This window comes from Arthrobacter sp. JUb119 (genome assembly GCF_024807995.1).
Taxonomy (GTDB): Bacteria; Actinomycetota; Actinomycetes; order Actinomycetales; family Micrococcaceae; genus Glutamicibacter.
Genome location: NZ_JANUFE010000004.1, coordinates 1 through 54194, shown reverse-complemented (window position 1 = coordinate 54194; position 54194 = coordinate 1). Strand labels below are relative to the sequence as shown.

The window sequence follows — 54194 nt, the reverse complement described above, 5'->3', positions numbered from 1 at the left end:
GCTGGCATGGGATCCTCCCCCTTGCTTAAAGCAGCGGTTGCGGCGTGCTTAGCGCCGTCCCGGCACGGTGCCGGACAAAAAATATGCCCCTGTCCTGCTCACTGAAACCTGAAGGTCCGTTGCAAGAGTTAGGGGCTCTTACGACCAAAGTTTACCGAAACGATTAGCGAATCTCGAGTTGCACGTCACGATGTCGCCCACGCAGGCCATAAGCGACAACCAGAAAAGCTATTCCCGCGAAGAGCACGGCAATGGAAACAACGTACAGGGCAATGACGGGGTATCCCTGATCCGGGTCGAGGAACGGGTAAGGAACCCATCCATCGGACGCTCCGCGAATCAGCACTACCCCGGTCCAGAGCAACGGGTAAATCAGCAATAGCGGCACTGCCCGGTAGGACAGGGAAGTACGGTCCCTGGCCAAGAGCCAATCGGCCAGAACCAGCAGGGGACCGAGAATATGCATTACCCAATTCGCCCAAGGAAGCGGAACCCCGCCTGCGGCCCCTAAGGGTGCCAGCAGCGTGAGGTAGATCAGCCCGACCACGACCATGCACACGCTCGCCATGGCACGCAGGCCCACAACCCAGCGGGGCATCGAAGCACCCTTGGCTAGGCCCATCAGTCCTGCGATAAGCCCGACCAGAACCACCACCAGATTCGACTGGATGGTGAAGTAGCCAAAGAAATTCAGTGGCTGCACCGGGCCCCGTGAGGCAGTGTCGGCGTAGGTCGCCACGATAGCGCCCAGGGTGGCCAGCGCCCACAGTATCCGAGCCAGGTTGAGGAAGCGCAAGGCGGTTTGACGGGTCTTCACCCTGGAAGACTATAGCCAGCTGCTGCCTCATCCAAGGATTCATGCGTAGCTGCTCGGAGATTCCGGAACTTTGCCGGCCGTCAAAACCGCCCGGGAGAACTCTCGCGATGCAACAATTATTCCAAAACCAGCCAAGGGCTTGCCCCTGACACAGTGTGAGGGCGGAGAACTGAAGCATGCTATCCATCGGGGCGTTTGCGCAGATCGGCCAGGTTACCCACCGCATGCTGCGGCACTGGGATACCGCCGGGGTGCTCAAGCCCGCCCACGTAGACCCGTGCAGCGGCTACCGTTCCTACGACCCTTCCCAGCTCCAGCGCTTGCATCAGATCGTGGCCTTGCGCGAGCTGGGTTTCGGCCTGGAAGAGGTTTCCCTGATCCTGGATCAGGGAGCCACCGCGGAAAAGATTGCTGAGCACTTGCAGAATCGTGCCGCGCAGGTCGAGGCCGAACACCGGCTGGCCACGCAGCGGCTGCAGGATGTGCAACGGCGCCTGCGCTTGATCTCAAAGGAGAATCTCATGTCACGCATTGAAATCATCCACAAGCCACTGCCCGCAGTGCGCTTGGCCGCAGGCCGCTTCACGGTGTCCGAGCAACCTGAAATCGCTGGTCGCATCGGCCCGCTCTTCGACAGAATCGCGCAGTCCATTCAGGGCCAAAGCCTTGCCACGCCCATTGCGCAATACAACGGAACTGAGGATGGAGTAGAGGTCATTGCCGGATACGCCACTAACGCTCCCAACCTCGCCGATGTCGAAATCATCGAGCTCCCCGCGGTGCCCGAAGCCATCTGCGGAGTGCACCTCGGCTCCATGGACACCATCCATGAAAGCTGGCAGGCCGTGCACGAAGAAGTCCTAGCCCGCGGTTTGGTTCCGACCGGTCCGTGCCGCGAAGTCTACGTGCGTGCCATCTCCGAAGACCAAGGTGATTGGGTGGCCGAACTGCAGCAGCCGGTAGGCGTTTCTCAACCCACCAGCTGATGCGGGGCCTCCAACAGGTCCCCCGCCACGCTGCGCGCGGCACCGACCAGCGCACCTGTTTGACCCAGCGGCGAGCACAGCAGTCGAGCCTGGCCGGCGATGCTCGGCGCGTGCATCTGGAGGCTGGCTTCCATGGCAGGACGTAGCCACTGTTCCAGGGCGGCAAAGTGCCCGCCAAAGACTACCGTGGAAACGTCATACAGGCGCATGGCCGAGGCCACCGCAATTCCCAAGGATTTTCCGGCCTCGGCTACCGCGCTCAGCGCGGGTTCGGTTCCGGTTTCCAGCGCTTGGAATAGCTGGTGGATCCGCCGTTGGCGCGAGGCGCTATCGACCATCGCCCCTAGATCAGCGGCAGCCAGGATCGCTTCCTGCCCGGCAATGGTTTCCAAGCATCCACGACCGCCGCAGCTGCAGGCCCTGCCCTCGGGGGCAATCACCACATGCCCGAGTTCACCGGCGTGTCCCTGGGGACCGGCAAAAAGTTCAGCGTCGATTATCAATCCGCCACCGATGCCCACTTCCCCGGAGACAAACAGGAAGTCGCGTTCTTGGACGTCCATCAACTGCTGCTGGGCCAGCGCTGAGGCGTTGGCTTCGTTAAAGAGCCTGAAGCGGGTTTTGGCGTCGGGCAGCAATGCTGCGACATCCAGGTCTTGCCGCTCCCAGCCGAGGTTAGGGGCCTGCAGGACGGTGTACCGCTCCTCGTTGACCAAACCAGGAACAGCCAACCCGCCGCCGAGAATCATTAGCCCTTGGGCCCGGGCGGCAGCTTGGAGCCTTTGACTCAGCTCTCCCAGCGCAGCGAGCACTTCGCTGGCTGTTGAGCTGTGGTTGGCACTGGGCAGGATTTCGTGTGCCAGCAGTTTGCCGCTGAGGTCCACCAGCCCGGCGGCTATGTAGTCAACGTTGATTTCCATGCCCATGACACAGCGTGCGGGGTTCAGGATGAGCCCCACCGAGGGCCGCCCGCGTTCCCCGTCGCGGTGCACGCCAATTTCGATAACTAGTCCGGCCGCCAGCAAATCGGCGACCAGGCTGGAGACCGAGGCCTTGGTGAGCTGGCTGAGTTGGGCGATATCGGCGCGTGATAACCGCTGGTCTTCCCCTGCGCCTGCGATCACCGATAGGACCCTGGCCAGGTTGGCTTTGCGCACGTCTCCGACGTTACCCGGGGCCGAAGAGCTTGCGGCACGGGCGCTAGACGCTGGTTGGCGCATGCCTTCTCCTTGAGAATTTATTGGGACGAATCGTTCACTGCTCGCTATTGACTCTAGCGCATCACCACCCATATAGTTCAGGACATAAACTAAATGGCATCAGCCAACCCCCGATCCAAGGATGCATCCCATGACTCTTCAGCCAACCGCCGCCGACCGCTTCACTTTTGGACTGTGGACCGTGGGATGGACCGGTGCCGATCCCTTCGGTGTCGCCACCCGCAAGAACCTGGATCCGGTGGAAGCTGTCCACAAGCTGGCCGAGCTCGGCGCCTACGGCATCACCTTCCACGACAACGACCTGATTCCTTTTGACGCCACCGCTTCCCAGCGCGAGCAGATCCTTTCGGACTTCCGTGCAGCACTCAAGGAAACCGGCCTGAAGGTCCCGATGGTGACCACCAACCTGTTCAGCCACCCGGTATTCAAGGATGGCGGCTTCACCTCCAACGACCGCTCGATCCGCCGCTTCGCGCTGGCCAAGGTCCTGCACAACATCGACCTGGCAGCCGAAATGGGCGCCGAAACCTTCGTCATGTGGGGCGGCCGCGAAGGCGCCGAGTACGACGGCTCGAAGGACCTGGCCGCGGCACTTGACCGCATGGGCGAAGGCGTGGACACCGCAGCCGGCTACATCAAGGAAAAAGGCTACAACCTGCGCATCGCGCTGGAGCCGAAGCCGAATGAGCCACGCGGCGACATCTTCCTGCCAACCGTAGGCCACGGCCTGGCCTTCATCGAGAAGCTGGAACACGGGGACATTGTCGGATTGAACCCGGAGACCGGCCACGAGCAGATGGCTGGCCTGAACTTCACCCACGGCATCGCCCAGGCGCTGTGGGCAGGCAAGCTGTTCCACATCGACCTCAACGGCCAGCGCGGCATCAAGTACGACCAGGACCTGGTCTTCGGCCACGGCGATCTGACCAGCGCCTTCTTCACCGTCGACCTGCTGGAGAACGGCTTCCCGACCGGCGGACCCAAGTACGATGGCCCCCGCCACTTCGACTACAAGCCATCGCGCACCGACGGCTACGACGGCGTGTGGGACTCGGCCAAGGCAAACATGTCCATGTACCTGATGCTCAAGGAACGCGCACAGGCATTCCGCGCAGACCCCGAGGTCCAGGAGGCGATGAAGCTCTCGGGCGTGTTCGAGCTGGGCGAGAGCACCCTGGACGCCGGCGAAACCGCGCAGCAGCTGATGGACGATGCGGCAAGCTTCGCCGACTTCGACGCCAACGCCGCAGCGCAGCGCAACTTCGCGTTCATCCGCCTGAACCAGCTGGCCATCGAGCACCTGCTCAACGCCCGCTAGACCGCTCACCCCCGCCCACCGCAGAAAGCAGCCGAAGAACAATGACGCTCGTTGCCGGCATAGATTCATCCACCCAGTCATGCAAGGTGGTCATCCGCGACGCCGCAACAGGCGCCCTGGTCCGCTCCGGCCGTGCCTCGCACCCCGATGGCACCGAAGTGGATCCGGAATCCTGGTTCAGCGCATTGCAGGAAGCGATCGCCCAGGCCGGGGGCCTGGACGACGTGGACGCCATCTCGGTGGGCGGGCAGCAGCATGGCATGGTGGTGCTCGACGCCAGCGGTGCGATGATCCGCCCGGCACTGCTGTGGAACGACACCCGCAGCGCGCAGGCGGCCAGCCAGATCATCACCGAGGCAGGCCAGGGCGATGCCGCGGCGGGCGCCCAGTACTGGGCACAGCGCACCGGCACCGTCCCGGTCTCCTCGATCACGCTGACCAAGCTGCGCTGGCTGAGGGACAATGAGCCCCAGAACGCGGCCAAGGTCGCTGCCGTCTGCCTGCCGCACGACTGGCTGTCCTGGCGCCTGGCCGGCTACGGCCCGGGCTCCGGGGCAGCAGGGCTGGCCGCCCTGCGCACCGATCGTTCGGATGCCTCGGGCACCGGCTACTACCGTGCCGCCGAAAACGCCTATGACTACGAGGCGCTGGAGCAGCATCTGGGCCACGCCCCGATTCTGCCTACGGTCGCTGGCCCGCTGGAATCCATTGGCCGCACCACTTCCGGAGCACTGATCGGTGCCGGCGCGGGCGATAACGCCGCGGCCGGCTTGGGCGTAGGCGCCACGGTGGGCGACGTCGTCATGTCCCTGGGCACCTCCGGCACCGTCTTCGCGGTTGCCGATTCCCCATCGGCAGATGCCTCCGGCCTGGTGGCAGGCTTCGCCGACGCCACCGGCAACTACCTGCCATTGGTATGCACCCTGAATGCCACCCGCATCTTCGATGCCACCGCCACCCTGCTGCAGGTCAGCCTCGAAGAATTCAATGACCTGGCACTATCCGCCGTCCCGGGTAGCGACGGGCTGGCCTTGCTGCCCTACTTCGACGGCGAGCGCACCCCGAACCTGCCAGAGGCCACCGGCTCGCTGCATGGCATCACCCGAGCCAACTACACCGCCGCGAATCTGGCCCGCAGCGCCGTGGAAGCGGTGGTTTGCTCGCTAGCCGACGGCCTGCGCGCACTGGAAGCCCAAGGGGTTGAAGCGCAGCGCATCATCCTTGTCGGCGGTGGAGCGCAGTCCCGCGCGGTCCAGCAGATCGCCGCCCAGATCCTGGGATTGCCAATTTTGATCCCGGCCCCGGGCGAATACGTCGCCGATGGCGCAGCCCGCCAGGCGGCCGGCGTACTGGCCGGGGAATTCCCCAATTGGGCCCAGGGCACTGCCCAAGTCCCAGCGATGGAACTGGCCCCGCAGATACTGGAACGCTATCGCGCACTGGTTTCCAGCCAGTGGCTCGACAAGTAAGGATTAGCCGTGGAACTGCGCAACAAGGAACTGAACTGGGCCGGAAATCTTGAATACCGGGCCGCGCAACTGCTGTTTCCCGCCAGCCTCGAGCAGCTGCAGGATATTGTTCGCGCAGCCAAGGCCGTGAAGGTCCTGGGCTCCCGCCATTCCTTCAATGACATCGCCGATACCCGCGAAACCATGATCACGCTGGCCAAGATGCCGGAAGCCATCGAGATTGATGCGCTGGCCATGGCCGTGCGCGTCAGCGCCGGCACCACCTACGGCGCCCTGGCTGATGCACTTCAACGCGCCGGCTATGCCCTGCACAATCTCGCCTCCCTGCCGCATATCTCGGTAGCCGGCGCAGTATCCACCGGAACCCACGGTTCGGGCGAAACCCATGGCAACCTCGCCACCGCCGTGCGCGCAGTGGAACTGGTGCTGGCCGACGGCTCGCAACTGAGCGTGCAGCGCGGCGACGAGGATTTCAATGGCATCGTGGTCGGCCTGGGCGCGCTGGGCGTGCTGACCCACCTCACCTTGGATATCCTGCCGAGCTTCGAGATGCAGCAGACCGTCTACCAGGATCTGTCCTGGGACAAGGTGCTCGACGGCTTCGACACCATCCAGGCTTCGGCCTACAGCGTCAGCCTGTTCACTGACTGGAGCGGCGAGCAGGTAGGCCAGACCTGGCTCAAGCGCCGCGTCGGCGATGCGCTGGTAGAGCATTTTGACCAGGGCCGGTTCGGCGGGTTCCCGGCAACTGCTGCGATGCACCCGCTGCCCGGTGCCGATGGGTCCATCTGCAGCCAACAGCTCGGAGCAACCGGTCCATGGTCGGATCGCTTGGCGCATTTCCGCATGGACTTCACCCCCAGCGCCGGCGATGAACTGCAGACCGAATACCTGGTCCCGCGCGAGCACGCGGCAGAAGCGATCCAGGCCGTCCGCGGGCTTTCCCCCGCCATCACTCCCCTGCTGCTGGTCTCGGAAGTGCGCACCATTGCCGCCGATGAACTGTGGCTCAGTGGAAACTACGGCCGTGACGGCATCGCCCTGCACTTCACCTGGAAATCCCAGCAGGAGGCTGTCGAGGCGCTCCTACCGCGGATCGAGGAAGCACTGGCTCCTTTTGCGGCACGCCCGCACTGGGGCAAGCTCTTCGCAGCCACCTCTACGCAGCTGGCCGGGCTGTATCCGAAGTTCAACGACTTCATTGCATTGGCGCAGCGCCTGGATCCGTCCGGCAAGTTCCGCAACGACTTCCTGGACCGCACGGTGTTTGGAGCCTGAGCGCGCACAGGCGTTGCGACTAGACTTGTCACCATGGCATTGACTCAGTTAACGGTCGTGGACACCGCGGTCGGCATCCTGCAACAGTTCGGGTTGGCTGATTTGTCGATGCGCCGATTGGCCAAGGAACTCGATGTCCAGGTCGGTGCGCTCTACTGGCATGTGAAGAACAAGCAGGAGCTGCTGGCGCAGGTTGCCGCCCAGCTGCTGAATACCCCTGCGCTGTCGGTGGATGCCGAGGACTACAATTCCCCATCCGAGGCAATCCTGCAGCTGGCGCGCAAGCTCTACCTCGCGTTGCTGCCGATCCAGGACAGCCCCGAGGTCATCGAAGTCGCCACCGCAATGCAGGCCACCGAGCTCCAGCCGGTGCTGCAGCTTCGCACCCTGCTGGAAGCAGCAGGGCTGCCTGCCGAAAATGCCCGCCATGGACAGCAGCTTTTGCTGAACCACGTGCTCGGCTCGGTCGCCTACCGCCAGAACCTCGTGCAGCTCGATGTCGACGCGCCCCTGGCTGATGGCTTCGACTGGGGGCTGCGGCGGGCCGTTGCCGGCCTCATCGGCTAACGCCTCGCGCCGGGAATTCCCAGCTCTGCCAGCTCCCGCGCGCTAGCGGTCATTTCTCGAACTTCCTTTTTGGCCAAGGCAGCTTCCGGGTTATCGCTCAGGACCGAGACGTCCTCAATCAAACTTGCCAGGTAGTTCTTCGCTTCCCGCACCGAGTCGACAAGCAGCTGGGCTTGTCGAGCACCCGAGCGGCAGCGATCCATTCCTGCGCGAAGTCCCAGTACGGTTGGGCGTCCTGCGTGATCCGGTGGTGGTCGAGCTCTTCGACCAGCATGCCAGGGTCGTGGAGCACTGCCATGGCAACAGCCTCGGCAGTACGCCCTTGCTCGATCGCATCATGCATCAATTCCTTGTTCACGACTCCCTCCAGGAATCCCTGGTATTTGCCTGCGGCCGCAAGCGGGCGGTTGCTTCCGCAATGGGTTTGGGCCCTCTAGCTGTCCGGCATGAATCGGTGCCGATGAATATTCGATTCCGTGGCCTTCGGTACCGCACCTTCGAGAGATCCCGATGCGCCGGAAGCAGGGCCAGCGGGATGAACCTTCATTCTGGAGGTTCTTCCTGGAATGAGCCATCGCCGTTCTGTTCTTCGAGCTGGTCGTATCGTTCCCGCGCTTGTTCGATATCGGGCATATGGCTCACTGTCCAGTCGAGGAGCGCATCGATCGGTGCGCGCATGGTCTTGCCTATCGGCGCAACACGGTACTCGACTGCTACCGGACGGGAGCGCAATACCCTGCGGTCGATGACGCCATTTCGCTCCAGCCGGCGCAGCGTATTGGTCAAGGACTTCTGGCTCACTCCCGGAACGGCTCGCCGCAGCTCGTTGAATCGCTTGGGTGATTCGCAAAGCTGGCTCAAGACATGCAAAGACCACTTGTCCAAGACCTGGTCGAGCAGTTCGCGGTGGGAAGCCGATATGCCCAGCGGCGATTCGGAGGTTTCTTCCATTGCACCTAGTTTCGTTGCAGTTGCTTTTGTAGACCAAGTATAAGTTTTATACCTGCATCCAGCAGCGAACTACTGAAGGAGAATTCCATGCCAGTGAATTATTCAAGCCCCGCCGGGATGCTCCCCGGAACTCCCTACCACCACGTAGCGGTGGGATCCGGCACGCGGCATATCCACATCGCCGGACAGGTAGCCCACATGCCCGACGGCTCCAGGATCCCCGACGATTTGGCTGGCCAGGTGGCGCAGGCGCTACGCAACGTTTCCGCAGGCTTGAACTCGGCAGGGGCGGGGTTCCAAGACGTCGTCAGGCTGACCGTATACGTAACCGACTGGGAAACCAGCAAAATATCGGAGTTCATGCAAGGAGTCGAATCCGTCGCGGAGGAAATCGGGTTGCAGCTTCCAATGCCGCCTGCATCGCTGATCGCCGTGGCCCAACTGTACGAGCCAGCAGTTCTCGTGGAGATCGAAGCTACAGCGATACTCTGACCCGCAACGAAAACGCCGAATGGGCCGCGGCCAGCGCCTTACCCGGCTGGCCGCCACTGGGTGGACCGGCCGCCGGCGGCTATCGGCCGGCGCGAGGCTTCCGGTCCGAAAGGCTACCGAGCTAGCCCAGCTTGCCGCCGGAGGCTTCCAGATAGCAGGCAGCGCACAGCGACTCGTACCAGACCTCTTCACCGTCGATAGCGACCTGGTCTCCATCAAAAACAATGTGGTCACCCGATCGGCGGGTATTGAACATGGCCTTGCGCCCGCAGCGGCAGATGGTCTTCAGCTCTTCAAGCGAGTGCGCCAGTTCCATCAAGCGTGCCGAGCCCGGGAAGGCACGGGTGCGGAAGTCGGTACGGATACCGTAGGCAAGCACTGGGACATCATCGAGCACGGCAATGCGCAGAAGATCATCGACCTGGGTGCGGGAGAGGAATTGAACTTCGTCGACCAGCAGGCAGGCTACCGGCGGCGCATCCACATGCGGCAGCAAGGCATCAGGGTCATCGCCGAGGCAATGGGCCGCGAACTTCTCGCGGAGGTTCTCTTCCGGCCCCACGCTGAAGTCGACTTCGCGTTCGATTCCCAGGCGGGAAACGATTGATTTCTCGCCCTTGGTGTCAACCCCCGGCTTGGCCAGCAGGATACGCTGGCCGCGTTCTTCGTAGTTGAAGGCAGCCTGCAGCAAGCTCGTGGATTTGCCCGAGTTCATCGCTCCGTAGCGGAAATACAGCTTGGCCACCATTGCTCCTCGAAAGTTGCGGCGCCTGCCAACCGGCAGGCCCCTTAAGATCTTAGTGCCCGCTCCGCAGATCTCAAGCGAACCAGCACCGCGGACGACTGCCCTGCTACTTCGCCGCAGGCTGTTTCTTGCCGGCGAAAACCAGCCTGTAGAGCACCGACATTACGATGACGAAGGGAACACCGAAGATCAGGGTGTACTTGAATTCCGGCACGAAGAACGAGGTCACCAGCAGGCCGCCGAGCAGTACCGAGCCGAGAATCGACGCGGCCGGGTAGCCTGGCAGCTTGTACTCCAGGACGGCCCGGTCCAGGCGCACCTGGCGGCGGAAGGACACGTGGGTCACCAGGATCATGAACCACGTCGCCAGGGCACCGAAGGTAGCCAGCGACATCATGATGCCGAAGCCTCCCTCCGGAACCAGCGCGTAGACCAGTGCTGCCACGGCGATGCCTCCGGCAGACATCCACACCGCGTGGATAGGAGCGCCCGCGCTGTTGGTCCGGTGTGCCAGGCGCGGCGCGTGCCCGGAATCAGCCAGCGAATGCAGCATGCGGGTTGCCGCATAGAGCTGGGCATTCATGGCCGAGAGCGCGGCAATGATGAGCACGAAGTTCAGTACCGAATCGGCGAACGGGATACCCATCTGGGACATCACAGTGACAAATGGCGATCCGCCGGCCAGCAGTTCGCTGGTGGGCGCCACCGCGAGGATCAGGGCCATGGTGAACACGTAGAAGAGCAGCAAGCGCAGGAAGGAGACCTTGAAGGCCTTGCGTACGGCAATCTTGGGGTTCTTTGCTTCTGCGGCGGCAATGGAGATCGCCTCGATGCCCATGTAGGAGAAGATCGCCACGATGACAGCGGTCCACATGCCGAACAGGCCATTGGAGAAGAAGCCGCCTTCGGCCGAGTAGTTATGGAACCCGTATTGGTCGCTGGGGTCGTGGAACACCAGCCAGAGGGCAATGATGATGAACGCGACCACCGCGAAGACCTTGATCGCGGAGAACCAGTATTCGGTGGTTCCGAAGATCTTCACGCTGGAGAAGTTCACGCCCAAAAGCGCGGCCGAGAAGACAAGGACCCAAACCAGCCCTGGAATCTCGGGGAACCAGTACTGCATGTACTCGCCTACCGCGCTGACTTCGGTGCCCACGGCGAAGATCAGCGCCGACCAGTACAGGTACTTGGTCAGGTACCCGGCGAAACGTCCAAGATAGCGTTCGGCGTAGACCCCGAAGGAACCGGCTACCGGCTGCTTGACGGTCATTTCCGCCAATGCGCCCATGACCAGCAAGGCGACGACCCCGCCAATGAGGTAGCTGATGATCACCGAGGGACCGGCCATGGCGATGGCGAGCTTGCTGCCCGCGAAAAGACCGGTGCCGATGGCACTGCCCAGCGCGATCATGGACATCTGCCCAGGAGTCAGCGACTTCTTCAAACCCGAACCGACTTCAATGGCGCGTACCGGCTGCTTGCCCAACGATGCTCCCTTTAGACCTATGCGAACAGCACGGCATCGAAAATGCCGTGCTGCTGTTAAGGCTACTCTCGCGCAGATTCGCCGGCTTCGGCGCACCAAGACCCGAAAGCGGCGGAATTTGCGTTATGTCACGGCATTACGCACGGCGTACTCTTCGCGCTGCCAGGCATTGGTGTGCAGAATTTCACGCAGTTTCTCCACGGCATCCCAGATATCGGTACGCGTCAGGTACAGCGGGGTGATGCCAAAGCGCAGGACTTCCGGTTCGCGGTAGTCCCCGATGACGCCCTGGTCAATGAGCGCAGCGATGATTTCGTACCCATGCTCATGGCGGAAGCTGACGTGGCTGCCGCGAGCAGCATGTTCGCGTGGAGTCACCAGTTCCAGGCCGTAGCCGGCGCAGCGGGTTTCAACCAGCTCGATGAACAGGTCCACTAGCTCCAGCGAGTTGGCGCGCACCTTGTCCATGTCCGCTTCCAGCGCGATATCCAGGCCGACCTCGATCATGGCCAGTGAAGTAACCGGCTGGGTACCGCACATGAAGCGGCGAATGTCATTTGCTGGCGTGTAGCTGTCAGCCATCTCGAAGGGCGACTTGTGCGACCACCAGCCGGACAGCGGCTGCCAGAAACGTTCATGGTGGCGGGCATTGACCCAGATGAAAGCCGGAGAGCCCGGGCCGCCGTTGAGGTACTTGTAGGTGCAGCCCACAGCGTAGTCGGCATCTGCGGCATTCAGGTCAATCGGTACTGCACCTGCGGCATGGGCCAGATCCCAGACCACCAGGGCTCCGGAGCCGTGGATGGCTGCAGTGGTCTCGCCCATGTCCCACATGGAACCGGTGCGGTAGTTCACATGCGACAGAGCCACCACGGCGACAGTTTCGTCCAGTCCAGCGCGCAGCGAGGACTCTCCATCGATGAGCTTCACCTCATAGGCCACACCGGTTTCCTGCGAGAGCGAGTTGACCAGGTCGGCCAACCCCTCGGCGATATAGATGTCCGTGGGGAAATTGTCTCGTTCGGTGAGAATCACCCGGCGCTGCGGGGCATCGGCCTTCTGCGTGCGCAGTGCCGAGGCCAAGGCCTTGAACAGATTCAGCGTGGTGGTATCGGTGATCGCAGTCTCGCTGGGGTTCGCGCCCAGCAACCGCCCCAGCTTGTCGCCGAGCTTCAGCGGCATCTCGAACCAGCCGGCGGTGTTCCAGGAACGGATCAGGCCCTGGCCCCATTCTTCGGTCACCACCTGGGCGGCGCGTTCGGCTGCACCCTTCGGCAACGCGCCCAATGAGTTGCCATCGAGGTAGATGACGCCTTCCGGGAGGTTGAAGCGGTTGCCAAAGGCCACCAGCGGGTCTGCCGCGTCCAATTGGGCAAGGGACTCTCGGGTCAGTTCCGTGGTCATTGGATCTCCTGTTCGGCCAAGATCAAAGCGGGAGGACTTCCGTTCTCCCTGGTGCATCCATCGTAGAATCTAGTTCGATATAGTGCGACCAGATCCAAACTTTTCCAAAGAATTGAGTTGATTAGCCGTGGCAGGTTCATTATGGACGGTTCAAGGCGATGCCATGCCGAATCCTGTTCGCGTCGACGAAACGGATCTGTCCATTCTCACCGAGCTGAGCAAGGATGCTCGAATTGCCAACAACGTCTTGGCTGCCACAGTCGGCTTGGCGCCATCGACCTGCTTGGGCCGGGTGAAAGCACTCTCCAAGGCGGGGGTGATCACCGGTTACCATGCCGCGATCAATGAGCGTCTTCTTGGTGTTGCCGTCAACGCCATGATCTCTATTGTGGTCTCGTCCACAGCCCGAGACCGCTTGCTCTCCTCGGCGCATCAGCTCAAAGAGCTTGCCGAGGTCAGGGAAGTCTTCGTTCTTGGCGGCTCGCCGGATTTGCTGGTTCGGGTGGCTACCCAAAGCATCGAAGACCTACGGGCATTCGTGGCCGCGCACTTGGGCTCCAACCGCGCGTTCTCATCCACCCAGACGGTAATTATCTTCGAGCACCTGGCTTAGCCGAGACAGGCTTTTTGTCATCTAACGGCGTCTCTCATCTATATCTCATTTATTTCAGCCACAATGAAAAACATGGGAAAGGAAGCTTTGCGCCGCGTCTTTGCGACGATCGCTGTCATCGCAGTCGTTTTTCTTGGCGCGTTCGGAATCAGCCAAGCCTTGGAAGGCCCGGCGGACCGGGACCTCGGTGAAGGGTTCATCTTCGAAGAAGTGACTCCTTCCCCGACAATCGGCACACCTGGCACTCCTTCCTCTTCACCTTCTTCCTCGGCGGCTGAATCCCAAAAGCCGTCCTCCAGCCCGAGCACCTCTGCCAAGCCGACAACCTCGGAAAAGCCCAAGCCCAGCGCTACCCCGACACCGAAGCCCAAGCCGAAACCTCCAGCACCAGCACCGCCAAAGAAGACCGTTGTCCCGCTGCCTCCTTCGGGCACCCAGTATGACGACGATGACGACGATGACGATGACGACTACGAAGACTATGACGACGACGATGACGATGACGACTAGAGCGCCGGAACGCCGGTGGTCCATCCGGGCCCGAGTTCTGACCGGGATGATGCTCCTGGTTGGCTTGGCCTTGCTGGCAGCGGGTACGGCAAGCTTCGGCGTACAACGCCACGAACTCAATGAGCGCTTGGATGAGTCATTGACTCGCACCGTCAAGGAATTCGAAGTCCTCACCGAAACCGGTGTTGATCCGCGCACCATGGAACGCTTCAAGCACGCCGAAGACCTGCTGTACATTGCAATGCAACGCACCCTGCCTTCTCCGAAGCAGGGCATGCTCTCCCTGGTAAGTGACGAGGTGCGTTGGACCGCACCGGATATCGTCAACACCCGCCTGGAAGATGATCCGGAATTCCTGGAATGGGCCAGAAGCGTCCAGGACGCCAACCATATCCGCTTGGGAACTGTCGATACGGAAATCACGACCTACCGCGCCGTTGTTGTTCCGGTCAGCCTTCCTGCAGACCACGAGCACGGCGCCTTCGTGCTGGCCTATGACTACTCGGCAGAGGCCATCGCTAATGACCGCAATTTCATGATCTTCGGCGCCGTCGGCGCCTCGGTCATGCTCGTCGCCGCACTGGCCGCCTGGCTTGTGGTAGGACGGATGCTCGACCCGATCCGCCGCCTGCAAACTACCGCGCAACAGATTTCCGAGACCGATGTATCCCAGCGCATTGAAGTTTCGGGAAATGACGAGTTCGCCGAACTGACGGTCACGGTCAACGAAATGCTGGATCGCCTCGAAGGAGCACTCGGTTCCCAACGCCAGCTGCTCGATGATGTCGGGCACGAATTGCGCACTCCGGTGACTATCATCAACGGGCATCTGGAACTGATGGATCCCAACGATCCCGATGATGTTATCCAGAGCCGGGATATCGCGATGGATGAGCTCGGGCGCATGTCCTTGCTGATCAATGACCTGGTCACCCTGGCAAAGTCCAACCGCACCGATTTCCTCCAGGTGGAGCCTGCAGAAGTCGGCAAGCTGCTTGACGACATCCTCGACAAGGCCCGCGGTCTGGGGCCGCGTCAGTGGCGCGTTGACTACCGCACCGAGGCCACCGTGACTCTCGACCCGATCCGGACTACCCAAGCCATGCTGCAGCTCTGCGCCAACGCGGTGAAGTTCTCTGCTGAGGATACCCGCATCGGCTTGGGCAACGAGATCGTCCGCGATGGCCAAGGCAACACCACCTTGCGCTGGTGGGTATCCGATGCCGGCGTGGGCATACAGGCTGAAGATCTTGAACGTATATTCGAGCGCTTCGGACGTGGCCAGAACTCGGTTCGTTCTTCGGGGTCCGGTCTGGGGCTGAACATCGTGCAGGCCATAGCGGAGACCCACGGCGGACGCGTGTGGGTGAATTCGGAACATGGCAAGGGTTCCACGTTCTACATTGATATGCCGTTGACGACTGGAAGCAAGGAAGCATGAGCCAGATACTGATCATTGAAGATGAACCGCGAATCAGTTCGTTCGTAGCCAAGGGGCTGCGTGCTGCGGGACTGACCTCATCCATCGCAGAAACCGGGCATGATGGCTTCACCCAGGCCATCGAGGGTGATCATGAGCTGATCATCCTCGACCTCGGCCTGCCGGATGAAGACGGCTTCTCGGTATTGCGGCGTCTGCGCGCCGCGCAGATCGATACTCCGGTGATCATCCTGACCGCACGCGGCAGCGTGGAAGACACGGTAGCCGGCCTGCAGAACGGCGCCGATGACTACATGGCCAAGCCATTCCACTTCGATGAGTTGCTGGCACGGGTGCGCTTGCGCCTGCGCGCCGAGGACAATGCACCTGAAGTTTCCTCGCTGACCCACGAAGACCTGAACATGGACCTGCTGCGCCGCCGGGTGACGGTCAATGAGCGCGAAGTCGATCTTTCCGCGCGTGAATTCGCGCTGGCCGAAGCCTTCTTGCGCAACCCCGGCCAAGTGCTGAGCCGCGAGCAATTGCTTTCCAGGGTCTGGGGTTATGATTTCGACCCCGGATCCAACGTGGTGGATGTGTATGTCCGCTACCTGCGCAACAAGCTCGGCTCGGAACGCTTTGAGACGGTACGCGGATTCGGCTACCGACTCGCCTCGGAGCGGTAGCCGAATCCTGCACGGGGTCTAGCGCAACGTCGGATCCGGAACGAAGCTCTGCTGGAGCAAACGGCTCCAGCGATTGGCTGGCAGCTGCGGATTCAGCAGTGCAATGCCGATGCAATACTTGGACATCGATACCTCTCGGATGCCCAGCTCGGCCAAGGCCTGGTCCGAAGCGCCCCGGCCATCAGCGGACTTGGTCTCCACGACAATCAAGTCTGGTCCGTCAACCCTCGATTCGCCGTTGGCGTATTCCAGTTCGACGTCACAGGTCAGCCGTTCGCCGTCGATGGGATTCACGAAAGTCGCACGCCGGTAGGCGCTGTCCAGCACTGGCTGCAGCTGGGGGACGTCCTGCCCGTACTCGCGGCGCAGAACCGATTCCAGGAACCCCAGGTTCTCTTCGGTCAGCTCGCCCGCGCTGTCCAGATCCTGCTCTACGCGGTGCTTCACCGTCGACCCTCGAAGCCCCTTGGTCTTGATCTCGAACATCGACAGCCCTGTGTCCGCATAAGTGCGCGAACGCACCTTGTATCTCCGGCGCCGTCCCTGGCGGTGGGCGCGGTACTGGTCGTAGTCCTCGGTATCGAAATACACCGATTCGTAGCGGAAGGTGCGCAAGCCGTCGATCTGCATGATCTTGAATTTATCGCCCAAGCGCTCGGATAATTCCGTGAATTCCTCTGGGGTCAGCAAGAACTTCTTGTCGACGCGGGTCTGCAGCGCGGCTTCGGAGATGACCTCTTCGAGACTGATCGGTTCCCGGCCGATGACGGCTTCTTCCAAAGCCGCTCGCGCCTGGGAGGCAGCGAGGTCCGCGCGCTTGGTAGCAAGCGCCGTCATCAGGACCACGTCTCCTGCTTGGCTCCGTTCTGCGCTGCCGGTGCGGACTGGCTGTTCGCCAATTCATAAGTGCCGGAGAAGCTCTCGGATGCGCTGGACTTGGCATTGGACTTGCTGCCGGCAGCGTTGGTACGGAAGCGGACATCAACGATGGTCAGGTCGCGAACCATGTCCAGCTCGACAACTACGGTTCGCAGTACCTTGGCATCCAGCAGTTCTTCCAATGCAGCCTGCAGGTCCGCCTTCTTCGGGTAGGCACGTTCCAGGGTCACGGTCTGGCGATCGGTGCGTGGGGCGAAGCTCGGGTGGTCGGCCAAGAACATCACCAGGACCAATGCCGCGGTGGCTGCTGGAGCCAACCATGCCGGATCCGGGTGCAAGCCATTGACCAATCCGATGGCCAGTGAAATGAAGTAGTAGGCCACTTCTTCCTGGGTCAGGGTGTCCGAACGAAGGCGAATAATCGAGAGAATACCGAATAGGCCGAGGCCAAGCCCCATGCCCGCGCCGCTACCCGAGAGCAATAAGGTGACAGCGAAGATGCCCATGCTCAAAGCAATATAGGCCAATACGAGGTCGCGGCGGAAGTGGCGGCGGAAGTATACGAAGTACACGAGAACCGTAATACCGATGACGTTGGACGCTAGTCCCATCCAGAATGACAACATTGCTCTACCTTTCAAAGGTGTGAAGTGATGATCCCTTCTAAATGAACTTTAGGTGAACTAAATGAGTCCAAAAGTAGAACAACATGAGAACGCCCTCATATTACTGAATGAGTCATGACCTGCATGTTTACCTTCTCATGACGGAGAGGTCGCCGTCTGGCAGGTTTTTCTCAGCTTCTGCGCACCCGATTTTTCCTAGTTCATGAGCGCATCCTCGATGCGTTAAACAGCTATCGGCGGCTCCTCTCTTTGCGAGAGGAGCCGCCGATAGCTGTTTAAGAATTGCTTACTTGCCAGCTTCGATTTCAGCCTTGGCCGTAGCATCCGAGTCGTTCAGGAACTTGCCAATGCGGTCGACTTCTTCAGTCTCGCCGATGGCAGCAGCTGCACGGCCCAGCGCGTAAAGCGAACGCAGGAAACCGCGGTTCGGTTCGTGGCGCCAAGGCACTGGACCCTGTCCGCGCCAGCCGGCTTTGCGCAGCGAGTCCAAGCCGCGGTGGTAGCCAACGCGTGCGAACGCGTAGGACTCCACGATGCGGCCCTCACTGTGCGCTTCGTTGGCAAGCAGCGCCCAAACCAGTGACGAGGCAGGGAATCTTGCCGCCAAGTCCGTGGCTTCATCACCGGCTTCATAGCGTGCGAGCACTTCGGTTTCTTCCGGAAGCAGGGTTTCCGGGATGCCCAGCAGGTTTTCTCCGACCATGGTTACTTCAGCGACTTTCCGGCCGAGCCGAGCTGCTGGGCAGCTTCAACGATGCGGGCAGCCATGGACTCTTCGGCCTTGGCGCCCCACACGCGTGGGTCGTAGGTCTTCTTGTTGCCAACTTCGCCGTCAACCTTCAGCACACCGTCATAGTTGGCAAGCATGTGGCCAGCTACCGGGCGGGTGAAGGCGTACTGGGTGTCGGTGTCGATGTTCATCTTGATCACGCCATAGGCAACTGCGTCAGCAATTTCCTGCTCAGAAGAGCCCGATCCGCCGTGGAATACCAGGTCGAATGGGTTCGCCTTGCCAATCTTGGCGCCAACCTGGGCCTGGATATCCTTCAGGATCTCTGGGCGCAGCTTTACGTTGCCTGGCTTGTAAACGCCGTGGACGTTGCCGAAGGTCAGCGCGGTGATGTAGCGGCCCTTTTCGCCAGCGCCCAAAGCCTCGATGGTAGCCAGGGCATCTTCGACGGTGCTGTACAGCTTGTCGTTGATTGCGTTTTCCACGCCGTCTTCCTCGCCGCCAACGGCACCGATTTCAACTTCGAGGATCTGCTTGGCGGCTGCGGTGCGCGGCAGCAATTCTGCGGCGATACGCAGGTTCTCTTCAAGGGTTTCAGCAGAACCATCCCACATGTGGGAGTTGAAGAATGGATCGCGGCCTGCAGCGACTTCAGCTTCCGAAGCGGCAAGCAGTGGCAACACGAAACCGTCCAGCTTGTCCGCTGGGCAGTGGTCGGTGTGCAAGGCGATGTTCACGCCGTAGTTCTTGGCAACCTGGCGGGCGAAGGCCGCGAAGCCCAGCGAGCCGGTAACCATATCCTTGATGGATGCACCAGACCAGTATGCGGCGCCGCCGGTGGAGACCTGGATGATGCCGTCGGATTCAGCCTCTGCGAAGCCGCGAATTGCGGCGTTCAGAGTCTGCGAGCTGGTCACGTTCACTGCTGGGAAGGCGTAGCCGCCTGCCTTGGCAGCATCGATCATTGCATTGTACTTATCGGGGGTTGCGATAGGCATGCTTCACTCCTGGTGATTAGCGAGGTTACGCGTCTCCATTGACGGCGGTTCGCCATCCATCCTATCGGCTATGTCACTAACTAAGCCCTAAATCTCGTATCGTGACACGGGGAATTCCGCGGTTGACCGCAAAGCAAACGGCCAACCCAGATGAGAGCTCGTCTCATTACGGTTGGCCGCTGGCTTTTTACCTTCTCTATTTGGTTGTTGCGCTTACAGAGGTGCTTCCCGACGGAGCTAGCTGTGTCTTGGTCGTGGTGCTGGGCACTGATGCAGAGCTCGTGGAAGCCTTCGGAGTTTCAGTTCCGGTCGAGGTCGACTTCGACGAATCCGTCTTTGGCGCAGAAGCTGAGCCGGTTGGAGGATCCGGAACGACTTCTTTTTCAGGCTCCGTTGGCGTTTCCGGAACTGAAGGTACCTCCTCCTCAGGTTCTTCCGTGGGTTCAGGTGCCGTGGATTCGCTCTCGCCTGGACTCTTCGAATCGTCTGGGCTCTTCGAACTATCCGGGCTCTTCGAGCTATCAGGGCTCTTCGAACCGTCCGGGCTCTGTGAACCATCCGGAGAATGCGAACCGCTTGGAGTCTCACTCTCGCTCGGCGACGGGCGCTGCGACTCCGATGGCGTCGGCTTCGGCCGTGGAATGATTGGAGTGTCATCCTCAGGGACAATGACGTCTGGATCCGGACCGCTTGGAGCCCGATCAGGAACCCGCGAGCCGTTGCCCTTCGGAGCACTGCCCGCATTGACCGTCAGCCGCTGCGAATTAATCATTGCCTGGCGCTGCCCCGGAATGGTTGGCAGGTAGTTACGCGGATCGTGCCAACGTCCGTCGATGATGACCTCGAAGTGCACATGGCAACCGGTCGAGTTGCCGGTAGTGCCAGCCAAGGCGATCAGCTCACCCTGCTCAACGCGTTGCCCCACTTTGGCAATCAACTTCGAATTGTGGCTGTAGCCAGTCTGGACATTGCTGCCGTGATCAATAGTCACGCGCATGCCGGAGTGCCCGGCCCATGCCGATACGGTCACCGTTCCAGCTTCAGAAGCGTAGACCGGCGAGCCGCAGGAAATAGGGTAGTCCTGGCCAATGTGGATCTGGTTGCCAGGACCGGTAGGGTTGGCACGCCAGCCGTAAGGGCTGGAAATACTGCGGGTCTTGACCGGGTGCATCAGTTGCAGGTCGCCAGGCAATTTACCGAGCTCGCCGACCATGCCCGCGAGCAGAGCTGAGGATTCGTTGTCATTGCCGGACGCTTCTGAGCCGGCGTCAGCGCCATCAAGCATTCCAACGGGACGGCCGTCAATAGCCAGCTCCTTGCCGGAACCGCCAAATGAGTTCAGTGGCGCATCTGCACTGACATAGACCGGTCCGTTGAACATTGATGGATCTGCCACAGCATCGATACCTACAGGGATATCGCCCTGCCTGGAGTCACCGGCCTGCGCCATGATCGGGATCGCCAAGGCTCCCGTCAGTCCTAGCGCGGCGACGATAGAAGTCGACCATATAACCAATGGCCTTCTGCGCCGAGGCAGCCCGGGCAACAGCAAGTCACGGTTCACTTGATGACGTCGTTTCACGACCGCCCTCTCCCAGATCACGTTTTCATAACTAAAACCCAGAGTAGGCGGAAAATGATAACTAATCCAGATGCTCGACTAAACTCGTCAGTATTAAATTTCTTGTTAACCTACTTTTTGCCCAAACACGTGCCTGCGTACCCACGCATGCATGGCAATCCCGGCTGCGGATGCCGCGTTGATTGAACGAGTCGAGCCGAACTGCTCGATGGACAAGGTGTCCTTGGCCGCAGCGTGGACTTCCGGGCTGAGTCCCGGACCTTCCTGCCCGAAGACCAGCACGCAGTCCTTCGGCAGGTCGTAGGTTTCCAGTGGAACGGAGTCCGGGAAGATATCGATTCCCAGAATCGTCAACCCCTCGCCTTCAGCCCAGGCAACGAACTCCTCCACTGTTGCATGGTGGCGTACGTGCTGGTAACGATCAGTAACCATGGCGCCTCGTCGATTCCAGCGGCGACGGCCGATGATATGGACTTCTTTGGCCAGGAAGGCGTTTGCGCTGCGTACCACGGTGCCGATGTTCATATCGTGCTGCCAGTTTTCAATGGCGATATGGAAATCGTGGCGGCGTTCGTCAAGATCAGCAATGATGGCGTCCATCGTCCAGTAGCGGTACTTGTCCGCGACGTTGCGCCGGTCGCCCTCGGCAAGCAGCTGGGGATCGTACTTTCCGTCGGTTGGCAGTTCCCCCTCCCAGGGGCCTACTCCGATCACATGCTGCGCGCTCGGGTCATTAACTGGTTCATGCGTTTCTTCGTTCACAGTATTAAGCCTAGTTCGTTATGTTCGTGCCCTTGTTCACGGTGCATTTGCGTGCGCCTGTGTAATCTCTTAATAGAACGGGATACTTTCAGTGCCGATAGCTCCCACCACATATTTCCCTAGGGAGGATCCACGCCTCGTGACAACTTCAATCCGCGGTACGCGAACTGTCCACGACATCAAATGCTGGCTCACGGACATGGACGGCGTATTGGTTCACGAGAACCAGGCCATCAAGGGCGCCGCCGAGATGCTGAGCTACTGGCGCGACAACAACCTGCGCTTCCTGGTCCTGACCAATAACTCCATCTACACCCCGCGCGATCTGCGTGCTCGCCTATTGGCCTCGGGCCTGGACGTCCCGGAGGAAAACATCTGGACCTCCGCGATGGCCACTGCAGAGTTCCTGGCTCGCCAGCGCCCCGGCGGCCGCACCTTCGTCATTGGCGAAGCCGGTTTGACCACTGCCCTGCATGATGCGGGGTTCATCATGACCGACCAGAACCCTGACTACGTCGTGCTGGGCGAAACCCGCACCTACTCTTTCGAAGCCATCACCAAGGCCATCCGCCTGATCGAAGGCGGGGCGAAGTTCATCGCCACCAACCCGGACGCTACCGGACCGTCCACCGAAGGCATTATGCCAGCCACCGGTGCGATCGCGGCCTTGATCTCGCGTGCAACCAACCGCGAGCCATACGTGGTGGGCAAGCCGAACCCAATGATGTTCCGTTCTGCCCTGAACCGAATCGATGCGCACTCGGAAACCACCGCAATGATCGGCGACCGCATGGACACCGATATCGTTGCGGGCATGGAAGCCGGACTGCTGACCGCATTGGTCTACACCGGCATCACCGCCCGCGAAGACATGGACACCTTCCCGTTCCGCCCGGACCTGCAGTTCCCATCCGTGGCGAATCTGCACGCGGAACTCGCCAAGGGTGCCGCTGCAGCGGAAGCGCCTGCAGCCAAGAAGTAGCAGCTAGCGGATTCAGCAAGGCCGGGCTTTTGCCCGGCCTTGCTGCGTTGACGCAAGATTCCGGAAGTATGCTGAAACCGTGACCGAGCAAGTACCGAACGAGGTCCCGAGCGCGCGGAAGCGTGGACGGCCCAAAGGCAGCACCACGGGGACAACTAGAGCGGCGATCCTCAAAGCCGCGTCCAAGGAGTTCTCCCGTGCCGGATACGAGGCAGCCAGCCTCCGGTCGGTAGCGCGCCGAGCCGGGGTGGATCCAGCACTGGTTCACCACTATTTCAAGGACAAGAGCGACTTGTTTGTCCAGACCATGCGCATCCCCGTCAACCCAGGGGAAATCATCGCCGAGGCGGCAACAGCGCCGTTGGAGGAGATGGGCGAGGCGCTGACTCGCGCATTGCTCGCTACCTGGCGCAAGCCGGCTTTCTGCACGGCAGCAACGGCAATGATCCGGGGCTTGGTCTCCAGCAGCAGCGCGGCGAAAGTCCTCCGTCCATTCCTGCAAGAGCAGATCTTCTCGCGCTTGGGTGCGCGTTTGCCGGAAGAAAGCGCCGAGCCGAGGGTAGCCCTGGTGGCCAGCCAGGTTGTCGGCCTGATTGTCGCGCGCTACATCATTGGCTTGGAGCCTTTGGCCTCCATGGATGATGAGCAGGTTATCGAGCTGGTGGCCCCCACCATCCAGCGCTACCTCACCGGCCAATTGCCTGCGTTGAACCATTGACATGCCGCTGGCAGAGGTCCCTAATTCATTATGTGATGAATAAAACGGCTTGTGTCGATGTGCAGCGGCTCGACGTCAGACGCGGAAGGGCATTGGTCCTGGACCACGTGGAATTCCAGCTCGCGCCGGGACGGATCATCGGCTTGCTCGGCCCCAGCGGCAGCGGCAAGAGCACCTTGCTGCGAAGCATCGTGGGCAACCAGGTCATCAGCAGCGGAACAGTCTCCGTTCTCGGAAAGCCCGCCGGGCACAAGTCCCTGCGCAACCGGGTCGGCTACATGACCCAGGCAGCCAGCGTCTATGACGATTTGAGCGTCCGGCAGAACATCGCCTACTTCGCCAAGATCCTCGGCCAGCCCCCAGCAGAAGTGGATCGAGTCCTCGAAGCCACGGACCTGGCGGACCAGGCTGGCCGGCTGGCCATGGGCCTGTCCGGCGGACAGCGCAATCGGGTGTCCTTGGCCATCGCGCTGCTCGGCTCGCCAGAAATCGTCATCCTGGATGAACCCACGGTGGGTTTGGACCCGGTGCTGCGTGCGGATCTGTGGGCGATGTTCTCGCAGTTGGCGGCCACCGGCCTGTGCCTTGTCGTCTCCAGCCATGTCATGGACGAAGCCATGCGTTGCGATGAAATCCTGCTGCTGCGCGAGGGGAAGCTGCTCGGCCAGATGAGCCCGGCTGCATTGATGGAGTCAACCGGTGCAGACAATCCCGAAAATGCCTTCGTTGCCCTGATCGCGGCAAAAGGGAACCAGCCATGAAACGGACGCTCGCCACCACCGGTCGGGTCCTGGCCCAGGTGCGCCATGACCCGCGGACCATTGCCTTGATGCTCATCGTGCCCAGCCTGCTGATCGGCCTGATCGCATGGATCTTCACCGACACCCCGGCCTTCAGCCGCATTGGCCCGGCAATGATCGCCTTGTTCCCATTCGTGGTCATGTTCCTGGTCACCAGCATCGCAACACTGCGCGAGCGGCGCAGCGGAACCCTTGAGCGCCTGCTGAGCATGCCGCTGGCCAAGGGCGAATTCATCTTCGGCTACGCGCTGGCGTTCACCCTGGTTGCGATCCTCCAGACCATGATCGCGGTCAGTTTCGCCATCTGGGTTTGCGGCTTGGAGATCGAAGGCAGTTTCTGGCTGCTGTTTGCGGTGGCCGCCCTCGACGCGCTGCTGGGCATCAGCCTCGGCCTGATGGCCAGCGCCTTCGCACGCACCGAATTCCAGGTGGTTCAGTTCATGCCGGCGCTGGTCATCCCGCAGTTCCTGCTGTCCGGAATCATCCTGCCCCGCGAGCAGCTGCCCGGCGCGCTGGAGGCCATCGGCGCCTGGCTTCCGCTGTCCCACGCCATCGACGCCCTCTCGGATGCCGCGGCGGGAACAGTGGATTCGGCGACGGCAAGAAGCATGCTGGTCATCGCCGCCTGGATCGCCGCCGCGCTGATCGTCGGTTCCCTGACCCTGCGGCGGCGCACCGCCTAGCGGCTACGCGATGTCCACCGGGGTGTCCAGCACGCGGCCCTCGGCCACTTCGCGCACCTTCCCGGTGATCCGGAACTCGGCCTGCAGTGGCAGGTCCTCGCTGCTGGTTCCCACCAGCGCGGTGAACTTGCCCGGTTCCACAATGCGCTTCCCGGACAGCCCGGTGAACGAGGTTCGGTCAGCATGCACGGTGAAAGCCACGCGCTTCGACTCCCCTGCCTCAAGCTGCACCTTGGCGAAGCCGGCCAGCCAGCGGCGCGGGCGCACCACCTGCGACACCGCGTCAGCCAGGTACAGCTGCACCACTTCGGCACCGGAGCGCGCTCCGGTATTGGCCACGGTGGCACTGACCCGAATGGTGCCGTCGGCAGCGATTTCAGTTTCCGGCAGTTCCAGCCCGGAGATCTCGAAGCTGGTGTAGGAGCTGCCGTAGCCGAAGGGGTAGAGCGGACGCGGATCGAGGTTGGTTACGCCTTCTGAATGCCACGCCAGCTTGGAAGCCAGGTAGGTGCCCGGCTGCCCGCCGATATGGTCGGGGATCTGCACCGGCAGCTTGCCCGAGGGGTTGACCTCGCCGGTCAGCACGCCAGCCAGTGCCGGCCCGCCTTCCACCCCGGGCATGAAGCACTGGATGATGGCCGCGGTGCGATCAGCGAATTGCCCCAGCGAATACGGGCGCCCAGTGACCAGCACCAGCACCGTCGGGGTCCCCGTGGCCAGCACGGCTTCCACCAGATCCCCCTGCCGCCCGGGCAGGCGCAGGTCGACGACGTCGCAGCCCTCCCCCGAGGTGCCACGGCCGAAGAGCCCGGCGAGGTCGCCAACGGCAACCACCGCGACTTCGGCGTTGCGGGCGGCCTGGACCGCCTGGGCGATGCCCGAATCATCCAGATCGGTGAAGTCCACGCCACGGGCATACTCGATCTGCGATCCGGCGAGCGCGGGAGCCAGCTGCAAGGCTTCGAGGATCGAGGCCATCGGCACGCCGTAGTCCTGCTGCTCGGCGAAGCGCGAGTAGACATGGTTGGTGAAGGAGTAGCAGCCCAGGTGGGTGCGAGGCTGGGAGGCGCTGGGCCCGATGACCGCCAAGCGTGCCGGGCTGGCCAAGGGCAGGATCTGCTCGTTGCGCAGCAGGATGATCGATTCCTCGGCCATTTTCCGGGCATGGGCACGGTTATCGGCCGAATCCAGTTCCACGTCATCGCCCAGCCAGGCCTGGCGCGGGTTCCAGCCCGGATCCAGCAGGCCCATCTGCAGTTTCTGGGCCAGCACGCGGCGCACCGCGGTGTCCAGGACTTCCTGCTCCAGCGCTCCGGCGCGGACCGCCTGGGCCAGGTTGGCGAAGGCGGTGGTCTCCGGGAGCTCAACGTCCATGCCGGCTTCCAGGGACAGCCGGCCCGCGGCGTCCTCGTCTTCTGCGACTTCGTGCATGCTGTGCAGGAAGCTGACGGACCAGTAGTCCGCCACGACGGTTCCCGCGAAGCCCCAGCGGCCCCGCAGCACTTCGGTGAGCAGCCGGTGGCTGCCAGCGGGCGCTTCGCCATCCACGTCCGCATAGGAGTTCATCACGGACTTCACTCCACCCTCGCGAACCGCGCGTTCGAACGGCGGGAACACCGTGTCTTCCAGCGCCCGGGGGCCCATGGAGACCGGCGCGTGGTTGCGCCCGGCTTGCGAGGCCGCGTAGCCGGCGAAGTGCTTCAAGGTGGCGTGCACCCCCGAGTCCTGCAGGCCGCGCACGTAGGCTACGCCCAGCTCCCCAACCAGGTGGGGGTCTTCGCCCATGGTCTCTTCCACCCGGCCCCAGCGGTAGTCGCGGGTGACGTCCAAGACCGGGGACAGGCCCTGGTGCACTCCCATCTTCAGCATGTCGGCGCCGATGCGCCGGGCCATGCCGCCAATGAGTTCCGGGTTGAAGGTGGCGCCCCAGGCAATGGACGCCGGGTAGCAGGTCGCGCCAAGGGTGGTGAAGCCAGTCAGGCATTCCTCGTGGGCGATGGCCGGGATGCCCAAGCGGTTCGCGGCAATGACCTGTTCTTGCAGCTCGACCAGGCGTTCGCGGCCTTCGGCGGGGGCCAGCGGGATGGTGCCGAAGGCGCGGGTGATATGCCCCAAGCCGTCCTTGATGGCGGTTTCGAAGCTGGGGCCTGCGGTGAAGGTATCGGCCATCGGCGCGACGTTGCCTTCCCCGTCCTGGTTTTCTTCCTCCGGGCGGATCCAGAACGAGCCCAGCTGCCCGGCTTTCTCTTCCAGGGTCATTTCATCCATGAGCGCGGCGACGCGCTGTTCGGCAGGAAGTGAGATGTCGTGCCAGGTTTGCTCGACGGTTTTCATGGCAGTTCCTTGTCTTCAAAGATTTCGATTGCTTGCGGGGGCGGATCAGCCCTTGACTGCGCCCTGCAGTCCATTGACGATGCGCTTCTGCATGGCCAGGAAGAAGATCAGTGCCGGGATCATCGCCAGCGCGGTGAACGCGAAGACGCCGGCGGTGTCGGCCGAGTGCTCGCTGGAGTAGTCGGCGACGCCCAGCGGCAAGGTGCGCATATCCCCTTGCAGCAGCAGCAACGGCAGCAGGTAGGCGTTCCACGAGCCGACGAAGGCCAGTACGCCGACGGTGACCATGCCCGGCCCGGACAATGGCAGCAGGATCCTCCAGAAGAAGCCGATGCGGCTGGCGCCATCGAGCTGGGCGGCTTCTTCCAGCTCCTGGGGCAGCGCCATCAGGAAGGGGCGCAGGATGACCACGGTCATGGGCAGCGCGAAGGCCGCCTGCGGCAGGGCGACGCCCCACCAGGTGTTGCCCATGTCCAGGTCCCGGGTAATCAGGATGAACAGCGGAACAATCGCCACGGTGGCCGGGAACAGCAAGCCAAGCACGAAGACCATGAAGATCGGCTCGCGCAGGCGGAACGTGTAGCGGGCCAGCGGGTAGGCAGCCATGATGCCGAAGACCACCACGACGATGGTGGTGATCACCGCGATCATCGTGGAGTTCAGCGCGTACTGCCAAAAATCCGGGTTCTTCAGCACGCCGGCGTAGTTCTCCAGCACCCACGGCTCGGGAAGGCCTGCCGGGTTCTCGGCCAGCTGCGCGTTGGTGCGGAACCCGCCGAGCACCCCGTAGAGGACCGGGCCCAGGGTGATCGCGACAACCGCCAAGGCGATGGCGTAGACCAGGACGTTTCCGCCTTGCCGGCCGTTGCGCTTCTTGGCGCGTTTTGCCTGGGCGGGGGTGTGCTGGGGCCTGGTAGCCAGGGTGGCGCTCATGCTTTGGCCTTCTTCCGCTTCGTGCGCTCATCATCGGGCTGCGAATCCCGCTTGAGGATGAACTGCTGGTAGGAGATGGCCAGAACCAGGGCGACGATGAACAAGATGACCGAGGCGGCCGCGGCGATCCCGAAGTTCTGGCGCTTGGTTCCTTCCGAAACCAGGAAGCTGGCCATCGTGGTGGTGGCGTTGGCCGGTCCGCCGCCGGTGAGGATCCAGACCATGTCGAAGAGCTGCAGCGAGCCGATCATGGACAAGAAGCCCCAGGTGCGCAGGGTGGGGCCCAGCAGCGGGATGGTGATCTTGCGCTGGATCTGCCACCAGGAGGCGCCGTCGATTTCCGCCGCTTCGTAGAGCTCGGACGGCACCCCCTGCAGCCCGGCAAGGAACAGGATCACCGCCAGGCCAAGGTACTTCCAGGTCAGCACTGCCAGCACGGTCCACAAAGCGAGTTCCGGCGTGCCCAGCCAGCCCTGGGCCGGCCCCTGGATTCCCAGCTTGGACAAGATGGTGTCGAACACCCCGTACTGCGGCTGCAGCAGCTGGAACCAGACCACCCCGGCGATGACTTCGGACAGCACGTAGGGCACGAAGATGATGGTGCGCAGCAGGGACTGGATCTTCATCTTCCGGTTCAGCAGCAGGGCGATGCCCAGGCCGATCGGCAGCTGCAGGGCGATGGAGCCGCCGATGATGACCAGGTTATGGACCAGGGCATCGGTGAACACCTCGTTGCCCAGCACCCGGACGTAATTCTTGAAGCCCACGAAGTCCACCAGCGGGCCGAAGCCCTTCCAGTTGTACATCGAGAAGCGCACGGCCTGGATGATGGGGACCAGCATGAAGACCGCGATCAGCAGCAATGCCGGGCTGACGAAGAACAGGATCTCCAGGTTCTTGCGCCGCTGCGCGGGCTTGCGCGTGCGCTTGGCACCGGCAGGCGGCAGTCCGCTTGGCGCAGAACGCCGCCTTTCGGAAAGCCCTGGGCCACCGCTGGCTGGCGGACTGGCTGCGTAGGTTACTTCTGGGGCCACGGCGTGGATCACTTCTCCAGGTCAGCGGCATCTTGGCTGGCGTCGACGATCTTCTGCGCGTCGGATTTGCCGGCGAAGAGCAGGGCGATCTCGTCGTTCATGGCCCCGCCAATGGAGGCGCCGAACGAGGTGTCGAAGTACAGCTGGAAATATGGCGCCTTGTCGCGCACGTCCATCAGCGAAGCCAATGCCGGATCCGAGATCGCGTCCTTGGCCGCCGGGTTGGTCGGCAGGCCCATGTCCAGCTCGGCGAAACCGCGCTGGACCTCGTCGGAGAGCATGTGCTTCACGAAGTCCACCGCCGCGTCGGGGGCGCCTTCGGAAACTGCCCAGGCGTCGCCTCCGCCAAGCTGCGCGGCCGGGTCGCCCTGGCCGCCCTCAATGGCAGGGAAGGGGAACCATCCGGTGTCTTCCCCCATGCCAGTGCCGTCTTCGGTCAGGCCCTGCATGACCCCTGGCTCCCAGTGGCCAGCCAATTCCATGGCTACCTTTCCGGTGGCCAGCAGGCCCGAAGCGGAGGTGGGGCCGGACTGCGCCGGGGTAGAGAGGAAGCCCGGGTTGAATGGCTCGGACTTGATCAGCTGGTCCACGTCTTCCCCGGCCTTGGTGAAGCACTGGTCGCTGAAATCGAGATTGGCGACCGAATCGGCCAGGGTCTGCTGGGAGCATTCGCGCACTGCCGCGTAGTACCAGTAGTGGGCTGCCGGCCATTTGTCGCCGGCGCCGATGGAAATCGGGTCGATGCCTGCCTGCTTCAGCTTCCCGGTGGCCGCAATCAGTTCATCGAAGGTCTGCGGGGCCGAGTCGATGCCCGCTTCCTTGAACAGCGCCTTGTTGTACCAGAACCCCGCGCCGCCCAGCGAGAACGGCAAGGCGTAGGTCTTGCCATCGAGCTGCCAGCCGCCGGCGTTCTCGCCGAGGAAGGCGATTTCCTCGGAGGCCGCCTCGGTCAGGTCCTTGGTCAGCCCGGCGGCCACGTGGGCTGCAAGCTCCCCGCCACCACGTTCCATGTAGACATCCGGGGCGTCGCCGCTCTGGAAGGCCGCATCGAGCTTGGTGAGCATGTCCTCGTGCTGCATTGCGCTGACTTCGACCTCCACCCCTTCATGGGCGGCTTCGAAGTCGGCTGCAACCTGTTCGTAGTAGGCCTTGCCGTCGCCGTTATTGGAGTTGTGCCACCAGGTGATGGTGGTGGTTCCGTCTGCCGACGTCCCTTCCTGGCCTGCATCGGCGGCGCAGCCGGTGGCCAGCAGGGCAGTCGTGGCGGCCAACGCCAGAATCTGCGCACCTCGGATCTTGGATAACATGCTCGTGCTCCTCAGCTGTGATGAAGACCTGCCGGCATCGGACGGCAGGCGATTGGCTCCACCAAGAATTGCACCGTGACGCAGGTCATGTCAATCGTTTTCGATAACGTTTTCGAAATCCATTGCGAAAACGTTGTCGAAAGATCCGCAATCGGTCGTCATGCCCCCGTGAAGTCACGGAATTCCGGAGTATTTTGCGCTACTGTTAGTGACGTGATGACCCCTCAGACCGGAATCCCCGGGATCGCCAATGCCCAGCAGCCGCAGATCCCCGGCGAGCCTTCCAGCGCACGCGTGACCATCAACGACGTCGCGCGCGCCGCGCAGGTCTCCGTCTCCACCGTCTCGAAGGTCGTCAACGGCCGCTACGGGGTCGCCCCGGCCACCATCGCCAAGGTCCACCAGGTCATCAGCGAACTGGGCTACGAGACCTCGCTGGTCGCCTCCTCGCTGCGCAGCACCCGCACCAACATCATCGGCATCCTGGTGGCGGAGTTCGAGCCCTTCTCGCTGGGCCTGCTCAACGGCATCTCCGCGACCCTGCGCGGAACCCAATACGATTTGATGGCCTACGCGGGCAACCTTTCCCCCGAAGGGCATGCCGGCTGGGAACGCCGCTCCCTGTCCCGCTTGGGCGGAACGCTGATCGACGGCGCCATCATCGTCACCCCCACCGTGGAAGTCCCGCACAGCTCGGTGCCGGTCGTCGCCATTGACCCGCATGCCGGTCCGGAAATGCCGATCGCCATCGACGTGGACAACCGTTCCGGGGCCTATACGGCCACCCGGCACCTGCTGGATCTGGGCCATCGCCGCATCGGGCACATCCGAGGGCGCGGGGACCTGGCTTCCGCGCACCTGCGCGAGCAGGGCTACCGCCAAGCGCTGGAAGAGGCCGGCGTGGAATTCGATGGGCAGCTGTCGCACGATGGCGATTACCAGCATGATGCCGCGGTGCAGGCCGCCCATGACCTGCTGGACCTGCCCCAGCCGCCCACGGCGATCTTCGCGGCCAATGACCTCTCGGCCCTGGCCGCCTTGCAGGTGGCCGGCGAGCGCGGGCTGCAGGTTCCCGGCGATCTTTCGATCATCGGCTTCGATGACATCCCGGCCGCGGCACAGTCCTCTCCCCCGCTGAGCACCGTGCGCCAGCCGCTGCATGAGATGGGCGCCCAGGCGGTGAGCATGCTGCTGGGCCTGCTTGCGGGCGAGGACGTCCGCTCCCCCGGCCACCTGCCTGCCGTGCTCGTCCCGCGCGAGACCACGGGCCCCGCGCGCAGCAGCTAGCCGGGAAAAGCAGAGCACCCCGCCGCGCACCGGGAATTCTCCGGTGGGCAACGAGGTGCTGTGCAGGGAATCGCTTGCCGGCTACAGGCCCAGCTCGTTCTTGCCGTAGGCGAACAGGTACGGAACGCCGGCTTCTTCTTCGATGCGTTCCTTGGCTCCGGTGTCGCGGTCAACGATCACGGCCACGGCAATCACGTTGCCGCCGGCCTTGCGCACGCCCTCGACAGCGGTCAGCGCCGAACCGCCGGTGGTGGAAGTATCCTCGAGCACGATGACATCGCGGCCTTCGACGCTCGGGCCCTCGACCTGGCGGCCCATGCCGTAGGACTTCTGCGCCTTGCGGACCACGAAAGCGTCGATGGCGCGGTCCTTGGCCCGGGCGGTGTGCATGATGGCGGTGCCTACCGGGTCAGCGCCCATGGTCAAGCCGCCCACATTGCTGAATTCCAGCTTGGCCTCGTCCAGCAAGCCAAGCATGACTTCGCCAACCAAGCCCGATGCTTCCTGGTGCAGGGTTACACGGCGCAGATCGATGTAGTAATCAGCTTCCTTGCCCGAGGACAAGGTGACCTTGCCGCGCACAATGGCTAGTTCTTGGATCAGTTCTTTTAGTCGCTCACGGGCGCTGGTTTCGCTCATACCCTCGATTCTAGTCGGCATCATGGCTAGGCTGATTCCATGAACGCAAAACGCCCCTTGGGTTACTGGCTGAAATTGGTGGATTCGCTGATTGACGAGCAGTTTGCAGCGACTTTGGAAGAGCACGGTGTGACACGCAGGCAATGGCAGGTGCTCAACCTGCTGGAGCAGCAACCTGCCACCGAGGCGCAACTGGACGCCGGGCTTTCCCCGTTCTTCGCCTCGCCGGATGAACCGCAATCATTGAGAGAGCACCTTGCCGAGTTGATCGAATCCGGCTGGGTTACGGCAATCAACGGCGAGTATTCCATCACCGATCGGGGCCACACCTCGTTGCTCAAGCTCAGTGAGCTCGTGGAAAAGATCCGCACCCAGTTCGGCCAGGATCTGGACGGTTCCGAATATGACGCGGTGGTCGAAGCCTTGGAAAAGATTGCGCGCAATCTCGGCTGGAACCCGGACCAGGATTCCGAATAGCCCCTCCGGGATTTGTTGAGAACAGATTAACTTTCGTTCCCAGCCTGTGCAGCGGTACCGCACGGCGAGGGCTCATGCCTAGGATTAGAAGCATGCGTGAACTGCAAGCAAAGATCATTGAAGAGCTGGGCGTGCGCCCGGAAATCGACGCGGCCGACGAAATTCGCCGTCGTATCGACTTCCTCAAGGACTATCTGGCCGCTACCGGCGCCCGGGGTTTCGTGCTGGGCATCTCCGGCGGCATCGATTCAACGCTGGCTGGGCGCTTAGCCCAGTTGGCCGTCGAAGAGGTGCGCGAATCCGGCGGCGAGGCGCACTTCGTGTCGGTGCGCCTGCCGCATGGCGTGCAGAAGGATGCGGCCGATGCGGAAGCGGCCATGGATTTCGTGGCTGCCGACGAACAGTTCGAGGTGAACATCCAAAAGCCTGTCGCCGCTTTCGATGAAGCCCTGGCCGATGCGGGCCACCTGGCGCTGAGCGATTTCAACCGCGGAAACCTCAAGGCCCGCACCCGGATGATCATGCAGTACGCCATGGCCGGGGACCGCGGGATGCTGGTCCTGGGCACCGATCACGCGGCCGAATCGATTACCGGCTTCTTCACCAAGTTCGGCGATGGCGGAGCGGACCTCCTGCCCCTGGCCGGGCTGAATAAGCGCCAGAACCAGGCACTGCTGCGCGAGCTGCAGGCTCCTGAGCTGCTGTGGGCCAAGGAGCCTACCGCGGACCTGCTGGACGGCCAGCCGCTGCGCGCAGATGAAGAGGAACTTGGCCTGACCTATCCGCAGATTGATGACTACCTCGAAGGCCGCGAGATTGACCCTGCGGCGGCCGAGGTCATCGAAAGGCGCTTCGTGGGATCCCGGCACAAGCGCACCGTACCGGCCACCTACTGGGACAAATGGTGGCGCGCTTGAGGATTACCCCAAGCCGGTGATTTCCTTCAGCGCCTGGACATGTTGCGCAAAGGCCTCCTGCCCAGCTGAAGTCAGCTTCGCCCAGGTACGAGGCCTTTTGCCCACATACCCTTTCTTGATCTGCACGTAACCGCCGGCTTCCAGTGCGCTCAGATGCCGGGAAAGCACCGAATCCGAAATGCCGATGGCTTCTTTCAAGGATTTGAAATCGGCTTCGTCCACGGCTTGCAAGGAGCCCATCAGTGAAAGCCGTACCGGGTTGGAGAAGTCGTCGTTGAGCCGTTCGCGAGCATGGGCATTCACTTGCGCACCATCGCAATTCCGGTCAGGAACAACGGCGCGGCAACGATAATCCAGATCAACGCGATGGCGCCCCAGCCCATGGGTCCCGCCCCGAGCAAGGCCACTGCCACCGCGTAAAGCACCATGCTCGCAATGAACCCCCGAAGATACATCTTGGAATGCCCGCGCGGCAGCGAGCGGTAGAGCTTCCCGTAAGCCAAGGACATCGCTGCAACGGATACGCAGAACAACGCCATGATGACGATGAAGCCGATAAAATCCGCATCGGGACGAAAGACCTGCAGCAGAGCAGCCAGGCCGCCCATGAGCACTCCCAAGATGATGCAATAGGTGCCCAGCAATTTGGCTCCGTACCCGGCGGCACGCTGCATTCCCTGCTGCGCCAACCCCAGGGCGGCCAGTTGCTCTTCAGGGCTCATTTTCTTGCCGGAACTCATTTGCTGGCCGCCTTGCGAGCCTTCTGCTGGCGCTGTGCGTAGACGGACGTCATGGTCATGCAAATTGCCATGAAGAAGCCCATGCCAATGAAGATCAGGGAGTTGTTGCCCGTGGCATAGGCGGTCATGGCCATTGCCGCGAAGGCCAGACCTGCCGCAACGGTGATGATGGTGTACCAGGTGCTGAATGGAATCTTCATTGTCCTGCTCCTTTGGCTTTGATCTTCCGAGTTCCCCAACCATAACAAGTACTTTCCGCTTTGGAAAGTACTTGTTATGAATTAGCTGGAAAGATTCCAACGGACGGATGCCCCGGCTACACGAAGGCACTGACTCCGGTCAGGGCACGTCCCACAATCAGCGAATTGATTTCATAGGTGCCTTCATAGGTATGGAGAATCTCGACATCGCAGAAGACCTTGGCCATTTCGAAATCGCTCACAATGCCATTGCCGCCAAGCATCGCTCGGCCCAAGGCGGCCGAATCCCGCGCCAGGCGGGTGGCAGTGGACTTCGCCATTGCCGCATCCACCATGTGCAATTCCGCGCGCTCTTGCTTGCGGGCAATATCGCCCATCATGGAAAGGCAGGCGCTCAGGTTGCCTGCAATTTCGGCCAGGGGCTGCTGAATCAACTGGAAAGCGGCCAGCGGCTGCCCGAACTGCTGGCGCTGCGCGACGTACTCGCTGCAGATGTCGAGCGTTGCCATCATCGCGCCGACAGCCTGCCACCCCACCCACGCGCGAGATTGCATCAATAGCTGGTTTGCCGCAGCGAAGCTGGTCACCCCTGGAAGCTTATTCGCGACGGGAATCCGCACATTCTCCAGCCGAATATCCGCATTCTGCATGCTGCGCAGCCCGATCTTGTGTTCGATCTTGGAAGCGCTATATCCAGGGCGGTCCGCTTCAACGAGGTAGGCCCCGACCTGCGAAGTTTCCTCGTCCTTGGCCCAGACCAGCGCGAAATCGCTGAAGGTGCCCATGCCGATCCACCGCTTGGCCCCGTTCAGAACGTACTGGTCCCCGTCGCGCTGCGCGGTGCTCCGTATGCCGCCGGCGATATCCGATCCATGTTCCGGTTCGGTCAGCGCAAATGCGCCGTAGGCTTCAAAGCCGGCGAGCTTGCCCAGCCACTGCTCGCGCTGCTCCTCCGACCCCAAATCGCGGATCATCCCGAGCACCAGTTCGTTGTGGATGCCGACCACGGATGAGATTGAAATATCGGCGCGGGCGAGTTCTGCATGGATCAGCCCCCGCAGCAAATGCGAGCTGTCCCCCAGCTGCAATCCGCCCAGTCCGAGTTCGGCCAGTTTTCCAATCAGCTCGGTCGGAAATTCTTCGCGGTCCCAATAGCCAACGGACTGCTTGCGCACCTGATGCTGCGCTACCTGCCTGATTCCAAGCAGTCGCTGCCGTTCGGTTCCACTTAGTTCTCCGGCCACATTCAAGAGGTCCATCCGGGGATTCCTTCCAAACCATAGGATGTCCAAGTATATTGTTGGACTAAGTCTTCTTTTGGGGGTATGCACATGACTTCTCCGCTCTCACGCGATCCAATCGCGCAAGCCAGGGAACAATGGATTTCCCATGGATGGTCAGCCGAGGCCGACTCCATGGCCGCAATTACCGCGGTGATGCGCACGGCATCGATTTACCTGCAGCGAGCCGATGCCATCCTCAAGCCGCACGGGCTGACCTTTGCGCGATTCGAGGTACTCGCCTTGCTCGGTTTCTCCAAGCGCGGCTCCCTGCCCATGAGCCAAGCCAGCCAGCTCCTGCAGGTCCACGCCACCAGCCTGACCAATTCGGTAGACCGCCTGGAAGCTACCGGTTTGGTGCGGCGCATCCCGCACCCGACCGACGGCCGCACCCGCCTTTTGGAACTCACGGCCGCAGGCCAGCAAGTGCTGCCAGCGGCCCGCGGCGATCTGAACGAAAAGCTCTTTGCCCAGAGCGATCTCTCCGGCACCGACGCCACCGAGATTTTCGAGATCCTGGCCCGATTCCGCAAGGCCTCCGGGGACTTCCTATAGCGATCCGTCGCGGATCGCGTTGATGATCCCGGAAAAATCGGTTCCCGCATCGCCCTCATCGCTGAACTTGCGGTACAGCGCTGCGGCCAGGGAGCCGAGCTGGGCATCGGTACTCGTATGCTCCAGCGCGCTAGCTGCCAGGCCGAGGTCCTTGGCCATCAGCGCTGCGGCAAATCCTGGCTGGTAATCGCGATTGGCAGGGGAAGCAGGCACAGGTCCGGGCACCGGGCAATTGGTGGTGACCGACCAGCATTGCCCCGACGCGGACGAAATGACATCGAAGAGCGCCTGGTGCTCCAAGCCCAGCCGTTCTCCGAGCACGAAGGCCTCGGCAGCGCCAATCATCGAGATGCCCAGCAGCATGTTGTTGCAGACCTTGGCGGCCTGGCCTGCGCCGTACCCGCCGCAGTGCACGATCCGCTTGCCCATGTGCTCCAGCAGCGGGGTGATCTCTCCGAGATCTTCGGCCTGCGCACCGAGCATGAACGTCAAAGTCCCCGCTTCTGCCCCGACCACGCCCCCGGACACCGGAGCGTCGGCGCTTCGATGCCCCGCGGAGACCGCAAGCTGCGCCGCTTCACGGGCCTGCGCTACGTCGATGGTGGAGCACTCCAGGAACAGCGTATTGGGCTTGGCGCTATCGAGCAGGTATTCGCGGTAGGCATCGAGCACGTGCTTGCCCGAAGGGAACATCGTGATGACGATGTCCACGCCGGCGGCCGCCTCGGCTCCGGTAGCCACGGTGCCGATGCCTGCTTCTCGGGCGGCCTGCACCGCATCAGGAACCACGTCGAAGCCCTTGATCCGGTAGCCTGCCTTGTGCAGGTTGATGGCCATGGGCAATCCCATATGGCCCATGCCCAGGAATCCGATAACTGGTTTTGCGTTCATGAGTGGCTCTTTTCCGCTAGATCTTCACCGAGCAGTGCGAAAGTTAGTTCTGCCCCGAACAGGGGCTCCAAATGCCGTTGCGTGCGCTGGCCCGGGCTTAGCCCCGGGACTGCTTCCGTCCATTGCGGGGTGCGGTCCTTGTCGATGACTGCGGCGCGAATCCCCTCGGCGAAATCGGGGTCATCAAGCCGGTGAACGGCAGCCCGATACTCTCGCTGCAGGTCTTTTCTCAAATCCGCTCCAGCCAGGTGGATCAGTTCTTCGGCCAAGCGCACCGAGCTCGGGCAGGCGGCGCCCAATGCCTTCAACGCCTCTTGGGCTTGCGGGTACTCGTGCAGCTCCAGTGCACGCATGACCGCTGGGGTGCTTGCCTCGCCAAAGGCCTGCACCCATTCTTCGTGCAGGAAGCCAGGCTCCGGAGTCTCGGCATAGCTGGCCAGCACCGACGCGGCCGGCTGGACCTCGAGGTCTGCGAGCACGTCGGGGATCCGGGCCTCGGGCACATACGAGTCGGCCAGGCCCAAAGCGATGGTGTCGGCCGCGCCGAATTTCATTCCAGTCAATGCCGCCAATCGTCCGGCCGCATGCGGGGCACGCGCCAGCAAATGCGTTCCGCCTACGTCCGGGAAGAATCCGATACCGACTTCCGGCATGCCGCAACGGCTGGTTTCGGTAACTATGCGATGGCTGCCATGCGCCGAGATGCCGATGCCGCCGCCAAGGACGATTCCGTCCATGAGCGCAATGTACGGCTTGGGGTACTCGTCGATCAGGACGTTGAGCTGGTATTCAATGCGCCAGAAGTCAGCCGAAGCACCGCTGCGGTCCAAGATATCCCGGTAGATCGCCACGATATCCCCGCCGGCGCACAGGCCGCGCTCCCCTGCGCCCATAACCGCTACCTGAGCGATATCCGGGTCATCGCGCCATTCCAGCAGCACGTCGAGGAAGTCGCGGCACATGTCCGCGTTGAGGGCGTTCAGGGCCTTCGGCCGGTTCAGCGTAATGAGCCCCAGGTGCCCCCGGCGTTCGGTCAGAATCTCAGGCAACAGACTCTCCTTTGAGTGATTGAGGTCACCTACTAGTGTCGAATATACTCGGACTTCCAACTAAATTGAAGTGGCACAAGACAGCAAACTTGATAGGTTGAACTAGTGAAGATTGCAACCTGGAATGTGAACTCGCTGCGAGCCCGCGCCGACCGTGTTGAGGACTGGCTGCGACGTACCGATGTAGATGTCCTGGCTATCCAGGAAACTAAGTGCAAAGACGACAATTTCCCCTGGGAACTGTTCGAGAACAACGATTACGAGGTAGCGCACTTCGGAGTCAACCAGTGGAATGGCGTTGCCATCGCTTCTCGCGTTGGCCTCGAGGATGTTGAGCGCACCTTCCCCGGGCAGCCGGAATTCGGCAAGGCCGGCAAGAATCCGATCCAGGAGCCTCGCGCCATCGCGGCAACCTGTGGCGGAGTGCGTGTCTGGAGCCTGTATGTACCCAACGGACGCGCGTTGGATGATGAGCACATGGGCTACAAGCTGAACTGGCTGGATGTGCTCAAGCAGGAATCCGCCCGATGGCTGGCGGAAAACCCCGAGGCGCAGATTGCCTTGATGGGCGATTGGAACATCGCGCCAAAGGACGAAGACGTGTGGGATATCGACTTCTTCCTCGAGAACAAGTTGACCCACGTCTCGGCGCCAGAGCGCGCCTCCTTCGCTGCCTTCGAGGAGCTGGGCTTCACCGATGTCGTGCGCCCGCACACCGAAGGCGAATACACCTACTGGGATTACACGCAGTTGCGTTTCCCGAAGGGCGAAGGCATGCGCATCGATTTCTCGCTCACCTCGCCTGCGCTCACCGCACGCGTAACCGGCGCAAGCATTGACCGCGAAGAACGCAAGGGCAAGGGCGCCAGCGACCACGCCCCGGTCATCGTGGAGCTGGCCGACTAGTCATGGCGGCAAAGATGATTGGGCCCGCCGCAGAGCTGACCGCAGCTACAGCGCACCTGCGCGTCTACGAGCCGCTGGATGCTTTCGAGGATTGGGCCCAGTCCATCATCCTGCGTACCCCGCGGCGCACCGCGGAGCAGTGGGATGACTTCGAGAACGAGCGGCTGTGGAGCCGCACCCTGCGCCATGTCTCCGACCCGTTCCCGCACAATGAGCCGGAATTCTTCCGCAGCGTGAAGTCCTTGGACTACCAAGGGGCCGAGCACACGCGCTATTGCCCGGGGCAATTGCAGGCACGCAGCCTGCTCGCTGCCGAACAAGCCGAAGAAGCCATGCGGGCCGAGGTTTTCGACCTGCTGGTACCGCCGGCAGCGCGGCAGGCTAACGCACAACGCGTTGATGCCGACCGCCTGGCCAATGACCTGACCCATCTTCACACGAGGACCTCTTCATGGGGCATCCCGCTGGGCTGGTTTGCCCTCTTCCGCGAGGACGACGAGCACGAGCTGGTTCACAGCGGTGAGCAGCTGAAGACGGTTCGCATGTACGCCACCTTCGAACAAGCCATTGACCGCCTGGCTTGGGCAGTCCAAGCGCTGGCATCCCATGCGCCGCAGTCGCAGCTCTTCGAGGAGCTGGGCAGCCTTGGCGGATGGCTGGAATCCTTCGACAACAGATCGGTCATTGAACTGGATTATGGCCTGTTGGCAGAAATTGTGTGGCCCGATGATTCCGCGAACGACTTGATGCACGGCATTCAGGCGTTGGAAGACGAGGACATGACTAGCGCCGCCGCCGCATATCGCCGGCTGAGCAATCGCTGGATTGGACCGCGGCATCTTGGCCGCGCGAACTAACTGCCCCTGGATACAGCAAAAGCCCCGGAATCCGGAGCTTCTGTTTAGTGTGCGACCCTGACGGGACTTGAACCCGCGACCTCCGCCGTGACAGGGCGGCGCGCTAACCAACTGCGCTACAGGGCCTAGTGCTTTGAATAAATTCAAGTCACACAGTAAAACCCCCGGGATAAACCGAGGGCCTGCGTGGCTCCGACCGGCGTCGATCCGGTGACCTTTCGATTTTCAGTCGAACGCTCTACCAACTGAGCTACAGAGCCTGGTACCACTAAGTGGACACCAAATCTACTATTGAAATAGTAAATTGAGCGACCCTGACGGGACTTGAACCCGCGACCTCCGCCGTGACAGGGCGGCGCGCTAACCAACTGCGCTACAGGGCCTTGCTTTCGCAAGCCAATGGATTTCTCCATCTGACAACCACATAATGGTTGTTTGTACCCCCAACGGGATTCGAACCCGTGCCGCTGCCGTGAAAGGGCAGTGTCCTAGGCCGCTAGACGATGGGGGCCTAAGTTGTTCGCTTCGGTTTCTTGCTTCTCCGTAGCGGACTCCAATAACTATACGCAGTGTTTTTTGCTTTTGCAAAATCGGCACCTGGACGAGTTTCACCCATGCCAAATCGGGTGCGCGGGCCTAGTCTGGAAGCATGCTTTTTGAGATGGATGACGACGAATTCCAGACCCTGGTCGAGCAGGCCATCGACGCCATTCCGGAGGCTGCATTCGCCATGATGGACAACGTCATCTTCTTCATCGAAGACGAGTATGAGCCGCTTCCAGGAGAACCCAAAAACCCTGAAATTCTGGGGTTATACGAGGGTATTGCACTCACGGAACGGGACCTGGACTGGGGCACGGGCGCACTTCCCGACCGCATAACGATCTTCAAGAATCCGACGCTTCGAGCCTGCGAAACACGTGAAGATGTAGTGCGGGAAATTGGGATTACAGTGATGCACGAAGTGGCCCATCACTTCGGAATCGACGACGCAAAATTGCACGATTTAGGGTGGTCATAGCCCCAAATCCGCAGAATCTTCTTTTGAGATCTGCCTCACAAAAATACTCGAATACAGTGGTCGCGTCGAGGTCGAAAGAGACCCAAAGCACAGGCGTGGCGCTTGGAATCGCCATCCGGGTCCAGTCGACCGGCGGGCAAGCCGCCCAAAAGCCGTTTCGCAACGACTGGCGCGCCGGTCGGTTTCCCGTTGCCCCGCTAGCGGCTGCTTTATCCGGGCGTGATCAGGTGCAGCCAGCCGGAGGAACCTGGCATGCCCCTTGCCCTTGTCCACCCAGCAGCTCTGGGCCCCTCCGCCACCAAGGGCAGCGAGGTGATCCCGATTGGGAGCACGGCACCGCACCCCTTCAAGAGGATTTCGCCATTGGAGCCGGCGCCTCCGAGGCAGACCCAGCGAAGCAGAGCTTTGCGCCCTCCCGGAGTACCTTCACTTTTAAAGGCAAACCTTTTTTGCAGCCGCACATTCCCCTCCGGCACGTTACCCAAGCTTCACGACAATCGATACCTTGGTAACGAGGCGAGATATATGTCTGAGTAATTTCCCAGCCACTCTTGATCAGCCACACAGATCCCAAATGCCACTATCTTCGCAGATCACCGCCGAATACCCAGGCGAATTACACGAATGGGATTCATGTGACTGATGTGAACAGTGTTGCCAAGCGTGTCTTAATTGGCCTAATGTGCTATTTGGAGTCTTATCCGAATCGTGACCTACTCATCGGTGAAGGTCACGACTCACGCACTCCGCGTCATCCAAGTACTTAGTGAGGAACGATATGGCTACTCGCCACACGCTCGGTGTTGCTGCAAGCACCCTAGCCCTAGCGGTGTCCTGCATTGCAGGCGCTTTGCCCGCTTCCGCATCTACTTCAGCTCTGCTTCCTCAGTCTGTGGCCATCGCTGCCGCACCTAGCGCTTCCGCGCTACCTTCGGACGCAGAGGTCCAGGACGCAAAGAAGGATAAGGCTTCGACGAACGCGATGATCGCGCGCATCGAAGCTTCCCTGGCTTCCAGCCGCGCCGAACTGAAGCGCGTTGAAACTGAGGCCGCTCAGGCTCAGGAATCCCTGCTCACCGCCGGCGAAGAGCGCGATCTGCGCACCGCTGCGGCCGAGAAGGCTGTAGAACAGCTCGAGTACGCAAAGACTTACCTGGAGCAGAGCCGCAACGATCTGGGTGCTATCGCTTCGGATATCTACCGCAATGGTGCAGGCACCTCGACCCTGAGCCTGCTCCTTGATGACAACCAGGAAGGCGACCTGTTCTACAAGGCCGCTACCATCGACGCGTTGAGCGAACAGAAGGTCCAGTCCGTCAACACCGCCACCGAGGCCGAAGGCCTCGTTTCGGCTTGGCAGGAATATGCTGATGCGGCACAGAACGCCGCCGAAGAAGCTGCAGCCAACTATGACGCAGCCGCAGCGACCGCGAACAGCACCCTGTCCACCTACGAAGCAGCTATCGCACCTGAGAAGCAGCTGCGCGATGACTTGATCGGCCACCTCGCTACCTTGAAGCAGAAGGAAGAGGCCGAGGTTCGCCAGGCGGTTGAAGAGCGCGAAACGCAGGAGCAGGAAAAAGCTCTCGCGGACGCCATCGCCGAAGAGGAAACCGCCAAGGTTCCCGAAACGAAGCAAGACTCCGTTCAGCCGCTCTCGGTTGAAAAGCCACGTGAGCTGGAGCAGGCCGAACCTGAAGAGGAAACGGTCGAGTCGGAGCCTGAGAAGGTTGAAGAGGAACCGGAAGCTGTCGAGCCTCCCGTAGCGCCGAAGCCGGAGCCAACTAAAAAGGCCGAGCCAAAGCCGGAACCAACTAAAAAGGCCGAGCCGAAGCCGGAACCGACCAAAAAGGCCGAGCCGAAGCCAGAGCCAACCAAAAAGGCCGAGCCGAAGCCAGAGCCAACCAAGAAGGCCGAGCCAAAGCCGGAGCCAAAGCCAACCAAGAAGGCCGAACCGAAGCCGGAACCCACCAAAAAGGCCGAGCCGAAGCCGAAGGCTACCCCGAAGCCGGCACCCAAGCCTGAGCCAAAGCCGGAGCCCAAGCCGAAGGTCACCCCGAAGCCAGCGCCTAAGCCTGAGCCAAAGCCGGAACCTAAGCCGGAGCCGAAGCCTGAAGTCGCGCCGCAGTCCGGCAGCAACTACTCAGCAGCGTTTTCCTGGGCCTTGAAGACCGCGGATGATCCCAGCAAGTACTACGTCTACGGTGCCAACGGTCCCGATGCTTTCGACTGCTCGAGCTTCTCGCAGCGAGCTTTCGGCAAATCCGGCATCAGCCTGCCACGTACTTCGTCCCAGCAGTTCGCTAGCGCCCCGCAGTACGTGTCGCTGAGCAACCTGCGCCCAGGCGACTTGGTGTTCTCGTCTTCCAACGGCGGTTCCTCGTTCTACCACGTAGCCATCTACATCGGCAACGGCCAGGTCGTCCACGCTCGCAACCCGAACGCCGGCATCTCGGTGACTCCACTGAGCTACGTCAACAACCTCTACCCGAAGGCAGCCCGCTACTAAGCGCCACCCCTCGAGCACGAAGGCCGCACACCCTGGTGGGTGTGCGGCCTTCCTGCATTCTGGCTACAGGCGTGCGGTCACTGCTCCTGCGCCCGCGTATCGAAGTCCTTGCGGTTCTCCAGGCGAGGGTCATCCGAGTCCGGCACGACCATCACCGGGCCCTTGGAGTGGTGCAAGACGCCCTGCGAGGTTGAGCCAAGCAGCATCCCGGTAAAGCCGCCGCGGCCCCGCGAGCCGGTGACGGTCAGCACCGCATGCTCGGATTCGCGGATCAGCACCTCGACGGGAGGCCCGGAGACCACATCGGTTTCCATCTTCAGCGACGGATAGTGCGACTTCAGCCATTTGGAGCCCACACTCATCTGGTAGCGCACATCTTCCAGCACGGCTTCCTGGTCAACGGTCGCCGGCATCCATGCCAGCGCCGCCCCCACCGGCGGCACCGCGCAGATCAGGCGCAGCGTCAGGTCGCTGGCGATGGCCGCGTCCGCGGCTGCCAGCACCGCTGAACGCGCGCGGTCTGAACCGTCAACGCCGACCACGATGCAGTTGCGGTTCGACGCCGCGGCGGCACCGGCCTCTTCCTGCTCCTTGGCCATGGCCAGCGGAACCACGACGGTCGGGCACTTGGAGTGCGCGGGCAGTGCCGAGGAAACCGAGCCGAGCAGGCGGCCAACGAAGCCACCGCGGCCACGGGTCCCGACCACTACCAATTCGGCGTCCTGGCTCAGGTCCAGCAGCACGCCGGACGGGTCGCCGGATTCGATATAGGTGCGGATGGCCGCCGTGCTGCCTTCAAGCTCTGCGCGCGCCTGGCGCACAATGTCCTCGGCTCCCCCGCGGATCAGGTCGTCATCCAGGGTCGAGTAGCCTGCGTCCATGGAGGACGCGGCGAACACCGGGATGGTGTAGGCGGACACGATATTCAACACGCTGCCGCGGCGTACCGCTTCGCGTTCGGCCCAGCGCAAAGCGCATCTGCTCTGCTGGGATCCGTCCACGCCAACGACAATTCCTTCAATCTTCTCTGCTGCGACTGGTGCTTCGTCACTCATCAGACTCGCTCCTCAACTACCTCAGATATAACGGGATGTGATTTCCCTTACCACCAATGTACTTGCTTCCGCAGTTCTAGGTGTGAGTTGGGTCTAAAGTTTTCGCGTACAGCCTACTGGACACTCGGATCGATATGAATCAGCGCCCGAAACGTCATAGAATTTTTCCATGTCCTCCTCCACACAAACCGCGTTCGGGAATGCTATGGCCGCGCGCATCGACCGATACTTCAAGATTTCGGAACGGCGTTCAACGTTCTCCACCGAAGTTCGCGGCGGCATCGCCACCTTCTTCGCGATGAGCTACATCGTCGTCCTCAACCCGCTGGTTCTTTCCGGTGCCGATTCCTCGGGCGGCGAGTTGGGCATCCAGCGCGTTGCCGCGGTGACCGCATTTGTCGCCGGCATCCTGACCATCCTGATGGGCATCTGGGCCCGCCACCCATTCGCCATGGCTACCGGCTTGGGCGTCAACGCCTTCGTCGCTATCACCGTGGCAACCAACCCGGAACTGACCTGGGCTGATGTCATGGGCCTGGTGCTCATTGCGGGTGTGGTCATGTTCGGCCTGGTGCTCACAGGGTTCCGGACCGCGGTGTTCAATGCGGTTCCAGCCGGATTGAAAACCGCCATCGTGGTGGGCATCGGCATGTTCATCGCACTGATCGGCCTGGTCAACGCCGGCTTCGTCCAGCGCCTCCCGGATGCCGCGAACACCACCGTTCCGGTGGGCCTGGGCTTCGACGGAGAGCTGATGGGCTGGCCGATCCTGGTCTTCGTTGTCGGCCTGCTGCTGACCATGGCCCTGGTGGTGCGCAAGGCCAAGGGCGCGATCCTGATCGGCATCGTCGTTTCGGCGATCCTTGCCAACATCCTCGAAGCCGTCTTCCACATCGGCGCGATGGAGACCAATACCTGGTCGCTGGTGGTTCCGTCGCTGCCCGAGTGGACCCTTCCGGACCTGTCGCTGATCGGCCAGGTCAGCGTATTCGGCGCCTTCAGCAAGATCGGCGCCACCGCCGCTTCGCTGCTGGCCTTCGTCATCCTGCTCTCGATCTTCTTCGATGCCATGGGCACCATGGTGGGCTTGGCTTCGGAAGCTGGTTCCATGGACGAGAACGGGCAGATCCCCAACGTGGACAAGGTCCTGCTGGTGGATGCGGCCGGCGCGATCGTCGGCGGCGGCACCTCCAGCTCCTCGGCGCAGATCTTCGTGGAGTCCGGCGCCGGCATCGGCGAGGGCGCCCGTACCGGCCTGGCCTCGGTAGTCACCGGCCTGCTGATGATCGTCGCGATGTTCCTGAGCCCGCTGATCTACCTGGTGCCTTTCGAAGCCGTGGCGCCGGCACTGGTCGTGGTCGGTTTCATGATGATCACCCAGGTCTCCAAGATCGATTGGAACGACTGGGGCATCGCGCTGCCGGCCTTCCTGACCTTCACCCTGATGCCGTTCACCTACTCGATCGCCAATGGCATCGGTGCCGGCTTCATCTCCTACGTCTTCATCCGCGCCACGCAGGGCCGCGCCAAGGAAATCCACCCGCTGATGTGGGTTGTTTCCGCGGCTTTCGTGCTGTTCTTCGGCATCGGACTGATTGAGATGTGGGCCGGGGTCAAATAGCCCCGAAGCCCTCCAGGCGCCCCGTCATTGCTCCGGCGATGGCGGGGCGTTTTTTGCCTCCGGCCCGGCGGGAACTGGCTAGGATGGGCACTATGAGCGATCAGCAGAACACCGCTGGGCAGTGGATCCAGGTGGCCGCAGGCTTGAAGAACCCCTCGATGCGCCGGCTTCTCGGGGCCGTATTGAGCGGGCACGGGGTACCCGAGCAGGCCAATAAGTCCGAACGCAAGGACTTGGAGCGCTGGGCCAGCATCGGGCTTCTGCGCCAAGAGGGGTCCGGCTGGGCGCTGAACGACGAACTGCTGGAGAAGACCTTGGCTTCGGCCTCGGCCGCGAAGGCCGACCGCGTCGGGATCCGCCGCTTCTTCGACGGGCACCGGCTGCATAGCCTCCCGGCGAAACCAGCGGACCGCCATGAAGTGCTGGTCTACCTGCGCAATGCGGTGATAGGAGCCGGGGACGAACTGCGCGAAGAGCAGCTCAATGAACGGCTGCGGGTATTCCACCCGGACGTCGCGCTGCTGCGCCGCTACATGGTTGACCACGGCCTGCTGCAGCGCGCAGCAGACGGGAGCGGATACCGGATGGGCCCCGGGGAGCTAGCCGGTAATCGGCACGGCCCCGGTGGCGAAGCGCTGCACTGCCGCCCCTGAAACCAGCTGCGCCGGCAACGGCGCAGTGCGCAGGCTGCGTTCGAATGCAGGGCCGAGCTTGAGCGGTTCGTCGCTGGCCAGGAACACGATGTTCCCGTAGCGCCGGCCCTTGAGCATCGGCGGGTCGGCGATCATGGCCACATGCTCGAAGACCTCCAGCAGCGTCGCGGCTTCCGCCTTGGCGCCGGACAGGTCCGCGGTATCGCCGCAATTCATGATGTAGACGCCCCCGGCATCCAGCACGCGCTGGGCTTCGCGGGCGTAGTCCGCCGTGGTCAGCACGCGCGGGGTGGTGCTCCCGGCGAAGACATCGCGGATGATCACATCGCGGCTCGCATCGCTCAAGGTGGGCAGCACCTGGGCTGCGTCTCCCACGCGCAGGCGTACCAGCGGAGCGCGCGGAACCTCGAAGTGGACGCGCACCAGCTCGGCCAGCTTGGCATCCAGTTCCACCACGACCTGCCGGGCGTTTTCATAGCTGGCCGCGACCCAGCGGGCCATGGAGCAGCCACCTCCGCCAAGGTGGAGCACGCGCAGCTTGCGGGCGCGCCCGTCGTATTGCCCGGCCGGGAAACCGATGGCGAAGACCGGTTCCATCCAGCGCATGTACTCGAAATCGAGGTAGGCCGGGTCCTCCAGGTCCACATGGGAGGAGGGCACGCCGTTGACCTTCAGGATATAGCGGCTGGCGCCGTAGGGATCAGCTTCAATGATCGCCGTTCCGGTGTCGATCGGATACTCTCCGAGCATTGATTCCTTGGCATCCCTAGCCACGCGCGCGCACCATTCGTTGTTCGATTAAGCCATCCCAGCTGCCAGTCAGGGCTTCACTGGTTCCATCAGGCGTGAATCCCTGCTTCGCGAAGAAGGCCAGGGCCCTCTCGTTGCCTTGCAGGACCCAGACCAGGGCGTCGTGCTGTCCAAGGACAACATCGAAGAGGTGCTGGCCCAGTCCGGTACCGTAGTACTCTTCCAGGACATAGAGCATGCCCAATTCGACGTCCACTCCGGCATCCTGGTCTTCTTCGATGACCGGAGTTCCACCGGCTAGCCCGATGATGCGGCCATCGCGGTCTTCCGCGATGAAGAATTGCGCTCCGGATGCCAGCCCGCGTTCCCACCAGGCTGTCTGGCCATCAAGTTGGCCTTCATGGTGGGCGAAAAAGGACTCATCGCGAAGTGTGGCGTACGCTTCTCGCCAGGCTTGCAATTTCATTTGCAGCGCTGGGCGGACGTCTTGTTCAGTAGCCAGTCGGATTCGGTAGTCGTTCATTTGCGGCACTTCTCTAGCCTACGGCAGTGACTTCGCTATTTTCTTCCAACGCACCAAGGCCCCCTCCTACTAAAGTAGTATTGCGGACTGTCCAAATGCTTGAAAAAATATTCACGTAGTCGTAAACTTTTTGGCTCAAAGGGGGGTCGGACTTGAACCGGAATACAAAATACGCTGCCTTGACTGGTGGCCTTGTCGGTTCCCTGACCCTGACCATCAGCCTTTCCTCGACCTTCTGGGTGATTTTGCTCGGTTGCGTTCTCCTAGCCGCCGGCTTCAGCATTCTGGCCAGGTTCGAACGCTTCTGGGGCCCGGCCGAACCGGACCACTACTACTACATCGTTCCCATGCTGGTTGGCCCGGTAGTTGCGGGGCTGGTGCGCAATACCGGTTATGCCCTGTGGGTCGGCCCGCCGATGGGTATTCTCTGCGGATTGGGCGTGTACTTCTTGATCCTGAAGTCGCCGCCGTTCAAGCACGATGAAGCCGGGGAACTCGAATTCGAGCGCCCCGAGCGCTATCCAACGCGCTAGAGGACTCGCGCTAGCGCGAACCCGTCCCACCCCTTGACGCCTATAGTCTGCAGCGCCGTGGCTGATACGCGCGGGTCATCGCGCAACCACCGCAAAGAGTCCTGGATTCCGCGAACATCGGCTTCTTGCGTCCCATGCCGGGATGGGTCATCCAAGACCGCGCCGCTGCGCACCACGTTGTCGAGCACCAGCACGGTGCCTGAATGCGCCAGCTCCAGTGCGCGTTCCAGGTAGGGCACGTTGTTGCGCTTATCGGCATCTATGAAGATCAGGTCAAATGGTGCAACGCGTTTGGAAATCAGCGAATCCATGGAACCCTGAGCGGCCCCCAACCGGATTTCAACACGTTCTGAAAGCCCTGCCCGCTGCAAGTTCTCACGCGCAATCGAGGCATGCAGGGGTTCAAATTCGCAGCTGATGACGGTACCGGCTGCACCGACGCCCCGGGCGAGCCAGCTGGTGGAGTAGCCCCCGAGGGTTCCGATCTCGAGGACCCTGCGGGCACCTGTGATCTCGGTGAGCAGCTGGAGGAACTTTCCCTGGGCAGGACTGACTTCAATCCGTGGAAGCCCGGCACTATGGGAATGCTCCCGGCCTGCCTCCAAGGCATCAACGCGCAGCCCCAGCGCCTGTTCCAAATATTCATCGACGGCTGCGGCATGGTGCTCTGCAGAATGGTGGATCATGACGGCATGTTCTCCTCACTATCCTCAATAGCCTTCTCCAGGCGTTGGATTTTGCCATCGAGCTCACCTTCGTAACCGGGGCGGATATCGGCTTTCAACACCAGCGATACGCGCGAACCGAATCGGCCAACGGCCATGGTGGCTTGCTTGACTACCTCCATGACTTCGTCCCATTCACCTTCGATCTCGGTGAACATGGAGCTGGTGCGATTGGGGAGGCCAGAATCGCGGACGATTTTCACCGCTTCGGCCACTGCATCGTGGACCGAACCGTTGGGGTTGTCGTTACTTGGGGCTACGGAGAAAGCTACAATCATGCTTCCACTGTCCCACTACGCCTTGTGCTTGTCATCCGCCTTGCAGGCAATATCTAGGCAGCTAGTCCGCTCGCCCTCAAGACGATGGCCGCCAGAGCACCGACGACAACGACGACAAGATAGGGTGCCTTGAAAGCCAGTGCGATAATCGCCGCCGCGAGCGCACCGATACGGGCGTCAATCACCAGTTCCTGCCCGGAGGTGAAGGCGTTGACCGTCACCAACGAGGCGAGCAACGCAACGGTCAGCGTGGCCGCGACATGGGACATGGTCGGCGAGTCCAGAACCTTGCGTGGCACAAAGTAGCCGCATAGCTTGATTGCGTAGGCCGTCAGGCAGGCTCCCAGAATCCACCAGCTCAATTCGCTCAAGGCTGGTCCTCCTCAATGCTTTCCAGATCGCCGTGCTCGGTCGCAGCCGGGGTCCGGCGGCCGGTGGCCACCGCGTAGATCGCAGCGCAGGCCGCGGTTACCAGAATCGGCAAGCCCGGCGCGGTGACCGGCACAGCCAGCGCGGTGAGGATTGCGGCCGCAATCGCGATCATGACCGGTTCAACTGACTTCAAGCGCGGCCAGAGCAAACCGATGAAGGCGGCGACCGCGGCGCCATCGAGCCCCCAAGCCGCGGGGTCCCCCATGCGTTCTCCGAGCAAGGCTCCGACGAGGGTGAACAGATTCCACAGGACGTAGACGCCCACCCCGGCGGTGAAGAAACCACGGCGCTTCTCGGCCAGGTCCGATTGCCCCAAGCTGACTGCGGTGGATTCATCGATAGTCACCTGGGCCATCCAGGGCACATGCCGTCCCAAAGGCCGCAATGCCTGCTTGATCTGCATCCCGTACACGGCATTGCGGATTCCCAGCAGCGAAGCGGCGGAGAACGCTGCCGAGGCAGCACCTCCGCCTGAGAACACGCCGATAAAGGCGAACTGCGATCCGCCGGTGAACATCAAGGCGCTCAAGGCAACGGTTTGCCACAGATCCAGTCCTGCAGCAATGGACAGGGCCCCGAAGGAAATGCCGTAGAGCCCGGTGGCGATCGCGATGGAAAGGCCCATCCTGGTCGCCGGAGTGAACCAGCTAGCGGACGTGGCGTGCATCGTACCTGACCTTGTAGACACCGCGCTTGACCTTTGCGTCGCCGATCTCGACGTGCTGCAGCTGGTTCAGGTGCTTCACGTGGGTGCCACCGCAAGGTTCGGCATTCACCCCGGCGATGCTCACGGTACGGATGCCCTGAGCATCGGTGGCCGTTGTGATTTCTCCGCCGCCAGCGATGAGTTCATCGACGCGTCCTTGGAGCCAGGCCTTGGCGGCGGCCCGTTCGTTCTCATCGCCCAATGGCAGGTCGAGGCTGGCCGGATCGAAGTCGAGGCGCGACTGCCCAGGGAAGTGCGAGTGGCCCTGGTGCTGCCAGCCGCGGTCTTCGCCAGCGAAGCCCAGGACGTGCCCTGCGGTGTGCAATGCGGCATGGGAAAGGCGCAGCTCGCCATCGATCTCAGCTAGGACCTGATCACCCACCTGCCGGGCGCCGGCGCCGTACAAGACCACCAGTGCATTCGCGTCGCGCTGGACTGAGACAGGCAGCCCGTCCACGGTGCCTGAGTCTTCGGGCTGGCCTCCACCACGGGGATGGAAGATATTGGGGCTCAGGGCAATCCACTGCCCGTCTTCGCCGCTTCCCGTTGCAATGACTCGGGCCTCCGCAGCAAAAATGTACGTGTCCTGCAGGTACAGGTTGACCTGTGCGATTTCTCCGGTGTTCATGTGGCCTAGCTCAGCTCCAATTCTTTGCGCAGTTCTGCCGGGCGGTTGCTCGTCAATTCCCCGACACCCAGGTCCACCAGGAATTGCGCATCCGCGGGACGGTCAACCGTCCAGATGCGCGCCTTCAGCCCTTGTTCCAGCCATCGGCGCACAAGATGCTCATTGGCTCGGGTCCAGGCGACCCCGGATCCAATGATGCCAGCTCCCCCTGCGTTGATCAGTTCGATTCCTTCAGGCACGGAGCGGTAAAGAACATCGTAGACACCTGCTCGCCCCAGGTCGCCGGAATCAATGAGCTGCCGGACATAGTCCGGGTTGACCTCGGTCATCAGCTGGCACAATAGTGAAGTGCTGACGGTGCGTGCCAGATAGCGCAGGGAATTCGGCTCAAAGCTCATCAGGGTCACCGCGATCTGCCCTTGCGAGCCGGCCGTGCCCGTCTGCGGGTCGAAGCCATGGGCTGCCAAGACCTGCAGCACACCCTTTTCGAGCAGGTGGCCATAGGGGCTTGGATGCTTGATTTCGATAGCCAGGCCAATTGGCTTGCCGCGTGCTTCAATGAGCTCGAAAAGTTCGCCGAGGCTCAGGAGCTGTTCATTCTCCGCCCCGTACTCGGCCGGGACCAGGCTCGGAACGACTCCAGTGAAGTCCATGGCTTTCATCTGGGCCAAGGTAAATCCGGCAACCAGACCGGCTGAATCAGAGGTGCGGTCGACTGTTGGATCGTGGTGGCAGACGACGATTCCGTCTTTGCTCAGATGGACGTCGCATTCGATTCCATCGGCGCCTTCGTCGATGGCCTGCAGATAGGCAGCACGAGTGTTCTCCGAATATTTATGGGAGCTGCCGCGATGGGCGAAAAAAAGCGTATCCATAATTCCTACGCTACGCGATCATCGCTCCTTGGCAACGCAGATTGCCCTCTGCCAAGACGCTTATTTCTTCGACTGCTTTCGTGGCTTCGGCCTGCGGATGCAAGCACTTGCTGCCATCGTGCAAAACACGAAGTTACCCGGCAAGAAAAGGTGTCCGCTTTCCTGATTCTGCCCCGGAATTCCAAGGCAAAATCGCCATCGTCATGGGAATCAGCCTGCACGCCGATAGCTGGCTGCGATTGCCCCGCTGGCCAGCGGCTGCGCTGATATCAACTGGAGGTGACGGGAATCCTGCAATCCTGCCTCATGCAGGGTTGGTCCATGCCCGGCGATGACTGGATGGACTAGGAAGTGGTATTCGTCGATAAGTTCCATCCGGTCCAGAACCGTTGCCAATTTGCCGCTACCGAGCAGCACTCCATTGGGGTACTGGTCCTTCAGCTTCTGCACCGAGGCGCGTAGGTCGCCGCTTAGCAAGTGCGAATTCTTCCACGAGTACGCGGTGCGGGTGCTTGAGACAACGTACTTGGGCTTCTCCTCCAGCTGCAGCGCCCAGCGAAGCAGCGCTGGTGGCGCTGCGATATCTCCACGAGCGACGGCCGGCCAGTAATCTTCCATCAGCTCGTAGGTGGCACGCCCCCAGAGCATCGCTCCGTGCGCATTCATCAGTCGTGTGAAGTAGTCGTGCAATTCGTCGTCGGCGATGCCTTCGCGATGATCTACACAGCCATCCAGCGTGACGTTGATGCTGAATGTCAATTGTCCCATCGCAAGCTCCTGTAGCTATAGCCTCACCACCAGGTCCCCGGTGCCTTGACTGTAGGTTTGCCGGCCAGCCACGTCAAGCAGCGACGATGCATCATCAGGCAACCGGTGCGAAAGCAGAGACAGGCCCGTTCGCATCGGCGATGTCCGCCCAGCATCTGCGTTGGATGCAGAACCTGTAAGCGAAACACAATTTCACACTCATCCTCCGGGAGACTAAGCGTCAAAGGTAGGCTCGCAGTATGCCGCCACCAGACTCATCCCCAAGTTTGTCCCCTGGTCCCCGCGACCTCATGCCCATTGTCCAGGGCCTGGTCCAAGGCCCCTGGCCAAAGACCGAAGTCGAGCGTGAAGTCCTGTTCGGTGCCCTTGGATTCGTTTCCGGAAACAACGTTGATGCCGAAGACCACGATTCACCACATCAAATGATGAGCCTAGACCTCGGCCTGCCAGGAAAAATGGTGAGTTTTTGGGATACTTACCGTCAGCAATTCCTCAGCGTCTGCACCCACCTCTACGGATCGCTGAACGCCCAGGACCCGGTGGCCCAGTATGGCTACGAAGCCCTGCAGGCGCAGCTTTCCCAACTGTATGGCACTCCTGAGCGCCCTTGGGACGACGAAGATCAGTCGGTGGGCATGTGGCGCTGTAATGGCCGGAGCATCACCCTGCAGCTATTTGACCGGTCGGATAGCACCGTGATGCTCACCATCGAAGACCTGGCACTCGCGTCAATAATTGAAGCCGAAGAAGCAGCCCACTAGTCTTCTCACTCCTTGGACTGCTTGAAGCGGTTCAAAGCGATTGCGATGCTTCGATAATAGGCAGGCCGCAAGCCAACAGGAACAGTGCTTAAACAAGTGCAGGGGCCAGGCTTTCATGCCTGGCCCCTGCACGGGTTAAACAGGTGAGGCCCCGGCACCAAACGGTACCAGGGCCTCAAACCATCTACTCAAGTTAAGTCCGGCGGTGACCTACTCTCCCACACC

At 61.8% G+C, this 54194-nt stretch carries 61 protein-coding genes and 4 tRNA genes (1 of these 65 running past the window's edge); 26 read left to right on the top strand and 39 right to left on the bottom strand.

Features of this window, described 5'->3' with window-relative positions:
* Positions 1-8: the 5' end (the start) of an adenylosuccinate synthase gene (locus M2368_RS11735; protein ID WP_133834950.1), read on the bottom strand. The gene continues 1282 nt to the left of window position 1, outside the view; 8 of the gene's 1290 nt are visible here — the first part of the coding sequence; the start codon lies at positions 6-8; its stop codon lies beyond the left edge, outside the window.
* 155 nt (positions 9-163) lie between these two features.
* The gene (locus M2368_RS11730; protein ID WP_105657920.1) at positions 164-817 is read right to left on the bottom strand and encodes a Pr6Pr family membrane protein; all 654 of its coding nucleotides are present in this window, start codon (positions 815-817) and stop codon (positions 164-166) included.
* A 176-nt stretch (positions 818-993) separates the two neighbouring features.
* Here M2368_RS11730 and M2368_RS11725 point away from each other — a divergent pair, with 176 nt between their 5' ends.
* On the top strand, positions 994-1803 hold the full coding sequence (locus M2368_RS11725; RefSeq protein WP_332503703.1) for a MerR family transcriptional regulator: 810 nt from the start codon (positions 994-996) through the stop codon (positions 1801-1803).
* Here M2368_RS11725 and M2368_RS11720 read toward each other — a convergent pair.
* A complete protein-coding gene (locus M2368_RS11720; RefSeq protein ID WP_332488375.1) occupies positions 1788-3023 on the bottom strand; it encodes an ROK family transcriptional regulator in 1236 nt (411 codons plus the stop codon). The two genes, M2368_RS11725 and M2368_RS11720, sit on opposite strands and share 16 nt — an antisense overlap.
* 130 nt (positions 3024-3153) lie before the next feature.
* Here M2368_RS11720 and xylA point away from each other — a divergent pair, with 130 nt between their 5' ends.
* The 4 genes from xylA to M2368_RS11700 are packed head-to-tail and all read left to right on the top strand — an operon-like array spanning position 3154 to position 7655.
* Positions 3154-4341: a xylose isomerase gene (gene xylA / locus M2368_RS11715; RefSeq protein WP_105662643.1), complete on the top strand. Its 1188-nt coding sequence runs from the start codon at positions 3154-3156 to the stop codon at positions 4339-4341.
* Positions 4342-4382: 41 nt separating this feature from the next.
* Positions 4383-5810, top strand: coding sequence for a xylulokinase (gene xylB / locus M2368_RS11710; RefSeq protein WP_498724525.1), 1428 nt, complete (start codon positions 4383-4385; stop codon positions 5808-5810).
* 9 nt (positions 5811-5819) lie between these two features.
* Complete coding sequence (locus M2368_RS11705) at positions 5820-7088, top strand: FAD-binding protein (protein ID WP_388024624.1); 1269 nt, start codon at positions 5820-5822, stop codon at positions 7086-7088.
* Between the two features lie 33 nt (positions 7089-7121).
* Complete coding sequence (locus M2368_RS11700) at positions 7122-7655, top strand: TetR/AcrR family transcriptional regulator (RefSeq protein WP_133834955.1); 534 nt, start codon at positions 7122-7124, stop codon at positions 7653-7655.
* Between the two features lie 118 nt (positions 7656-7773).
* On the opposite strand, the gene M2368_RS11695 is transcribed toward M2368_RS11700, so the two are convergent.
* Both M2368_RS11695 and M2368_RS11690 read right to left on the bottom strand, forming a co-directional pair.
* Positions 7774-8013: a hypothetical protein gene (locus tag M2368_RS11695; RefSeq protein WP_133834956.1), complete on the bottom strand. Its 240-nt coding sequence runs from the start codon at positions 8011-8013 to the stop codon at positions 7774-7776.
* 185 nt (positions 8014-8198) lie between these two features.
* Positions 8199-8606, bottom strand: a complete 408-nt coding sequence (locus M2368_RS11690; protein ID WP_128470770.1) for a winged helix-turn-helix transcriptional regulator — start codon at positions 8604-8606, stop codon at positions 8199-8201.
* A gap of 87 nt (positions 8607-8693) precedes the next feature.
* Here M2368_RS11690 and M2368_RS11685 point away from each other — a divergent pair, with 87 nt between their 5' ends.
* Complete coding sequence (locus M2368_RS11685) at positions 8694-9098, top strand: RidA family protein (RefSeq protein WP_133834957.1); 405 nt, start codon at positions 8694-8696, stop codon at positions 9096-9098.
* Positions 9099-9219: 121 nt separating this feature from the next.
* Here M2368_RS11685 and M2368_RS11680 read toward each other — a convergent pair whose 3' ends face one another.
* The 3 genes from M2368_RS11680 to kynU form a co-directional block, all read right to left on the bottom strand.
* The gene (locus M2368_RS11680; protein ID WP_133834958.1) at positions 9220-9843 is read right to left on the bottom strand and encodes a thymidine kinase; all 624 of its coding nucleotides are present in this window, start codon (positions 9841-9843) and stop codon (positions 9220-9222) included.
* A 106-nt stretch (positions 9844-9949) separates the two neighbouring features.
* A complete protein-coding gene (locus M2368_RS11675) occupies positions 9950-11332 on the bottom strand; it encodes an amino acid permease (RefSeq protein ID WP_402697466.1) in 1383 nt (460 codons plus the stop codon).
* A 123-nt stretch (positions 11333-11455) separates the two neighbouring features.
* Complete coding sequence (gene kynU / locus M2368_RS11670; protein WP_332731524.1) at positions 11456-12736, bottom strand: kynureninase; 1281 nt, start codon at positions 12734-12736, stop codon at positions 11456-11458.
* 163 nt (positions 12737-12899) lie between these two features.
* On the opposite strand from kynU, the gene M2368_RS11665 reads away from it, so the two are divergent.
* The 4 genes from M2368_RS11665 (at position 12900) to M2368_RS11650 (ending at position 15965) form a co-directional block, all read left to right on the top strand.
* Positions 12900-13349 carry an Lrp/AsnC family transcriptional regulator gene (locus tag M2368_RS11665; protein ID WP_133834961.1) on the top strand — a complete coding sequence of 150 codons (450 nt, stop codon included), beginning with the start codon at positions 12900-12902 and terminating at the stop codon, positions 13347-13349.
* 72 nt (positions 13350-13421) lie between these two features.
* A complete protein-coding gene (locus tag M2368_RS11660; protein ID WP_133834962.1) occupies positions 13422-13859 on the top strand; it encodes a hypothetical protein in 438 nt (145 codons plus the stop codon).
* Entirely contained in the window at positions 13849-15300 is a 1452-nt protein-coding gene (locus M2368_RS11655; protein ID WP_286172332.1) for a sensor histidine kinase, read from the top strand. The genes M2368_RS11660 and M2368_RS11655 overlap by 11 nt, the downstream gene beginning before the upstream one ends.
* A complete protein-coding gene (locus M2368_RS11650) occupies positions 15297-15965 on the top strand; it encodes a response regulator transcription factor (RefSeq protein ID WP_133834963.1) in 669 nt (222 codons plus the stop codon). The genes M2368_RS11655 and M2368_RS11650 overlap by 4 nt, the downstream gene beginning before the upstream one ends.
* 18 nt (positions 15966-15983) lie before the next feature.
* On the opposite strand, the gene M2368_RS11645 is transcribed toward M2368_RS11650, so the two are convergent.
* The 6 genes from M2368_RS11645 to M2368_RS11620 all read right to left on the bottom strand — a co-directional run bounded on the left by M2368_RS11645 (position 15984) and on the right by M2368_RS11620 (position 21542).
* Positions 15984-16802: a polyphosphate polymerase domain-containing protein gene (locus M2368_RS11645; RefSeq protein ID WP_402697462.1), complete on the bottom strand. Its 819-nt coding sequence runs from the start codon at positions 16800-16802 to the stop codon at positions 15984-15986.
* Positions 16802-17470: a DUF4956 domain-containing protein gene (locus M2368_RS11640; RefSeq protein ID WP_133834965.1), complete on the bottom strand. Its 669-nt coding sequence runs from the start codon at positions 17468-17470 to the stop codon at positions 16802-16804. Before M2368_RS11640 ends, M2368_RS11645 begins: the two co-directional genes overlap by 1 nt.
* Before the next feature lie 286 nt (positions 17471-17756).
* Positions 17757-18173: a DUF3151 domain-containing protein gene (locus tag M2368_RS11635; RefSeq protein ID WP_133834966.1), complete on the bottom strand. Its 417-nt coding sequence runs from the start codon at positions 18171-18173 to the stop codon at positions 17757-17759.
* A 2-nt stretch (positions 18174-18175) separates the two neighbouring features.
* Positions 18176-19198: a class II fructose-bisphosphate aldolase gene (gene fbaA / locus M2368_RS11630; RefSeq protein WP_133834967.1), complete on the bottom strand. Its 1023-nt coding sequence runs from the start codon at positions 19196-19198 to the stop codon at positions 18176-18178.
* A 196-nt stretch (positions 19199-19394) separates the two neighbouring features.
* On the bottom strand, positions 19395-20663 hold the full coding sequence (locus M2368_RS11625; protein ID WP_133834968.1) for a M23 family metallopeptidase: 1269 nt from the start codon (positions 20661-20663) through the stop codon (positions 19395-19397).
* A gap of 222 nt (positions 20664-20885) precedes the next feature.
* Positions 20886-21542, bottom strand: a complete 657-nt coding sequence (locus M2368_RS11620) for a TrmH family RNA methyltransferase (RefSeq protein ID WP_105657903.1) — start codon at positions 21540-21542, stop codon at positions 20886-20888.
* Positions 21543-21681: 139 nt separating this feature from the next.
* Here M2368_RS11620 and M2368_RS11615 point away from each other — a divergent pair, with 139 nt between their 5' ends.
* From M2368_RS11615 to M2368_RS11600, 4 genes are all read left to right on the top strand, one after another.
* Entirely contained in the window at positions 21682-22524 is an 843-nt protein-coding gene (locus M2368_RS11615) for an HAD-IIA family hydrolase (RefSeq protein ID WP_105657902.1), read from the top strand.
* Positions 22525-22603: 79 nt separating this feature from the next.
* Positions 22604-23242, top strand: coding sequence for a TetR/AcrR family transcriptional regulator (locus M2368_RS11610; RefSeq protein ID WP_166650870.1), 639 nt, complete (start codon positions 22604-22606; stop codon positions 23240-23242).
* A gap of 35 nt (positions 23243-23277) precedes the next feature.
* Positions 23278-24003 (top strand): ABC transporter ATP-binding protein, encoded by a 726-nt coding sequence (locus M2368_RS11605; RefSeq protein ID WP_133834970.1) that lies wholly within the window; start codon positions 23278-23280, stop codon positions 24001-24003.
* Positions 24000-24725, top strand: coding sequence for an ABC transporter permease (locus M2368_RS11600; protein WP_133834971.1), 726 nt, complete (start codon positions 24000-24002; stop codon positions 24723-24725). Before M2368_RS11605 ends, M2368_RS11600 begins: the two co-directional genes overlap by 4 nt.
* Positions 24726-24728: 3 nt before the next feature.
* Here the strand turns inward: M2368_RS11600 and M2368_RS11595 are convergent, their stop codons facing one another.
* Genes M2368_RS11595 through M2368_RS11580 form a run of 4 tightly spaced genes read right to left on the bottom strand, consistent with a single transcriptional unit; the run spans position 24729 to position 30333 of the window.
* Positions 24729-27059, bottom strand: coding sequence for a glycoside hydrolase family 3 N-terminal domain-containing protein (locus M2368_RS11595; protein ID WP_133834972.1), 2331 nt, complete (start codon positions 27057-27059; stop codon positions 24729-24731).
* A gap of 45 nt (positions 27060-27104) precedes the next feature.
* Positions 27105-27992, bottom strand: a complete 888-nt coding sequence (locus M2368_RS11590; protein WP_105657897.1) for a carbohydrate ABC transporter permease — start codon at positions 27990-27992, stop codon at positions 27105-27107.
* Complete coding sequence (locus M2368_RS11585) at positions 27989-29026, bottom strand: carbohydrate ABC transporter permease (RefSeq protein WP_402697458.1); 1038 nt, start codon at positions 29024-29026, stop codon at positions 27989-27991. The genes M2368_RS11590 and M2368_RS11585 overlap by 4 nt, the downstream gene beginning before the upstream one ends.
* A gap of 8 nt (positions 29027-29034) precedes the next feature.
* Complete coding sequence (locus M2368_RS11580; protein WP_105657896.1) at positions 29035-30333, bottom strand: ABC transporter substrate-binding protein; 1299 nt, start codon at positions 30331-30333, stop codon at positions 29035-29037.
* Positions 30334-30549: 216 nt separating this feature from the next.
* Here M2368_RS11580 and M2368_RS11575 point away from each other — a divergent pair, with 216 nt between their 5' ends.
* On the top strand, positions 30550-31620 hold the full coding sequence (locus tag M2368_RS11575) for a LacI family DNA-binding transcriptional regulator (protein WP_105657895.1): 1071 nt from the start codon (positions 30550-30552) through the stop codon (positions 31618-31620).
* A gap of 81 nt (positions 31621-31701) precedes the next feature.
* Here the strand turns inward: M2368_RS11575 and pyrE are convergent, their stop codons facing one another.
* A complete protein-coding gene (gene pyrE, locus M2368_RS11570; protein ID WP_181148872.1) occupies positions 31702-32259 on the bottom strand; it encodes an orotate phosphoribosyltransferase in 558 nt (185 codons plus the stop codon).
* Between the two features lie 39 nt (positions 32260-32298).
* Here pyrE and M2368_RS11565 point away from each other — a divergent pair, with 39 nt between their 5' ends.
* Both M2368_RS11565 and nadE read left to right on the top strand, forming a co-directional pair.
* Positions 32299-32736, top strand: coding sequence for a MarR family winged helix-turn-helix transcriptional regulator (locus tag M2368_RS11565; protein WP_105657893.1), 438 nt, complete (start codon positions 32299-32301; stop codon positions 32734-32736).
* 92 nt (positions 32737-32828) lie between these two features.
* Entirely contained in the window at positions 32829-33653 is an 825-nt protein-coding gene (gene nadE / locus M2368_RS11560; RefSeq protein ID WP_133834975.1) for an NAD(+) synthase, read from the top strand.
* A gap of 3 nt (positions 33654-33656) precedes the next feature.
* Here the strand turns inward: nadE and M2368_RS11555 are convergent, their stop codons facing one another.
* The 4 genes from M2368_RS11555 to M2368_RS11540 form a co-directional block, all read right to left on the bottom strand.
* Positions 33657-33956 (bottom strand): winged helix-turn-helix domain-containing protein, encoded by a 300-nt coding sequence (locus M2368_RS11555; RefSeq protein ID WP_105657891.1) that lies wholly within the window; start codon positions 33954-33956, stop codon positions 33657-33659.
* Positions 33953-34393 carry a hypothetical protein gene (locus M2368_RS11550; protein ID WP_105662662.1) on the bottom strand — a complete coding sequence of 147 codons (441 nt, stop codon included), beginning with the start codon at positions 34391-34393 and terminating at the stop codon, positions 33953-33955. The genes M2368_RS11555 and M2368_RS11550 overlap by 4 nt, the downstream gene beginning before the upstream one ends.
* A complete protein-coding gene (locus M2368_RS11545) occupies positions 34390-34593 on the bottom strand; it encodes a hypothetical protein (protein WP_105657889.1) in 204 nt (67 codons plus the stop codon). Before M2368_RS11545 ends, M2368_RS11550 begins: the two co-directional genes overlap by 4 nt.
* A gap of 116 nt (positions 34594-34709) precedes the next feature.
* The gene (locus M2368_RS11540) at positions 34710-35852 is read right to left on the bottom strand and encodes an acyl-CoA dehydrogenase family protein (RefSeq protein WP_133834976.1); all 1143 of its coding nucleotides are present in this window, start codon (positions 35850-35852) and stop codon (positions 34710-34712) included.
* Between the two features lie 72 nt (positions 35853-35924).
* On the opposite strand from M2368_RS11540, the gene M2368_RS11535 reads away from it, so the two are divergent.
* Positions 35925-36428, top strand: coding sequence for a MarR family winged helix-turn-helix transcriptional regulator (locus M2368_RS11535; RefSeq protein WP_105658003.1), 504 nt, complete (start codon positions 35925-35927; stop codon positions 36426-36428).
* On the opposite strand, the gene mmsB is transcribed toward M2368_RS11535, so the two are convergent.
* Together mmsB and M2368_RS11525 are read right to left on the bottom strand one after the other, a co-directional pair.
* Positions 36423-37319, bottom strand: coding sequence for a 3-hydroxyisobutyrate dehydrogenase (gene mmsB / locus M2368_RS11530; protein ID WP_105662664.1), 897 nt, complete (start codon positions 37317-37319; stop codon positions 36423-36425). The genes M2368_RS11535 and mmsB overlap by 6 nt on opposite strands.
* Entirely contained in the window at positions 37316-38368 is a 1053-nt protein-coding gene (locus M2368_RS11525) for a 3-hydroxyisobutyryl-CoA hydrolase (protein ID WP_105657886.1), read from the bottom strand. Before M2368_RS11525 ends, mmsB begins: the two co-directional genes overlap by 4 nt.
* 105 nt (positions 38369-38473) lie before the next feature.
* On the opposite strand from M2368_RS11525, the gene M2368_RS11520 reads away from it, so the two are divergent.
* Positions 38474-39274, top strand: a complete 801-nt coding sequence (locus tag M2368_RS11520) for an exodeoxyribonuclease III (RefSeq protein WP_105657885.1) — start codon at positions 38474-38476, stop codon at positions 39272-39274.
* 2 nt (positions 39275-39276) lie between these two features.
* Positions 39277-40131 carry a DUF8083 family protein gene (locus M2368_RS11515; RefSeq protein ID WP_286134704.1) on the top strand — a complete coding sequence of 285 codons (855 nt, stop codon included), beginning with the start codon at positions 39277-39279 and terminating at the stop codon, positions 40129-40131.
* A gap of 52 nt (positions 40132-40183) precedes the next feature.
* Here the strand turns inward: M2368_RS11515 and M2368_RS11510 are convergent.
* The 4 genes from M2368_RS11510 to M2368_RS11495 form a co-directional block, all read right to left on the bottom strand.
* Positions 40184-40257 (bottom strand) — tRNA-Asp (locus M2368_RS11510).
* A gap of 61 nt (positions 40258-40318) precedes the next feature.
* Positions 40319-40391: transfer RNA gene (locus M2368_RS11505), tRNA-Phe, on the bottom strand.
* Between the two features lie 49 nt (positions 40392-40440).
* Positions 40441-40514 (bottom strand) — tRNA-Asp (locus M2368_RS11500).
* A gap of 55 nt (positions 40515-40569) precedes the next feature.
* Positions 40570-40642, bottom strand: a tRNA-Glu gene (locus tag M2368_RS11495).
* 138 nt (positions 40643-40780) lie between these two features.
* On the opposite strand from M2368_RS11495, the gene M2368_RS11490 reads away from it, so the two are divergent.
* Positions 40781-41152 (top strand): metallopeptidase family protein, encoded by a 372-nt coding sequence (locus tag M2368_RS11490; RefSeq protein WP_133834977.1) that lies wholly within the window; start codon positions 40781-40783, stop codon positions 41150-41152.
* A 778-nt stretch (positions 41153-41930) separates the two neighbouring features.
* Positions 41931-43661, top strand: coding sequence for an NlpC/P60 family protein (locus tag M2368_RS11485; protein WP_402697454.1), 1731 nt, complete (start codon positions 41931-41933; stop codon positions 43659-43661).
* Positions 43662-43738: 77 nt separating this feature from the next.
* On the opposite strand, the gene M2368_RS11480 is transcribed toward M2368_RS11485, so the two are convergent.
* Positions 43739-44716, bottom strand: coding sequence for a universal stress protein (locus tag M2368_RS11480; protein ID WP_105657882.1), 978 nt, complete (start codon positions 44714-44716; stop codon positions 43739-43741).
* Between the two features lie 169 nt (positions 44717-44885).
* Between M2368_RS11480 and M2368_RS11475 the strand changes: the two genes are divergently transcribed.
* Together M2368_RS11475 and M2368_RS11470 are read left to right on the top strand one after the other, a co-directional pair.
* Positions 44886-46337 (top strand): NCS2 family permease, encoded by a 1452-nt coding sequence (locus M2368_RS11475; protein ID WP_498724524.1) that lies wholly within the window; start codon positions 44886-44888, stop codon positions 46335-46337.
* A gap of 92 nt (positions 46338-46429) precedes the next feature.
* On the top strand, positions 46430-46990 hold the full coding sequence (locus tag M2368_RS11470) for a DUF2087 domain-containing protein (protein WP_166650871.1): 561 nt from the start codon (positions 46430-46432) through the stop codon (positions 46988-46990).
* Here the strand turns inward: M2368_RS11470 and M2368_RS11465 are convergent.
* On the bottom strand, positions 46937-47764 hold the full coding sequence (locus M2368_RS11465) for a spermidine synthase (RefSeq protein WP_286134238.1): 828 nt from the start codon (positions 47762-47764) through the stop codon (positions 46937-46939). The two genes, M2368_RS11470 and M2368_RS11465, sit on opposite strands and share 54 nt — an antisense overlap.
* Positions 47757-48263, bottom strand: a complete 507-nt coding sequence (locus M2368_RS11460) for a GNAT family N-acetyltransferase (protein WP_286172335.1) — start codon at positions 48261-48263, stop codon at positions 47757-47759. Before M2368_RS11460 ends, M2368_RS11465 begins: the two co-directional genes overlap by 8 nt.
* 152 nt (positions 48264-48415) lie before the next feature.
* On the opposite strand from M2368_RS11460, the gene M2368_RS11455 reads away from it, so the two are divergent.
* Positions 48416-48796, top strand: a complete 381-nt coding sequence (locus M2368_RS11455) for a hypothetical protein (protein ID WP_105657877.1) — start codon at positions 48416-48418, stop codon at positions 48794-48796.
* Here M2368_RS11455 and M2368_RS11450 read toward each other — a convergent pair.
* The 7 genes from M2368_RS11450 to M2368_RS11420 form a co-directional block, all read right to left on the bottom strand.
* Entirely contained in the window at positions 48793-49482 is a 690-nt protein-coding gene (locus M2368_RS11450; RefSeq protein WP_133834982.1) for an O-methyltransferase, read from the bottom strand. The two genes, M2368_RS11455 and M2368_RS11450, sit on opposite strands and share 4 nt — an antisense overlap.
* Positions 49479-49799 carry a thiamine-binding protein gene (locus M2368_RS11445; RefSeq protein WP_105657875.1) on the bottom strand — a complete coding sequence of 107 codons (321 nt, stop codon included), beginning with the start codon at positions 49797-49799 and terminating at the stop codon, positions 49479-49481. The genes M2368_RS11450 and M2368_RS11445 overlap by 4 nt, the downstream gene beginning before the upstream one ends.
* Positions 49800-49852: 53 nt before the next feature.
* Positions 49853-50170 (bottom strand): AzlD domain-containing protein, encoded by a 318-nt coding sequence (locus M2368_RS11440; RefSeq protein ID WP_133834983.1) that lies wholly within the window; start codon positions 50168-50170, stop codon positions 49853-49855.
* Positions 50167-50898: an AzlC family ABC transporter permease gene (locus M2368_RS11435; RefSeq protein WP_286172336.1), complete on the bottom strand. Its 732-nt coding sequence runs from the start codon at positions 50896-50898 to the stop codon at positions 50167-50169. The genes M2368_RS11440 and M2368_RS11435 overlap by 4 nt, the downstream gene beginning before the upstream one ends.
* On the bottom strand, positions 50879-51565 hold the full coding sequence (locus M2368_RS11430) for an alanyl-tRNA editing protein (RefSeq protein WP_105662673.1): 687 nt from the start codon (positions 51563-51565) through the stop codon (positions 50879-50881). The genes M2368_RS11435 and M2368_RS11430 overlap by 20 nt, the downstream gene beginning before the upstream one ends.
* A gap of 5 nt (positions 51566-51570) precedes the next feature.
* Entirely contained in the window at positions 51571-52440 is an 870-nt protein-coding gene (locus M2368_RS11425; RefSeq protein WP_105662674.1) for a glycerophosphodiester phosphodiesterase, read from the bottom strand.
* 210 nt (positions 52441-52650) lie between these two features.
* Positions 52651-53208, bottom strand: a complete 558-nt coding sequence (locus M2368_RS11420; RefSeq protein ID WP_105657871.1) for a dihydrofolate reductase family protein — start codon at positions 53206-53208, stop codon at positions 52651-52653.
* 239 nt (positions 53209-53447) lie between these two features.
* Between M2368_RS11420 and M2368_RS11415 the strand changes: the two genes are divergently transcribed.
* Complete coding sequence (locus M2368_RS11415; protein ID WP_133834984.1) at positions 53448-53969, top strand: hypothetical protein; 522 nt, start codon at positions 53448-53450, stop codon at positions 53967-53969.
* Positions 53970-54194: the final 225 nt, after the last annotated feature.

What these genes read in the sequence shown, in the direction of transcription:
- M2368_RS11425 (WP_105662674.1), bottom strand. Translation starts at nt 52,440, where the DNA reads ATGGATACGCTTTTTTTCGCCCATCGCGGCAGCTCCCATAAATATTCG.
- M2368_RS11580 (WP_105657896.1), bottom strand. Translation starts at nt 30,333, where the DNA reads ATGTTATCCAAGATCCGAGGTGCGCAGATTCTGGCGTTGGCCGCCACG.
- M2368_RS11415 (WP_133834984.1), top strand. Translation starts at nt 53,448, where the DNA reads ATGCCGCCACCAGACTCATCCCCAAGTTTGTCCCCTGGTCCCCGCGAC.
- M2368_RS11600 (WP_133834971.1), top strand. Translation starts at nt 24,000, where the DNA reads ATGAAACGGACGCTCGCCACCACCGGTCGGGTCCTGGCCCAGGTGCGC.
- M2368_RS11720 (WP_332488375.1), bottom strand. Translation starts at nt 3,023, where the DNA reads ATGCGCCAACCAGCGTCTAGCGCCCGTGCCGCAAGCTCTTCGGCCCCG.
- pyrE (WP_181148872.1), bottom strand. Translation starts at nt 32,259, where the DNA reads ATGAGCGAAACCAGCGCCCGTGAGCGACTAAAAGAACTGATCCAAGAA.
- M2368_RS11475 (WP_498724524.1), top strand. Translation starts at nt 44,886, where the DNA reads ATGTCCTCCTCCACACAAACCGCGTTCGGGAATGCTATGGCCGCGCGC.
- M2368_RS11515 (WP_286134704.1), top strand. Translation starts at nt 39,277, where the DNA reads ATGGCGGCAAAGATGATTGGGCCCGCCGCAGAGCTGACCGCAGCTACA.
- fbaA (WP_133834967.1), bottom strand. Translation starts at nt 19,198, where the DNA reads ATGCCTATCGCAACCCCCGATAAGTACAATGCAATGATCGATGCTGCC.
- M2368_RS11430 (WP_105662673.1), bottom strand. Translation starts at nt 51,565, where the DNA reads ATGAACACCGGAGAAATCGCACAGGTCAACCTGTACCTGCAGGACACG.
- M2368_RS11665 (WP_133834961.1), top strand. Translation starts at nt 12,900, where the DNA reads ATGCCGAATCCTGTTCGCGTCGACGAAACGGATCTGTCCATTCTCACC.
- M2368_RS11645 (WP_402697462.1), bottom strand. Translation starts at nt 16,802, where the DNA reads ATGACGGCGCTTGCTACCAAGCGCGCGGACCTCGCTGCCTCCCAGGCG.
- xylB (WP_498724525.1), top strand. Translation starts at nt 4,383, where the DNA reads ATGACGCTCGTTGCCGGCATAGATTCATCCACCCAGTCATGCAAGGTG.
- M2368_RS11420 (WP_105657871.1), bottom strand. Translation starts at nt 53,208, where the DNA reads ATGGGACAATTGACATTCAGCATCAACGTCACGCTGGATGGCTGTGTA.
- M2368_RS11490 (WP_133834977.1), top strand. Translation starts at nt 40,781, where the DNA reads ATGCTTTTTGAGATGGATGACGACGAATTCCAGACCCTGGTCGAGCAG.
- nadE (WP_133834975.1), top strand. Translation starts at nt 32,829, where the DNA reads ATGCGTGAACTGCAAGCAAAGATCATTGAAGAGCTGGGCGTGCGCCCG.
- M2368_RS11565 (WP_105657893.1), top strand. Translation starts at nt 32,299, where the DNA reads ATGAACGCAAAACGCCCCTTGGGTTACTGGCTGAAATTGGTGGATTCG.
- M2368_RS11605 (WP_133834970.1), top strand. Translation starts at nt 23,278, where the DNA reads ATGAATAAAACGGCTTGTGTCGATGTGCAGCGGCTCGACGTCAGACGC.
- M2368_RS11725 (WP_332503703.1), top strand. Translation starts at nt 994, where the DNA reads ATGCTATCCATCGGGGCGTTTGCGCAGATCGGCCAGGTTACCCACCGC.
- M2368_RS11550 (WP_105662662.1), bottom strand. Translation starts at nt 34,393, where the DNA reads ATGAGTTCCGGCAAGAAAATGAGCCCTGAAGAGCAACTGGCCGCCCTG.
- M2368_RS11640 (WP_133834965.1), bottom strand. Translation starts at nt 17,470, where the DNA reads ATGTTGTCATTCTGGATGGGACTAGCGTCCAACGTCATCGGTATTACG.
- M2368_RS11435 (WP_286172336.1), bottom strand. Translation starts at nt 50,898, where the DNA reads ATGCACGCCACGTCCGCTAGCTGGTTCACTCCGGCGACCAGGATGGGC.
- M2368_RS11595 (WP_133834972.1), bottom strand. Translation starts at nt 27,059, where the DNA reads ATGAAAACCGTCGAGCAAACCTGGCACGACATCTCACTTCCTGCCGAA.
- xylA (WP_105662643.1), top strand. Translation starts at nt 3,154, where the DNA reads ATGACTCTTCAGCCAACCGCCGCCGACCGCTTCACTTTTGGACTGTGG.
- M2368_RS11485 (WP_402697454.1), top strand. Translation starts at nt 41,931, where the DNA reads ATGGCTACTCGCCACACGCTCGGTGTTGCTGCAAGCACCCTAGCCCTA.
- kynU (WP_332731524.1), bottom strand. Translation starts at nt 12,736, where the DNA reads ATGACCACGGAACTGACCCGAGAGTCCCTTGCCCAATTGGACGCGGCA.
- M2368_RS11655 (WP_286172332.1), top strand. Translation starts at nt 13,849, where the DNA reads ATGACGACTAGAGCGCCGGAACGCCGGTGGTCCATCCGGGCCCGAGTT.
- M2368_RS11545 (WP_105657889.1), bottom strand. Translation starts at nt 34,593, where the DNA reads ATGAAGATTCCATTCAGCACCTGGTACACCATCATCACCGTTGCGGCA.
- M2368_RS11650 (WP_133834963.1), top strand. Translation starts at nt 15,297, where the DNA reads ATGAGCCAGATACTGATCATTGAAGATGAACCGCGAATCAGTTCGTTC.
- M2368_RS11635 (WP_133834966.1), bottom strand. Translation starts at nt 18,173, where the DNA reads ATGGTCGGAGAAAACCTGCTGGGCATCCCGGAAACCCTGCTTCCGGAA.
- M2368_RS11660 (WP_133834962.1), top strand. Translation starts at nt 13,422, where the DNA reads ATGGGAAAGGAAGCTTTGCGCCGCGTCTTTGCGACGATCGCTGTCATC.
- M2368_RS11460 (WP_286172335.1), bottom strand. Translation starts at nt 48,263, where the DNA reads ATGAACGACTACCGAATCCGACTGGCTACTGAACAAGACGTCCGCCCA.
- M2368_RS11445 (WP_105657875.1), bottom strand. Translation starts at nt 49,799, where the DNA reads ATGATTGTAGCTTTCTCCGTAGCCCCAAGTAACGACAACCCCAACGGT.
- M2368_RS11480 (WP_105657882.1), bottom strand. Translation starts at nt 44,716, where the DNA reads ATGAGTGACGAAGCACCAGTCGCAGCAGAGAAGATTGAAGGAATTGTC.
- mmsB (WP_105662664.1), bottom strand. Translation starts at nt 37,319, where the DNA reads ATGAACGCAAAACCAGTTATCGGATTCCTGGGCATGGGCCATATGGGA.
- M2368_RS11685 (WP_133834957.1), top strand. Translation starts at nt 8,694, where the DNA reads ATGCCAGTGAATTATTCAAGCCCCGCCGGGATGCTCCCCGGAACTCCC.
- M2368_RS11470 (WP_166650871.1), top strand. Translation starts at nt 46,430, where the DNA reads ATGAGCGATCAGCAGAACACCGCTGGGCAGTGGATCCAGGTGGCCGCA.
- M2368_RS11590 (WP_105657897.1), bottom strand. Translation starts at nt 27,992, where the DNA reads ATGAGCGCCACCCTGGCTACCAGGCCCCAGCACACCCCCGCCCAGGCA.
- M2368_RS11540 (WP_133834976.1), bottom strand. Translation starts at nt 35,852, where the DNA reads ATGGACCTCTTGAATGTGGCCGGAGAACTAAGTGGAACCGAACGGCAG.
- M2368_RS11690 (WP_128470770.1), bottom strand. Translation starts at nt 8,606, where the DNA reads ATGGAAGAAACCTCCGAATCGCCGCTGGGCATATCGGCTTCCCACCGC.
- M2368_RS11700 (WP_133834955.1), top strand. Translation starts at nt 7,122, where the DNA reads ATGGCATTGACTCAGTTAACGGTCGTGGACACCGCGGTCGGCATCCTG.
- M2368_RS11535 (WP_105658003.1), top strand. Translation starts at nt 35,925, where the DNA reads ATGACTTCTCCGCTCTCACGCGATCCAATCGCGCAAGCCAGGGAACAA.
- M2368_RS11450 (WP_133834982.1), bottom strand. Translation starts at nt 49,482, where the DNA reads ATGATCCACCATTCTGCAGAGCACCATGCCGCAGCCGTCGATGAATAT.
- M2368_RS11575 (WP_105657895.1), top strand. Translation starts at nt 30,550, where the DNA reads ATGACCCCTCAGACCGGAATCCCCGGGATCGCCAATGCCCAGCAGCCG.